The 57,412-nt window shown below is 63.1% G+C and carries 48 protein-coding genes (2 of these 48 running past the window's edge); 23 read left to right on the forward strand and 25 right to left on the reverse strand.

The window, feature by feature from the left end:
* A protein-coding gene (locus ACLEJW_RS03160; RefSeq protein ID WP_440776961.1) for an AEC family transporter crosses the window boundary here: on the forward strand, positions 1–330 show its end. 606 nt of this gene lie to the left of the window's left edge; only the last 330 of its 936 coding nucleotides appear in the window; its start codon lies off the left edge, out of view; the stop codon is at positions 328–330.
* A 28-nt stretch (positions 331–358) separates the two neighbouring features.
* Here the strand turns inward: ACLEJW_RS03160 and ACLEJW_RS03165 are convergent, their stop codons facing one another.
* Complete coding sequence (locus tag ACLEJW_RS03165) at positions 359–1,657, reverse strand: mechanosensitive ion channel family protein (RefSeq protein WP_440776962.1); 1,299 nt, start codon at positions 1,655–1,657, stop codon at positions 359–361.
* Positions 1,658–1,762: 105 nt separating this feature from the next.
* Between ACLEJW_RS03165 and ACLEJW_RS03170 the strand changes: the two genes are divergently transcribed.
* Positions 1,763–3,124: a DEAD/DEAH box helicase gene (locus tag ACLEJW_RS03170; protein ID WP_145186348.1), complete on the forward strand. Its 1,362-nt coding sequence runs from the start codon at positions 1,763–1,765 to the stop codon at positions 3,122–3,124.
* A gap of 60 nt (positions 3,125–3,184) precedes the next feature.
* On the opposite strand, the gene ACLEJW_RS03175 is transcribed toward ACLEJW_RS03170, so the two are convergent.
* Positions 3,185–3,457 carry a hypothetical protein gene (locus tag ACLEJW_RS03175; RefSeq protein WP_440776963.1) on the reverse strand — a complete coding sequence of 91 codons (273 nt, stop codon included), beginning with the start codon at positions 3,455–3,457 and terminating at the stop codon, positions 3,185–3,187.
* Between the two features lie 181 nt (positions 3,458–3,638).
* Here ACLEJW_RS03175 and ACLEJW_RS03180 point away from each other — a divergent pair, with 181 nt between their 5' ends.
* From ACLEJW_RS03180 to ACLEJW_RS03190, 3 genes are all read left to right on the forward strand, one after another.
* On the forward strand, positions 3,639–4,049 hold the full coding sequence (locus ACLEJW_RS03180) for a transcriptional regulator (protein ID WP_145186354.1): 411 nt from the start codon (positions 3,639–3,641) through the stop codon (positions 4,047–4,049).
* 96 nt (positions 4,050–4,145) lie between these two features.
* Positions 4,146–5,072 carry a DMT family transporter gene (locus ACLEJW_RS03185; RefSeq protein ID WP_440776964.1) on the forward strand — a complete coding sequence of 309 codons (927 nt, stop codon included), beginning with the start codon at positions 4,146–4,148 and terminating at the stop codon, positions 5,070–5,072.
* A 179-nt stretch (positions 5,073–5,251) separates the two neighbouring features.
* Positions 5,252–5,380, forward strand: a complete 129-nt coding sequence (locus ACLEJW_RS03190; protein ID WP_256675068.1) for a PA1414 family protein — start codon at positions 5,252–5,254, stop codon at positions 5,378–5,380.
* Between the two features lie 105 nt (positions 5,381–5,485).
* On the opposite strand, the gene ACLEJW_RS03195 is transcribed toward ACLEJW_RS03190, so the two are convergent.
* Positions 5,486–6,865: a sodium:solute symporter gene (locus tag ACLEJW_RS03195; protein WP_440776965.1), complete on the reverse strand. Its 1,380-nt coding sequence runs from the start codon at positions 6,863–6,865 to the stop codon at positions 5,486–5,488.
* 134 nt (positions 6,866–6,999) lie between these two features.
* Positions 7,000–7,950, reverse strand: a complete 951-nt coding sequence (gene speB, locus ACLEJW_RS03200; RefSeq protein WP_145186363.1) for an agmatinase — start codon at positions 7,948–7,950, stop codon at positions 7,000–7,002.
* A gap of 223 nt (positions 7,951–8,173) precedes the next feature.
* Between speB and ACLEJW_RS03205 the strand changes: the two genes are divergently transcribed.
* The 3 genes from ACLEJW_RS03205 to ACLEJW_RS03215 all read left to right on the forward strand — a co-directional run bounded on the left by ACLEJW_RS03205 (position 8,174) and on the right by ACLEJW_RS03215 (position 11,424).
* The gene (locus tag ACLEJW_RS03205; RefSeq protein WP_145186366.1) at positions 8,174–9,067 is read left to right on the forward strand and encodes a LysR family transcriptional regulator; all 894 of its coding nucleotides are present in this window, start codon (positions 8,174–8,176) and stop codon (positions 9,065–9,067) included.
* 128 nt (positions 9,068–9,195) lie between these two features.
* Positions 9,196–10,761, forward strand: a complete 1,566-nt coding sequence (locus ACLEJW_RS03210) for a methyl-accepting chemotaxis protein (RefSeq protein WP_440776966.1) — start codon at positions 9,196–9,198, stop codon at positions 10,759–10,761.
* 69 nt (positions 10,762–10,830) lie between these two features.
* Positions 10,831–11,424, forward strand: a complete 594-nt coding sequence (locus ACLEJW_RS03215) for a tRNA-uridine aminocarboxypropyltransferase (protein WP_313455742.1) — start codon at positions 10,831–10,833, stop codon at positions 11,422–11,424.
* Between the two features lie 594 nt (positions 11,425–12,018).
* On the opposite strand, the gene ACLEJW_RS03220 is transcribed toward ACLEJW_RS03215, so the two are convergent.
* The 3 genes from ACLEJW_RS03220 to ACLEJW_RS03230 form a co-directional block, all read right to left on the reverse strand.
* Entirely contained in the window at positions 12,019–13,371 is a 1,353-nt protein-coding gene (locus tag ACLEJW_RS03220) for an HlyD family type I secretion periplasmic adaptor subunit (RefSeq protein WP_313300650.1), read from the reverse strand.
* 67 nt (positions 13,372–13,438) lie between these two features.
* The gene (locus tag ACLEJW_RS03225; RefSeq protein WP_440776975.1) at positions 13,439–15,574 is read right to left on the reverse strand and encodes a type I secretion system permease/ATPase; all 2,136 of its coding nucleotides are present in this window, start codon (positions 15,572–15,574) and stop codon (positions 13,439–13,441) included.
* A gap of 72 nt (positions 15,575–15,646) precedes the next feature.
* Positions 15,647–17,020: a TolC family outer membrane protein gene (locus ACLEJW_RS03230; protein WP_145186379.1), complete on the reverse strand. Its 1,374-nt coding sequence runs from the start codon at positions 17,018–17,020 to the stop codon at positions 15,647–15,649.
* 464 nt (positions 17,021–17,484) lie between these two features.
* Here ACLEJW_RS03230 and ACLEJW_RS03235 point away from each other — a divergent pair, with 464 nt between their 5' ends.
* Positions 17,485–26,094: a retention module-containing protein gene (locus tag ACLEJW_RS03235; protein WP_440776967.1), complete on the forward strand. Its 8,610-nt coding sequence runs from the start codon at positions 17,485–17,487 to the stop codon at positions 26,092–26,094.
* A gap of 41 nt (positions 26,095–26,135) precedes the next feature.
* Here the strand turns inward: ACLEJW_RS03235 and ACLEJW_RS03240 are convergent, their stop codons facing one another.
* Complete coding sequence (locus ACLEJW_RS03240) at positions 26,136–26,501, reverse strand: YbaN family protein (protein ID WP_313455737.1); 366 nt, start codon at positions 26,499–26,501, stop codon at positions 26,136–26,138.
* A gap of 7 nt (positions 26,502–26,508) precedes the next feature.
* Positions 26,509–27,096 carry a YecA/YgfB family protein gene (locus ACLEJW_RS03245; RefSeq protein ID WP_145193524.1) on the reverse strand — a complete coding sequence of 196 codons (588 nt, stop codon included), beginning with the start codon at positions 27,094–27,096 and terminating at the stop codon, positions 26,509–26,511.
* Positions 27,097–27,340: 244 nt separating this feature from the next.
* On the opposite strand from ACLEJW_RS03245, the gene recQ reads away from it, so the two are divergent.
* Positions 27,341–29,485, forward strand: a complete 2,145-nt coding sequence (gene recQ, locus ACLEJW_RS03250) for a DNA helicase RecQ (protein WP_313300674.1) — start codon at positions 27,341–27,343, stop codon at positions 29,483–29,485.
* 139 nt (positions 29,486–29,624) lie between these two features.
* A complete protein-coding gene (locus ACLEJW_RS03255; RefSeq protein ID WP_145193528.1) occupies positions 29,625–30,056 on the forward strand; it encodes a MarR family transcriptional regulator in 432 nt (143 codons plus the stop codon).
* A gap of 52 nt (positions 30,057–30,108) precedes the next feature.
* Here the strand turns inward: ACLEJW_RS03255 and ACLEJW_RS03260 are convergent, their stop codons facing one another.
* Positions 30,109–32,295, reverse strand: a complete 2,187-nt coding sequence (locus tag ACLEJW_RS03260) for a patatin-like phospholipase family protein (protein ID WP_145193530.1) — start codon at positions 32,293–32,295, stop codon at positions 30,109–30,111.
* 67 nt (positions 32,296–32,362) lie between these two features.
* Between ACLEJW_RS03260 and ACLEJW_RS03265 the strand changes: the two genes are divergently transcribed.
* Positions 32,363–32,668, forward strand: coding sequence for a SelT/SelW/SelH family protein (locus ACLEJW_RS03265; protein WP_145193532.1), 306 nt, complete (start codon positions 32,363–32,365; stop codon positions 32,666–32,668).
* Here ACLEJW_RS03265 and ACLEJW_RS03270 read toward each other — a convergent pair.
* Positions 32,665–32,976 (reverse strand): DUF962 domain-containing protein, encoded by a 312-nt coding sequence (locus ACLEJW_RS03270; protein WP_145193534.1) that lies wholly within the window; start codon positions 32,974–32,976, stop codon positions 32,665–32,667. The two genes, ACLEJW_RS03265 and ACLEJW_RS03270, sit on opposite strands and share 4 nt — an antisense overlap.
* Before the next feature lie 153 nt (positions 32,977–33,129).
* On the opposite strand from ACLEJW_RS03270, the gene ACLEJW_RS03275 reads away from it, so the two are divergent.
* Entirely contained in the window at positions 33,130–34,191 is a 1,062-nt protein-coding gene (locus ACLEJW_RS03275; protein ID WP_313300689.1) for an AraC family transcriptional regulator, read from the forward strand.
* Here the strand turns inward: ACLEJW_RS03275 and ACLEJW_RS03280 are convergent.
* Positions 34,148–35,602, reverse strand: coding sequence for a TrkH family potassium uptake protein (locus ACLEJW_RS03280; RefSeq protein ID WP_313455732.1), 1,455 nt, complete (start codon positions 35,600–35,602; stop codon positions 34,148–34,150). The genes ACLEJW_RS03275 and ACLEJW_RS03280 overlap by 44 nt on opposite strands.
* A gap of 230 nt (positions 35,603–35,832) precedes the next feature.
* Between ACLEJW_RS03280 and ACLEJW_RS03285 the strand changes: the two genes are divergently transcribed.
* Complete coding sequence (locus ACLEJW_RS03285; protein ID WP_313455730.1) at positions 35,833–36,390, forward strand: nitroreductase family protein; 558 nt, start codon at positions 35,833–35,835, stop codon at positions 36,388–36,390.
* Between the two features lie 29 nt (positions 36,391–36,419).
* Here ACLEJW_RS03285 and ACLEJW_RS03290 read toward each other — a convergent pair whose 3' ends face one another.
* The 5 genes from ACLEJW_RS03290 to ACLEJW_RS03310 all read right to left on the reverse strand — a co-directional run bounded on the left by ACLEJW_RS03290 (position 36,420) and on the right by ACLEJW_RS03310 (position 40,044).
* On the reverse strand, positions 36,420–37,760 hold the full coding sequence (locus ACLEJW_RS03290; protein WP_313300698.1) for a sensor histidine kinase: 1,341 nt from the start codon (positions 37,758–37,760) through the stop codon (positions 36,420–36,422).
* 60 nt (positions 37,761–37,820) lie between these two features.
* Positions 37,821–38,237, reverse strand: a complete 417-nt coding sequence (locus ACLEJW_RS03295; RefSeq protein ID WP_145193544.1) for a Spy/CpxP family protein refolding chaperone — start codon at positions 38,235–38,237, stop codon at positions 37,821–37,823.
* Between the two features lie 104 nt (positions 38,238–38,341).
* Complete coding sequence (locus ACLEJW_RS03300; protein ID WP_145193546.1) at positions 38,342–39,019, reverse strand: response regulator transcription factor; 678 nt, start codon at positions 39,017–39,019, stop codon at positions 38,342–38,344.
* A 130-nt stretch (positions 39,020–39,149) separates the two neighbouring features.
* Positions 39,150–39,449, reverse strand: a complete 300-nt coding sequence (locus ACLEJW_RS03305; RefSeq protein WP_313300708.1) for a YciI family protein — start codon at positions 39,447–39,449, stop codon at positions 39,150–39,152.
* Position 39,450: 1 nt separating this feature from the next.
* A complete protein-coding gene (locus ACLEJW_RS03310) occupies positions 39,451–40,044 on the reverse strand; it encodes a septation protein A (protein ID WP_313300712.1) in 594 nt (197 codons plus the stop codon).
* A gap of 67 nt (positions 40,045–40,111) precedes the next feature.
* On the opposite strand from ACLEJW_RS03310, the gene ACLEJW_RS03315 reads away from it, so the two are divergent.
* From ACLEJW_RS03315 to ACLEJW_RS03340, 6 genes are all read left to right on the forward strand, one after another.
* Positions 40,112–40,972, forward strand: a complete 861-nt coding sequence (locus tag ACLEJW_RS03315; RefSeq protein WP_440776968.1) for a PHP domain-containing protein — start codon at positions 40,112–40,114, stop codon at positions 40,970–40,972.
* 13 nt (positions 40,973–40,985) lie between these two features.
* Positions 40,986–41,615, forward strand: coding sequence for an L-threonylcarbamoyladenylate synthase (locus tag ACLEJW_RS03320; RefSeq protein ID WP_145193551.1), 630 nt, complete (start codon positions 40,986–40,988; stop codon positions 41,613–41,615).
* A 116-nt stretch (positions 41,616–41,731) separates the two neighbouring features.
* A complete protein-coding gene (locus tag ACLEJW_RS03325) occupies positions 41,732–42,457 on the forward strand; it encodes a segregation and condensation protein A (RefSeq protein WP_178108394.1) in 726 nt (241 codons plus the stop codon).
* Positions 42,444–43,214, forward strand: a complete 771-nt coding sequence (scpB, locus tag ACLEJW_RS03330) for an SMC-Scp complex subunit ScpB (RefSeq protein ID WP_145193554.1) — start codon at positions 42,444–42,446, stop codon at positions 43,212–43,214. Before ACLEJW_RS03325 ends, scpB begins: the two co-directional genes overlap by 14 nt.
* 150 nt (positions 43,215–43,364) lie before the next feature.
* The gene (gene rluB / locus ACLEJW_RS03335; protein WP_145193555.1) at positions 43,365–44,432 is read left to right on the forward strand and encodes a 23S rRNA pseudouridine(2605) synthase RluB; all 1,068 of its coding nucleotides are present in this window, start codon (positions 43,365–43,367) and stop codon (positions 44,430–44,432) included.
* Positions 44,433–45,066: 634 nt separating this feature from the next.
* Entirely contained in the window at positions 45,067–46,485 is a 1,419-nt protein-coding gene (locus ACLEJW_RS03340; RefSeq protein ID WP_178108393.1) for an amino acid permease, read from the forward strand.
* A 57-nt stretch (positions 46,486–46,542) separates the two neighbouring features.
* Here the strand turns inward: ACLEJW_RS03340 and ACLEJW_RS03345 are convergent, their stop codons facing one another.
* From ACLEJW_RS03345 to acs, 7 genes are all read right to left on the reverse strand, one after another.
* Complete coding sequence (locus ACLEJW_RS03345) at positions 46,543–46,674, reverse strand: hypothetical protein (protein WP_313300725.1); 132 nt, start codon at positions 46,672–46,674, stop codon at positions 46,543–46,545.
* 725 nt (positions 46,675–47,399) lie between these two features.
* Positions 47,400–48,380 (reverse strand): transcriptional regulator ArgR, encoded by a 981-nt coding sequence (argR, locus tag ACLEJW_RS03350; RefSeq protein ID WP_145193578.1) that lies wholly within the window; start codon positions 48,378–48,380, stop codon positions 47,400–47,402.
* A gap of 99 nt (positions 48,381–48,479) precedes the next feature.
* A complete protein-coding gene (aotP, locus tag ACLEJW_RS03355; protein WP_313302633.1) occupies positions 48,480–49,244 on the reverse strand; it encodes an arginine/ornithine transport ATP-binding protein AotP in 765 nt (254 codons plus the stop codon).
* 22 nt (positions 49,245–49,266) lie between these two features.
* The gene (locus ACLEJW_RS03360; RefSeq protein WP_145193574.1) at positions 49,267–49,965 is read right to left on the reverse strand and encodes an ABC transporter permease; all 699 of its coding nucleotides are present in this window, start codon (positions 49,963–49,965) and stop codon (positions 49,267–49,269) included.
* Positions 49,962–50,651 (reverse strand): ABC transporter permease, encoded by a 690-nt coding sequence (locus ACLEJW_RS03365; RefSeq protein ID WP_145193571.1) that lies wholly within the window; start codon positions 50,649–50,651, stop codon positions 49,962–49,964. Before ACLEJW_RS03365 ends, ACLEJW_RS03360 begins: the two co-directional genes overlap by 4 nt.
* Positions 50,652–50,741: 90 nt before the next feature.
* Positions 50,742–51,527: an ABC transporter substrate-binding protein gene (locus ACLEJW_RS03370; RefSeq protein ID WP_145193569.1), complete on the reverse strand. Its 786-nt coding sequence runs from the start codon at positions 51,525–51,527 to the stop codon at positions 50,742–50,744.
* 480 nt (positions 51,528–52,007) lie between these two features.
* Complete coding sequence (acs, locus tag ACLEJW_RS03375) at positions 52,008–53,969, reverse strand: acetate--CoA ligase (protein ID WP_145193567.1); 1,962 nt, start codon at positions 53,967–53,969, stop codon at positions 52,008–52,010.
* A 419-nt stretch (positions 53,970–54,388) separates the two neighbouring features.
* Between acs and ACLEJW_RS03380 the strand changes: the two genes are divergently transcribed.
* A complete protein-coding gene (locus ACLEJW_RS03380) occupies positions 54,389–54,643 on the forward strand; it encodes a DUF2790 domain-containing protein (RefSeq protein ID WP_145193565.1) in 255 nt (84 codons plus the stop codon).
* Positions 54,644–54,715: 72 nt separating this feature from the next.
* Here ACLEJW_RS03380 and ACLEJW_RS03385 read toward each other — a convergent pair whose 3' ends face one another.
* Positions 54,716–56,275 carry a sigma-54-dependent transcriptional regulator gene (locus ACLEJW_RS03385; RefSeq protein ID WP_313460117.1) on the reverse strand — a complete coding sequence of 520 codons (1,560 nt, stop codon included), beginning with the start codon at positions 56,273–56,275 and terminating at the stop codon, positions 54,716–54,718.
* A gap of 255 nt (positions 56,276–56,530) precedes the next feature.
* Here ACLEJW_RS03385 and phhA point away from each other — a divergent pair, with 255 nt between their 5' ends.
* Both phhA and ACLEJW_RS03395 read left to right on the forward strand, forming a co-directional pair.
* Positions 56,531–57,319, forward strand: coding sequence for a phenylalanine 4-monooxygenase (gene phhA, locus ACLEJW_RS03390; protein ID WP_145193561.1), 789 nt, complete (start codon positions 56,531–56,533; stop codon positions 57,317–57,319).
* A gap of 37 nt (positions 57,320–57,356) precedes the next feature.
* A protein-coding gene (locus ACLEJW_RS03395; protein ID WP_313302616.1) for a 4a-hydroxytetrahydrobiopterin dehydratase crosses the window boundary here: on the forward strand, positions 57,357–57,412 show its 5' end (the start). The gene runs 301 nt beyond the window's last position; only the first 56 of its 357 coding nucleotides appear in the window; it begins with the start codon at positions 57,357–57,359; the stop codon falls past the right edge of the window.

Below are 57,412 nucleotides of genomic sequence, written 5' to 3' on the forward strand. Positions count from 1 at the left end.
ACCACGCCGTGCGCGTTGATTTCGCTCGGCGCCTTTTTGGCGGAGAAACGGCCCGGTTCGCAGGCAAGTCCCTGGCCCTTGGTGGGCCTGAAATTGATCGGCCAGCCGGCGCTGACCTGGGTACTGGCATTCAAGGTGTTCAGCTTGCCGCCGATGTGGGCGGCCTCGGCAGTACTGCTGGCAGCGCTGCCGACGGGGACCGGGCCGTTCATGTTGGCGGAGTACTACAACCGCGAGGCAGGGTTGATTTCGCGGACCATCCTGCTGTCGACCGTGGCATCGCTGGGGACCCTGACCGGGCTGCTGTACCTGCTGGGGTGTGCAGGTTGACCTGGGCCGCCAGGCGGTCCCAGCGACTTCAACCCTCGCTGAGCTCTTCCAGGCGCCGCGGCTCAGTCGCTAAAGCGCGCCCCGTCAGCCCGACTCGCATGTCATTGCCACTCGGCTGCTGGTACAGGCTCAAGCCGAACTCTGGCAGCACCGCCAGCAGGTAATCGAAGATATCCCCCTGGATCCGCTCGTACTCCGCCCATACCGTCGTGGTGGTGAAGCAGTACACCTCCAGCGGTACGCCTTCGGCCGTGGTCTGCATCTGCCGGACCATGCAGGTCATGTTAGCGTGCACGTTGGGGTGGTTACGCAAGTACGCCAGGGCAAACGCGCGGAAGGTACCGATATTGGTCAGCTTGCGTCGGTTGGCCGAAAGCTCCGCCACCGGCCCCAGTGCCTCGTTCCAGGCGAGCAATTCCTGGCGCTTGCCGGCCAGGTAGTCGCCGAGCAGGCTCACCTGGCTCAGGCGTTGTTCTTCTTCGCGGGTCAGAAAACGTACCCCTGCGGCGTCGATGAACAGGCTGCGCTTGATGCGCCGCCCGCCCGACTGCTGCATGCCGCGGTAGTTGCGAAACGACTCGCTCATCAGGCGCCAGGTAGGGATCGAGACGATGGTCTTGTCGAAGTTCTGTACCTTGACCGTGTGCAGGGTGATATCGACCACGTCGCCATCGGCGCCCACCTGCGGCATTTCGATCCAGTCGCCGACGTGCAGCATGTCGTTACTGGTCAGCTGGACGCTGGCGACGAACGACAGCAGGGTGTCCTTGTAGACCAACAGCAGCACCGCCGACATGGCGCCCAGGCCCGACAGCAGCAACAGCGGCGAGCGGTCGATCAGGGTCGCGACGATGACGATCGAGGCGAAGATCCACAGCATCATCTTGGCCAGTTGCACATAACCCTTGATCGAGCGGGTGCGTGCATGTTCGGTACGCGCATAGATGTCCAGCAGGGCATCGAGCAGGCACGACAAGGCCATGGTCATGAACAGCAGGGTGAAGGCCAACGCCAGGTTGCCGAGGAAATGCTGGGCGGTATCGGACAGCTCCGGCACCAGTTTCAGCCCGAACTGGATCACCAGCGACGGAATGGTCTGCGCCAGGCGGTGAAAGACTTTGTTGTGGCGCAGGTCGTCCAGCCACTTCAGTGCCCCTTGCCGCGCCAGCAGGCGGGCGCCGTGCAGGACCAGAAACCGCGCCAGGCGGCCGAGCACCAGTGAAATCACCAGCAAAACCGCCAGGCCAATGGCGGCATGCAGCAGCGGATGTTGATCGAGGGTGCCCCACAGGTCGAGGCTGTCACGCCAGATGCGTTGAATGTCCATAGCTTGTAAACCGGTCTATTGCAGTGAAACGAGGCGCTATTAGAGCGCGGATGGCGAGAAAGTTGCCAAAAGAAATTCGGCTCCGGCGGCAGAAAACGTTACCCTATGCAACTGAATGTCCCGCACTTGCCTGAGGTTACCTCCGTGTTCTCCCAATTCGCCCTGCATGAACGCCTGCTTAAAGCCGTGGCCGAGCTTAAATTCGTCGAGCCGACGCCGGTGCAGGCCGCGGCCATCCCCTTGGCCCTGCAAGGGCGCGACCTGCGAGTGACGGCGCAGACCGGCAGCGGCAAGACCGCAGCGTTCGTCCTGCCACTGCTCAACCGCCTGGTCGACCTCAAGGGTGGGCGGGTCGAGATCCGCTCGTTGATCCTGCTGCCGACCCGCGAGCTGGCGCAGCAGACGCTCAAGCAGGTGCAATTGTTCGCGCAGTTCACCTACATCAAGGCAGGCCTGGTCACCGGCGGTGAAGACTTCAAGGAACAGGCTGCGATGCTGCGCAAGGTGCCGGACGTGCTGATCGGCACGCCAGGCCGCCTGCTCGAGCACCTCAACGCCGGCAACCTCGACCTGTCGCACGTGCAGGTGATGATCCTCGACGAAGCCGACCGCATGCTCGACATGGGCTTCGCCGAAGACATGGAGCGCCTGTGCAAGGAGTGCGAGAACCGCGAGCAGACCCTGTTGTTCTCCGCCACCACCGGCGGTGCGGCGTTGCGCGACATCATCGGCAAGGTCTTGAAAGACCCTGAGCACCTGATGCTCAACAGCGTCTCGCAATTGGCCGAGGGCACCCGCCAGCAGATCATCACCGCCGATCATGATCAGCACAAAGAGCAGATCGTGCAGTGGCTGCTGGCCAACGAGACCTTCGACAAGGCGATCATCTTCACCAACACCCGTGCCCTGGCCGACCGCATCTACGGGCACCTGGTGGCCAAGGACGTGAAGGCCTTCGTCCTGCATGGCGAGAAAGATCAAAAGGACCGCAAGCTGGCCATCGAGCGCTTCAAGCAAGGCAGCTCCAAGGTACTGGTGGCCACCGATGTGGCAGCCCGTGGCCTGGACATCGACGGCCTCGATCTGGTGATCAACTTCGACATGCCGCGCAGCGGCGACGAGTACGTGCACCGGGTAGGGCGTACCGGGCGGGCTGGCGGTGAAGGCCTGGCGATCTCGTTGATCACCCATAACGACTGGAACCTGATGTCCAGCATCGAACGTTACCTCAAGCAACAGTTCGAGCGCCGGGTGATCAAGGAAGTGAAGGGCACCTACAACGGACCGAAGAAGGTCAAGGCCTCGGGCAAAGCGGCCGGGGCCAAGAAGAAGAAAGTCGACAAGAAGACTGGCGAGAAAAAAGCTGCGGCCAAGCGCAAGCCAACCGCCAAGCCACGCCCCAACGCGCCACTGGCCAGCGCCGATGGCCTGGCGCCGCTGAAAAAGCGCAAGCCAGCTGCTGAATAAGTCGCGACATATCAAAGGCGCCTTCGCAATCGGGCGTGACGTGCGAAGGCGCCTGTTGGCTTAGTCAGCCTTCTTCTCTGCCTGTTTCAGCTCGGCGATGCGCTTGTCGATCAGCTGGCACTTGTCGGGCAGATCCTTGCTCGCCGTCCCGAGTTCCATGCCTTGGAGCTCGGCATTGATGTCCTTGGCTTTTTGCGGGTTCTGCTCGGTCAGTTGGGTGACCAAGCCGGCCAGCTCCTCGCGTTTCTGCGTAGCTTGCTCTGGTGTGCACGCCCAGGTGGGCGGGGCGCTGAACAGGGCGATGGCGCCCATGATAGGCAGCAGCGGTTTCATCCTTTATACCTCCGGCAATTGTCGTTCCAATGGAGGGATGCATCCGAGGCTTGGTTCAGTGGCTGCGACCGGTGGCCATCGTAGCAAGCACCCCTTCCGCTGAGCGGGCGTGGAACACTCCCGGTCACCGCAGGTCCCAAGCTGTGTATTGCCCTCAAGACCACAGCAAGAGGCTATCGCCATGAGTAGCACTTACGACTGGGACCTGATCGAACGCCTGCTGCACGAAGTGCAGAACAGCGCCGGTCACAGCTTCACGCCACGCCCCTATGCCGAGCAGCATGCCGCAGCGCAGGCCGCGGATGGTCAGCCGGTGCCGGATCTGGACCATCTCAAGGCCCGTGCCTGCGACTACGAAAAGTTGCTGCTCGAGCGCGGCTACATCAAAAGCCGATCTGAAGAAGAGGGCGGAAACGGAGAGAACTTCGTGCTGACTGAGCATGGCTCGCGCCTGCTGAGCTTGATCGACAGCAGCATTCCCGGGTTCGAGCATCCACGCCAGGTGCTGGACGAGCAAGCTGATGCGCTCGACCCAGACACTTTCGACGAGGTGGCCTCGACCACGCAGATTGCCGGGGGCGCTGTTCAGTAAAGGCTGGTCAGAAGGGCAACGGTGACCCGATAATCGGCTGCTCTCCAGGATAGCCGAGTCGCCGCCGATGCCCGTATCAGCCCCAGAGGTCCGCCCATGAGCGCGCTGCGCAAGAACCCCGACGCGTTCGCTTTTCAGGTGATGCTGGGCCTGTGCCTGATCTGGGGCTGCCAGCAGGTGTTGATCAAGACGGCGGCGGTTGATATCGCTCCCGTCATGCAGGCAGCGCTGCGCAACGGCCTTGCCGCGGTGCTGGTTGGGCTGATGGTCTGCTGGCAGCGGGGCTGGGCTCAGCTGGGCAGCACCTGGCGCGCCGGCCTGTTGGCTGGCGCGTTGTTCGGCCTGGAGTTTGTGTTCATCGCCGAAGGGCTGAAACTGACCTCGGCCGCGCACATGTCGGTCTTTCTCTACACCGCACCCATATTTACCGCGCTCGGTTTGCATTTCATGCTGCCCAGCGAGCGATTGCGGTTGCTGCAGTGGCTGGGCATCCTGCTGGCTTTCGGTGGAATTGCCCTGGCGTTTGCTGGCGGCTCCTCATTCGCGCAAATGGATGGACGGATGCTGCTCGGCGATGCCTTGGGCGTGCTGGCAGGCCTTGCGTGGGGTGCCACCACGGTGGTCGTTCGTGGTTCGCGCTTGTCGGAGGCATCCGCAACGCTGACCCTGTTCTACCAATTGGCAGTAGGGTTTGCCGGTCTGCTGTTGATCGCCTTGCTCAGCGGGCAGGTGGGTGACGTCACGTTCACCCCGCTGGCACTGGGCAGCGTGCTGTTTCAAGGGATCGTGGTGTCGTTTTTCAGTTACCTCACCTGGTTCTGGTTGCTGCGCAAATACCTGGCGTCGAACCTCGCCGTGTTTTCCTTCATCACGCCTTTGTTCGGCGTGACGTTCGGTGTGCTGGTACTGGATGAGCCGCTGAGCGCAAACTTTGTGCTCGGTGCGCTGATGGTGCTGCTCGGCGTCGTGCTGGTGAGCGCCGAGCCCTGGGTCAAACAGCAGCTGCGCAAATGGATCGGCTGAACTGCAACATAGCGAAATGATTAACCAATCGTCGGAATGCGCCGTTTGCCCTTGATACAGGTCAAACTTGCACATATCTGTAGTTTCAAGAGCATGCGCAATACAGGACATCGAACTATGATCTGTATGAAGCATCGCAGGATCGAATTGCCGTGAGGCTTACCCGTCAAGGGGGCATTATGAAAACCAACCTGTTCAACTGGCTTCACGACCTGGGCGTCGCCTTGGGTTTGATTCCTCCACCTTTGCAGCCGGTGCCGATTCCGACTGACGAAGAGCAGCGCAGGCGCCAGGCGCGCCGCCGCTGAATGCCGAAGGCCGCGGCATCGGCATGGATGCAGCGGCCTTTTGCTTCAAGCGGGGATGAGCGTGATCGCGGCCGAGCGCAGCGCCGGCCGCTGACCTCCTAAACCTCAGGCAAGCTTGACTTGACCCACCGGTTTGCGCGAAACCATGCTCACCGCCACGAAGCTGACCAGGCTGATCGCCAAGCTGTAGTAGATCGGTGTGTTGGCATCCAGGCCATCGGCCACCATGAACCACAGCGCGGTGGCGAAGCCCAGCGACATGCTGGCGATGGCGCCCGCTGTGGTCGCACGCTTCCAGAAGATCGCCCCGATCAGCGGGATCAGCATGCCGCCCACCAGCAGGTTGTAGGCCAAGGTCAGCGCGCTGATCACATCGTTTACAGCCAGCGCGATGCCCAACACCACCAGGCCCGTCAACAAGGTGAACAGACGGCTGATACCCAGGCTCGACTGCTTGCCACCGCGCAGTTTCGGCAACAGGTCTTCGGTCAAGGTGGTCGACGCCGCGAGCAGTCCGGCGCTGGCGGTGGACATCATCGCCGCCAGCGCTGCTGCCATCAGCAAGCCGCGGATTCCTTCAGGCAGCTGACCCTTGATCATCTCGGCGAACGCATTGTTGGGATTGGCCAGATCCGGCATCAGCACGTGCGCCGACATGCCGATCAGGGCGCAGGCCAGGCCATACAGCACGCAGTAGATCCCGGCGGTGGTGCCGGCGCGCTGGCAGACCTTCTCGTCGCGGGCGGTGAACACCCGCTGCCAGATGTCCTGACCGATGAGAATGCCGAAGAAGTAGATCAGGAAATAGGTGACGATGGTGTCCCAGCCAATGGTGGTCCAGCTGAAGCTCGCCGCTGGCAGCTTGGCTACCAGTGTGTCCCAGCCACCGGCGTTGTACAGGCACACCGGCAGCAGGATGAACATCAGGCCCACGGTCTTGATCACGAACTGCACAATGTCGGTCAGGGTCAGCGACCACATGCCGCCGATGGTCGAGTAGACCACCACCACGCCACCACCAAGCAGCAACGACATCCAGAACGGCAGGTCGAGCAGCACTTGCAGCACGGTCGCCATCGCCAGCGTCGAGGTCACCCCAATCATCAGCGCGTAGGCCAGCATGATCGCGGCGCTGGCCTGGCGCGCCATTGGGTTGTAGCGACGCTCCAGGACCTGGGTCACGGTGAAGATCTTCAGCCGCAACAGCGGCTTGGCCAGAAACAGATTCAGGGCGATGATGCCCAGGCCCAGGGCTGCGCACAGCCAGAAACCAGAAATCCCATGCACATAGCCCAGGCGGACGGTGCCAACGGTGGAAGCGCCACCGAGCACGGTGGTGGCCATGGTGCCCATGTACAGGGTCGGGCCCAGGTTGCGCCCGGCCACCAGGTAGTCTTCGTGGGTTTTCGCGCGGCGCATGCCATACCAGCCGAGGCCGAGCATGCCGGCGGTATAGAGCATGACAACAATGATGTCCAAGGCCATTGGGGGTCTCCCGATTATCGTTATTATGGCGAGATCGACCGCGCAGACGTGTTCGCCGCGCCTGGCGGTCTTGTCTTGTGTTGGCGGGCCTCTATGGCCCTCCCTCATGGCTCCTGCCAGGGTTCAGCGACGGCTCAGCGGCGCACCACGCCGGGTAGTACGCAAAGCATTTCGAACAGCAGGTTGGCGCCCAGCAGCGAGGTGTTGCCGGTGGTATCGTAGGGCGGGGAGACTTCGACCAGGTCACAGCCAATCAGGTCCAGGCCGTGGCAGCCGCGAATGATCTCCATCGCCTGGATCGTGGTCAAGCCACCGATTTCCGGCGTGCCGGTGCCGGGTGCCCAGGCCGGGTCGATGCCGTCGATGTCGAACGACAGGTACACTGGGCCACCGCCGACTTTTTCCCGCACCTCGGCCATTAGCGGCTCCAGCGACTTGTGCCAGCATTCCTCGGCCTGGACCACGCGAAAGCCCTGGCGGCGGCTCCAGTTGAAGTCGTCGGCGGTGTAGCCCTGGGCGCGCAGGCCGATCTGCACCACGCGGTCGCAATCGAGCAGGCCCTCTTCGACCGCACGGCGGAAGGTGGTGCCATGGGCGATCTTCTCGCCGAACATGTGATCGTTGACGTCGGCGTGGGCATCGATGTGCACCAGGCCGATCTTGCCGTGCTTCTTGTGCAAGGCGCGCAGGATCGGCAGGGTGATGGTGTGGTCGCCACCGAGGGTCATGGGGATGACGTTGTGCTCGACGATTTCGTCATATGCCGCTTCGATGATGCGCACTGCGTCGAGCAGGTTGAAGGTGTTGATGGCCACGTCGCCGATGTCGGCTACCGACAGTGAGTCGAAGGGCGCGGCGCCGGTGGCCATGTTGTAGGGGCGGATCATCACCGATTCAGCGCGAATCTGCCGGGGGCCGAAGCGGGTGCCGGAGCGCAGCGAGGTGCCGATGTCCAGCGGTACGCCGATGAACGCGGCGTCCAGGCCCTCGGCGCTTTGCAGGTGGGGCAGGCGAAGCATGGTGGCGATGCCGCCGAAGCGCGGCATTTCGTTGCCGCCCAGTGGTTGGTGGAGAATCTTGTCCACGGTGGGCCTCATCAGTCGGTCGATTGTTATGGTTGTTCGAACCTGAGCCGCGGCGCGCTGCGTAAAGGGCATGGGGCCGACGGGCAGGGACATTGCGGCCAAGTCTGCGCAAGGTAGTGCGCCGGAGGAATCGCTACCGGCAAATACTTACTTCAGGATTTTATGAACTAAGCGCCGCCGAAGCGGGTAGACTGCGCGCAAGATCACGCGGAACCGTTGCACCATGGCCTCGACCCTGCCCGACCTGAAACTGCTGCGCATCTTCGTCAGCGTGGTACGCCACCAGGGCTTCGCCAATGCCCAGCGCGAGCTCAACCTGTCGACGTCGGCGATCAGTACCTACATGAGCCAGCTCGAAGGCGCCCTGGGCATCGTGCTGTGTCATCGCGGCCGCGGCGGCTTCAGCCTGACCAGCAAGGGCGAGCTGTTCCATCAGGAGACCTTGCGCCTGCTCGCCGAACTCGACGGCTTCGAGCAATACGCCGCGGCGCTCAAGGGCGAACTGCGCGGCACCTTGAACCTTGGGGTGATCGATTCCACCGTGGGTGACCGGGCATTGCCCCTGGCCGAGGCGATAGGTGCCTACAGCCAGGAACACCCGGCGGTGCACCTGCACCTGTCGGTGTCCAGCCCCTACGAGCTGCAGCTGGGCGTGCAGGACAACCGCCTGGACCTGGCGATTGGCGCATTCCCCTCGCGGGTCAGCGGCCTGGTCTATCAACCGCTGTACCGTGAGCAGCATTGGCTGTACTGCAGCAGCCGCCACCCACTGTTCGGTGAGCGGCGCATACCCGAGCAAGTGGTGACCCAGCAACGCATGGTCGGGCGCGGTTACTGGAGCCAGGCCGAGTTGGCGCGCCATGGCTTCAAGCACAGCGCGGCGACGGTCGAGAGCATGGAGGCGCAGTTAATATTGATCCTCTCCGGTGCCTACATCGGCTATCTGCCCGAGCACTACGCCCAGGCTTGGGCCGACAAAGGCGACCTGCGGGTGTTGTCGCCGGCCACCTTCGGCTACCAGGCGCCGTTCTCGTTGATCATCCGCCGTGGTCGCAGCCGGGAGCCATTGATCCAGACCTTCCGTGACCTGCTCAAGAGCCAGCTCAACGTCGAGTGACTACTGCATCCCGTCGGAAGTCATACATTTCCTACAGAAAGCGGCTCACGGCGCGCCTGGCGCTCTGCTAAACCTCTTTACTGCCCTGGTCATTATTCCCATCAGCTCCACCAGCAAGGATTGCCGAGATGCGCAACAATCTGCCCGTCACCGACCGTGAACGCACTTTTCCCAGCGAGCAGCGCCTGATCTCGACCACAGACCTGGACAGCCGCATCAGCTATTGCAACGACGCCTTTGTGGCGATCAGCGGATTCACCTACGACGAGCTGATCGGCCAGCCGCACAATCTGGTGCGCCACCCTGACATGCCGGCAGCGGTTTTTGGCCATATGTGGGACACCATCAAGCAGGGCAAACCGTGGATGGGCGTGGTCAAGAACCGCGCCAAGAACGGCGATTACTACTGGGTCAGCGCCTATGTCACGGCGATCTACGAAAACGGCCGCATCAGCGGTTACGAGTCGGTGCGCTCGGTGCCCAGCCGCGAGCAGATCCGCCGCGCCGAAGCCTTGTATGCCCGACTGCGGGCAGGCAAGTCGGCACTGCCGTGGGCGGCTCGCTGGCGTCACGGTCTAGGCCGTGGCTGGCCATTGATCACTGCGGGGCTGTTGTCGGCGGCGGCGCTTTCATGGCTGCCTACTTATGCCGCGATGGGCGTGTTGGCAGCCAGCTTGCTGCTGGCCTGGTACTTGGGCGAAGAGCAGCACGACCGTGTGATTCGGCGCACCCTGGCTGAGCATCCCAAGGCCTTCACCAGCCCCCTGGTGGCGCTGACCTACAGCGACAACCCCGGGCTGCAAGGGCAACTGGACCTGGCCATCATCAGCGAAGAAGCGCGTTTGCAAACCGCGCTGACGCGTCTGGTGGATGCTGGCGTCGGGGTCAAGTCGCGTGCTGCACAGTCGGCCGAGCTGTCCGATGCCCAGGCGCAGATGCTCGACCGCCAGCGCAGCGAAACCGATCAGTCGGCTACCGCCATCGCGCAGATGGCAGCGACCATTCAGGAAGTTACGCACAACGTGCAGAGCACCGCCCATGCCGCAGGCGATGCCGATCAGCTGGCCCTGCACGGTAGCGACCTGGCGCAGCAGAGCCTGCAGGCCATGGGCAGCATGAACGAGGCGGTCAGTGATATCGGTCAGGCGGTCAATGCCCTGGCCGAGCAGACCCAGTCGATCGGCAGCGTGGTGGATGTGATCACCTCGATTGCCGAGCAGACCAACCTGCTGGCACTCAACGCCGCCATCGAGGCGGCGCGGGCTGGGGAGCAGGGCAGGGGCTTTGCCGTGGTCGCCGACGAGGTTCGCTCATTGGCGCAGCGGACGCGCTCGTCTACCGATGAAATCCATCACATCATCGCCTCGCTGCGTGCCGGTGCCGAGCGCGCGGTGTCCACGGCCCAGCGCGGCGAGCAGATTTCCCGCGACAGTGTGCAGCGGGTCGAGGCGGTGCAAACGGCACTGACCGGGATCGCCCAGGCGGTCAGCCGCATCACTGGCATGAGCCAGCAGATGGCCACGGCGTCTGAGCAGCAGAGCCATGTGGCCGAAGACATCAATCAGCAGATCGTTCGCATCGCCCAGCTGTGCGACCAGTCTGCCGGCCAGGCCAAGCAAGGCGCTGAGATCAGCCAGGACTTGGAACGCATGGCCGAATACCTGCATAGCCTGGCCGAGCGCTTCAACCGATGAGGCGCTGAGCCTGTCAGGCGGACCTGGCGTGCGGCATGTGGCAAAATTGCGCCATTCACGGAGAGCCCCATGCCCAGACCCCGCTGCGATCGCTGCCAGCGCCCGCTCGACCATTGCCTTTGCCCGCTGATCCCCAGCCTCGACAGCCGCACCCGTGTGGTTGTGTTGCAGCACCCGAGCGAAACCGCCCATGCACTGAACACCGCTCGCCTGGCGGCGCTGGGGCTGGTCAATGCCGAACTGCGAGTAGGGGAGGTGTTCGAGGATCTTGCCGGGCTGCTGGTCACTCCTGGCTACCGGCCGGTGCTGCTGTTCCCGGGCGAGCAGGCGCAAGCGCTGGTAGCCTATGGCGAAACGGGCGACAAGCCATTGCTGCTGATCGTGCCAGATGGCACTTGGCGCAAGGCACGTAAGCTGCTGTATCTCAACCCTTTGCTGGACGCGCTGCCGCGCGTAACCGTGGCTGGCGTTGCTCCGTCACGTTACCGCCTGCGCAAGGCGCCGGAGCCGGGCGCGGTGTCGACCATCGAGGCGGTGGTGCAGGCCTTGAATGTGTTGGAGCAGCCAGCCAGTTTCGATGGTTTGCTGCGGCCGTTCGAGGCGTTGATCGAGGGGCAGATCAAGGCCATGGGGGTTGCTGTGTACGAGCGTAACCACGGGTGATGAAGCCGCCTGCCGTGACATTCTCGGCGCCTGAGATCGAGCGCCGCCTGCGCGGCGCATCGCGAGCTCTGCTCGCTCCTACGGGGCGATTCCGGGCCAGTAATCCCTGAGCCACCCGCCAGCGCACGCCCCCACCCACCGTAGGAGCGAGCGCAGCTCGCGATGCGCCGCCCACGCGGCGCCCATTCCACCGCCCGCCACCCATCCCAAACCGAACGCCCGCCACCCCCACCCGCCAGCGCAAGCCCCCACCCACCGTAGGAGCGAGCGCAGCTCGCGATGCGCCGCCCACGCGGCGCCCATTCCACCGCCCGCCACCCATCCCAAACCGAACGCCCGCCAGTCCCCACCCGCCAGCGCACGCCCCCACCCACCGTAGGAGCGAGCGCAGCTCGCGATGCGCCGCCCACGCGGCGCCCATTCCACCGCCCGCCACCCATCCCAAGCCGAACGCCCGCCAGTCCCCACCCGCCAGCGCACGCCCCCACCCACCGTAGGAGCGAGCGCAGCTCGCGATGCGCCGCCCACGCGGCGCCCATTCCACCGCCCGCCACCCATACCAAACCAAACCAAACGCCCGTCACCCCCACCCATTCACCGCTCCCGCAGCGCCTCGGTCCGCGCCTTGAGCACCGGCTTGAGCAGGTAATCCAGAACGCTCTTCTGCCCCGTGATGATATCGACCGTGGCCACCATCCCTGGAATGATCAACAACGGCTTGTTGTCCCCGCCCAAATGGTTCTTATCGGTGCGCACCTGAATCAGGTAGAAGGCGTTGCCCTTGTCATCAGTCACCGTGTCGGCACCGATCAGCTCCAGCTTGGCCTTGAGCCCACCATAGATGGTGTAGTCATAGGCACTGAACTTGACCATCGCCGGCTGCCCCGGATGCAGAAACGCCACATCCTGCGGCCGTACCTTGGCCTCGATCAGCAGGTTGTCCTCGATCGGCACGATCTCCACCAAGTCGCTGCCCGGCTGGACCACGCCACCAATGGTGTTGACCTTGAGCAATTTGACGATGCCGCGCACCGGTGACACCACCGTGGTGCGGTTGACCCGGTCATCGATGGCAATGCTGCTGGCGGTGATCTTCGAAAGCTCGGTGCGCTTGTCGTTGAGCTCCTTGGCCGCATCGGACCTGAATCCGGCTTCGGACTCCTCGATCTTGCTCTTGATCTCGGCAATCGCAGCTTCCGCACGGGGGATGGCCAGGTTGGTGGCATTGAGCTGACCACGGGCCTCGACGGTGCGCTGTTTCAACCGCAGAATTTCCACTGGCGAGATGGCGCCTTTGCTCACCAATGGCGCCGACATGTCGGTTTCCTGTTGCAACAGGGCCACCGCCGAGCGGTATTGCTCGACCTTGGAACGAAACTCGGCAAGTTCCTGATTTTTCTGGCGCAACTGTTCGTTGAGGGTCTGTTTTTCACTGGCCAGGCGCCGTTGCCGTGAGCCGTATAGCGCCATCTCGTCTTCGGCCACCTGCGGCGCCTTGGCGCGTACTTCGTCCGACAGCTTGAACGGACGGCCCTCGGCCTCGGCCGACAGGCGTTCGACCTGGGCCGTCAGCGCGTAGCGGTCGGCTTCGCTTTCGCCTTTGTTGGACTTGAAACGGGTATCGTCCAGGCGCAGCAAGGTCGCGCCTTTGTCGACCATCTGGCCTTCGCGCACGAAGATCTCGGTGACGATCCCGCCTTCGAGGTTCTGCACCACCTGCACCTTGCTCGATGGAATTGCCTTGCCTTCGCCGACGGTGACTTCATCGAGCACCGCCAGGCTGGCCCAGATCAGCGCCACCAGCAGCAGCGCGGCGGCCAGCCACACGGTCAGGCGCGACAGGCGCGACGAGTCGTCCAGGGTGGCGCCGGCCAGCTCTGGCATGTAGTCGGCCTCGGCGCGCTGACGCTTGCCGTGGCCGCTACGGATGTTATGGCTCAAAGCCATGGCCTACCTCATGTATTTCAGTGGCACGGTGCGCTAGCGGCAACCGCCACGGGTTGAATAAGTCGCCTCAGAGGGCCGAGCCGATGCGGCCTTTGCGCAGCGCATCGACCACTGCATCCTTCGGCCCGTCGGCGACGATCTTGCCGTTGTCCAGGACCAGCAAGCGGTCTACCAGGCTGAGCATCGAGGTACGGTGGGTCACCAGCAGCACGGTCTTGCCCGGCACCCAGGCCAACAGACGCTGGCGCAGTTGCTCTTCGCTGCTGTTGTCCATGTGGCTGGTGGGCTCGTCGAGGATCAACACCGGCGGCTCCAGCAACAGCGCCCTCGCCAGCAGCACGGCCTGGCGTTGACCACCGGAGAGCAGTTGGCCACGCTCACCCACCGGGCGATCGAAGCCATTGGGATGCTGCCGGGCCAGCTCGCTGACGCCCGTCAATTCGGCCACTTCCAGCATGCGCGCGTCGCTGATGTGGCGGGCGCCCAAGGTCAGGTTGTCGCGCAGGCTGCCGGCCAGCAGCGGCAGGTCATGGGCCACGTAGCCGATCTGGCTGCGCAGGTCGGCGATGTCCAGTTGGCGCAGATCCAGGTTGTTGAGCAGCACTTGCCCTTCGTCGGGATGATGAAAGCCCATCAGCAAGCGCCCCAGGGTGCTCTTGCCCGAGCCACTGCGGCCGACGATGCCGATGCGCTCACCCGGTGCAATGCTCAGCCGGACGTCGTTGAGCGCCGCATTGACTTGCCCTGGGTAACGGAACGTGACGTGGCTGAGCGCCAGTTCGCCAGTGAGCGCTGTGTGTTCCAGGGCCTGCTGCTCGGTTTGTCGTTCCTGGGGCAGGGCCATCAGGGCGTCGGTGCTGCGCATGGTCAGCTGGGCCTGCTGGTAGCGGGTGATCAAGCCGGCGATCTGACCCAGGGGGGCCAGCACTCGGCTGCCGAGCATGTAGGTGGCGACCAGGGCGCCGACACTCAGGTTACCGGCAATGATGCTGTAGACGCCGGCCACGATCGTGGCCATGCCGCAGAACTGCTGGATGAACAGCGTGCCGTTGCTGGCCAGCGACGACAGGTTGCGCGCATGCGCATCGAGCCTGGCGATCGCGGCATTGGTGTGTTCCCACTGATACTGACGCTCGCTCTCGGCACCACAGGCCTTGAGCGTTTCCAGCCCGCCCAGGGTCTCGATCAGCAGGGCCTGGCGCACGGCGCCTAAGCTCAGGCTCTTCTGCACGGTGTCACGCAGACGCGCCTGGATGACCAATGCAAAGCCCACAGCCAACGGAAAGGCGATCAATGGAATCACCACCAACCAGCCGCCGAGCAGGCCGATCACCAGCAGCATCAGTGCCACAAAGGGCAGGTCGATGATGCTGGTCAGGGTCACGGCAGTGAGAAACTCACGCAGGCCCTGAAAGTCATGGATGCTTTGGGCGAACCCGCCGATCGTGGCGGGCTTGGCCTTCAGCGCCATGCCGGTGATACGTTCGAACAACGTCGCCGAAAGAATCAGGTCGGTCTTCTTCCCGGCCTGGTCCAGCAGGTGAGCGCGGACCATGCGCAGCACCAGCTCGAAGGCGGTGCCGATGAACAGCCCGGCGACCAGTACCCACAAGGTCGAGAGCGCCTGGTTGGGCACTACGCGATCGTAAGTCTGCATGACGAACAGCGGCACCATCAGCCCCAGCACGTTGATCAACAGGCTGGCCAGCAAGGCGTCACCGTAGAGCTTGCGCGAATGGCGCAAGGTGTCGCGGAACCAGGCATTGACCCGTGGCAGCAGCGGCGCGCGCACGTCTTCCAGGGTGTGCCGCGGTCGGGCGAACAGGGCCTGGCCTGTGTACGCCTGCTGCAGCGCCTCACGTTCGACCCATTGCTCGCCGCCCTGCGCTTCACACGGCAGGATCAGCGCCCGGCCATCGTCGCCCCAGCGCTGCAACACCGCGCTGCGGTCATTGTCGAGCAACAGCAGCACGGGCAGGTTGAGGGGCGAGATAGCGTCCAGCGCGCGCGCTAACACACGGCCCTGCAAGCCGGCCCGCGCCGCCGCCCTGGGCAGCAGCTCGAGGCTCAGGCGCTGGCGCGCCAACGGCAGGCCGCTGCACAGGCTCGCACGGCTGGCGCTGCGCCCGTGCAGGCGGCACAGGATCAACAGGCCGTCGAGCAGCGGATCATCGACGTCCTGGCGCGGTTGCGCGCTTTGCATACTGGTCACGATGGCCTACTCCCGCCAGGGTGAATGGGATTGCGTGCGGGTACTGCGTGCCAACGTGCGAGCTCAGCGCATGTCCGGCAGGCGGGCCTCGGTCTTCACCTCGTTGTTGGCAATCGCCTCCGGCGGCAGCGAAATGCGCTGCTTGCTGAGCAATTCACCCATGGTCGCCAGCACGCGGTACATCGAGAATTCTTCGGTGTAACGCACTTCGGTGTAGCGGCGATTGGCGTTGTACAGCTCGTTTTCACTGTCGAGCACATCGAGCAAGGTGCGCTGGCCAAGGCCGAACTGGTCTTGGTAGGCGGCGCGCACGCGCTGCGTGGTTTCGGCGTACTCGCGCGCGGTTGGGGTCTGCTTGCGCGCGTTGTTCATGGCGTTCCAGGACAGGCTGAGGTTCTCGGTCAGCTCGCGCAGGGCGTTGTTGCGGATGTCCAGGGCCTGGTTGATCTTGTGCGAGTCCGAACGCAGGCGCGCCTTGTCACTGCCGCCGCGGAACAGGTTGTAGTTGAGCTCCACGCCGGCCTGCCAGTCGTTGTTGGCATGCCCGCGCTCGCCGCCAAGGTTGTTGTTGGCACCCGTGGCCAGTACCGCGTCGAGTCGTGGATAGAAGGGCGACTTGGCCACTTCGTACTGCTTCTCGGCGGCGTTGACGTCAGCCTGCGCTGACTTCAGATACGGATTGTTCTGGCGCATGCCTTCGCGTGCTTCGTCGAGGGTAGCCGGCATCTGCACCTTGACCGATTGCGGGCCTTCCAATTCGTCGGGCAGGCGTCCTACGACGCTGTAGAAGCTTGCTTCGGCATCGGCCAGATCGACCTCGGCGGTGTCCAGGTTGTTCTCGGCCAGCGCGCGGCGGGCGCGTGACTGGTCGAGGTCGGCGGTGCTGCCGACACCACGTTCGCTGCGCAGGCCGATCTGGTCATTGACGCGCAGGTGCGCCTGCAGGTTGTTGCGCGCCAGGTCGACCAGCTCGCGGCGCTTGAGTACTTCGAGGTAGACCTCGATGGCACGCAGCGCGACGTCCTGGGCAACGCCCTGGGTGTAGTACGCACGGGAGGTCGCCACGGCTTCGGTACGGCCGACTTCGTTGGAGGTATTGAAGCCGTCGAAGATCATTTGCCGCAGGCGCAGTTCGGACTGTGTGTAGTTGAGGGTTTCCTTGTTGTGGTTGCGCGTGCCGTCTGGGTTGATGCCGCGGGTATTGAGGTTGTCCGAGCGCTGCCGGCCGTACCCGGCCACCAGGTCCACGGTCGGGAAGTAGCCGCCACGGGCGAATTTCACATCCTCATCTGCCGAGAGCTTGCTGTTGCGATTGGAGCTGATTTCCGGGTGGTAATCCACGGCACTTTGAATGGCCTGGTTGAGGGACATGGCCTCGGCATTCATGCAGGCCATGGCCATCAACAGTGCGCTGGCGAGGGGGGTTAATACGCGCATGGGGCTACTTCTCCCTGGTCACAAAATTTTCTTAGCTTTCGCCAAAAAAATGACGAAATTTATGGTCCGAATAGTTTCACGTTTGTAACAACAGAGCTAAGAACATTTCGCGCGCGAGCTAAGAACTTTTTGGAATATTTCTTATGCTAAAAAAAACTTATGCGGTCTATGAAAACCAAGACATTGTTTCATCCAAGTGATTTCGCGACCCGCTGCGCGACCCCGTATTTGGGGCATTGCAGCGAGTTCCAGATTTTTTACAGCTAAGGACGCGGTACGGTCAGGTGAAAGCGGAATTTGGCGACAAAAATTTGGCGCTTAAGTAAGCCAAACGACTTTCCTACTATCGCCAAAGTAGGGCTGAGGGATCGATTCTCACCGTTGAGATGGTTCGGGTTCCTCGCCATCACCTGTCATCGCCGTCGCTGGCTGCAGTACCCAACAGTGAGGGGAGGCGTTTGCCCATGGCTAAGTTAGTCGGTGTGGTCAGCAAGGTGGTTGGTGAAGTGTTCGCAGTCGGCAGTGATGGCAGCCGCCGCCCGTTGATCGAAGGTGATCGGCTGTACGCGGGTGAGCAGCTGGAGACCGGCGCTGCGGGTGCGGTGGCCGTGCGATTGCAAAACGGCGCGCAGCTGACCCTGGGCCGTGACAGCAGCCTGGAGATGACCACCGAACTGCTTGCCAACCAGGCGCCGCACACCCTGACCCACGATCCGGCACCGACAGATGCGCAACTGACTGATGTGGAGCGCATCCAGCAAGCCATCGCTGCAGGCGATGACCCTACGCAGAGCGCCGAAGCGCCCGCGGCAGGTCCCAATGCTGGCACTGCGCCTGGCGCCCTGGGCGGCGGCCACAGTTTCGTGATGCTCACCGAAGTCGGCGCCCGCGTCGATCCCGTGGTGGGCTTCCCGACGGCGGGTTTCAACGGCATTCCGGAACTGCCGAGTCTCGAGGTGGGTGGTCAGGACCCAAGCAATGGCAGTGCGCTGGCCGCTCCGCCTGCGCCGGTGGATCAGGGCGACGGCGGGACTGTTCCTGTTACGCCCCCTGTCATCGAGAACAACCCGGTCACACTGCTTGGGCTGGATGCTGCCACCGGCGAGCTGAGCCTCAACGAGGCGAACCTTCCACAAGGATCGGCCAGCGACGCCGCTGCCCTGACTCAACGCGGCACCTTCACCGTGGTCGCCAAGGACGGTTTGGCTTCCCTGAGTGTCGGCGGCATCGACGTGGTCATCGGTGGCAACGCCTCAGGCTTTCCCCAGTCGATCACTACACCCGCTGGCAATACGCTGACCATTACCGGTTACAACCCGAGTACTGGCGTAGTGAGCTACAGCTACACCCTCAACGACAACGAAACCCATCCAGACGGGGCCGGTACCAATAGCCTCAGCGAGCAGTTCGAGGTCGTCGCCAAGGACATCGACGGCAGCACCGCCACAGGCAGTCTGGACGTGAATATCGTCGATGATGTGCCGAACGCCATTGATGACACCAACGCCAACGCGGCCAGCGAACAGCGCCTTGAGCTGACCGGCAACGTGCTGACCAACGACGTACAGGGCGCCGACCGGGTACCTGGCGGGCCAGTCATCGCCGGCACCTTCACCGGTACCTACGGCACCCTGGTGCTTGCGGCTGATGGTTCCTATACCTACACCCTCAACACCAACGACCCCGACTTCAAGAACCTGGGCGGTGGCGGCAATGGCGTGGAGAATTTCAGCTACACCATCAAGGACGCCGACGGCGACACCAGCAGCGCCACGTTGACCCTCAATATCAGCAACCTCAACGACCCGGTCACGCTCGATGGCCTGAACGTGCAGGGTGGCGAGCTGACCGTTTACGAGAAGAACCTCAGTGACGGCACCGCACCTGATGCGGCTGCTTTGACGCAACAAGGCACCTTCACCGTCAGCGCCCCGGATGGTCTGCAAAGCCTGTCGGTGGGCGGCATTGCTGTCGTGAGCGCAGGCGTGGCTGCCGGCTTCCCGCAGTCGATCACCACCGCTCAAGGCAACACCCTGACGGTTACCGGCTACGACGCAGCTACGGGCGTGGTGAGCTACAGCTACACCCTCAACGACAACGAAACGCACCCTGACGGCGCCGGTACCAACAGCCTAAGCGAGCAATTTGAAGTCGTCGCCAAGGACATCGACGGCAGCACCGCCACGGGCAGCCTGGACGTGAATATCGTCGATGATGTGCCGAACGCCATCGATGACACCAACGCTGCCACGGCCACCGAACAACACCTGGAACTGACCGGCAACGTGCTGACCAACGACGTACAGGGCGCCGACCGCGTACCTGGCGGTCCGGTCATCGCCGGCACCTTCACCGGTACCTACGGCACTCTCGTGCTTGCGGCTGATGGTTCCTATACCTACACCCTCAACACCAACGACCCCGACTTCAAGAACTTGGGCGGTGGCGGCAATGGCGTGGAGAACTTCAGCTACACCATCAAGGACGCCGACGGCGACACCAGCAGCGCCACCTTGACCCTCAATATCAGCAACCTCAACGACCCGGTCACGCTCGATGGCTTGAACGTGCAGGGTGGCGAGCTGACCGTTTACGAGAAGAACCTCAGTGACGGCACCGCACCCGATGCCGCTGCTTTGACGCAACAAGGCACCTTCACCGTCAGCGCCCCGGATGGTCTGCAAAGCCTGTCGGTGGGCGGCATTGCTGTCGTGACCGCAGGCGTGGCTGCCGGCTTCCCGCAGTCGATGACCACCGCCCAAGGCAACACCCTGACGGTCACCGGCTACGACGCAGCTACGGGCGTGGTGAGCTACAGCTACACCCTCAACGACAACGAAGCGCACCCTGACGGGGCCGGTACCAACAGCCTAAGCGAGCAATTTGAAGTCGTCGCCAAGGACATCGACGGCAGCACCGCCACGGGCAGTCTAGACGTGAACATCGTCGATGATGTGCCGAACGCCATCGATGACACCAACGCTGCCACGGCCAGCGAACAGCGCCTGGAACTGACCGGCAACGTGCTGACCAACGACGTACAGGGCGCCGACCGGGTACCTGGCGGCCCGGTCATCGCCGGCACCTTCACCGGTACCTACGGCACCCTGGTGCTTGCGGCTGATGGTTCCTATACCTACACCCTCAACACCAACGACCCCGACTTCAAGAACCTGGGCGGTGGCGGCAATGGCGTGGAGAACTTCAGCTACACCATCAAGGACGCCGACGGCGACACCAGCAGCGCCACGTTGACCCTCAATATCAGCAACCTCAACGACCCGGTCACGCTCGATGGCCTGAACGTGCAGGGCGGCGAGCTGACCGTTTACGAGAAGAACCTCAGTGACGGCACCGCACCTGATGCGGCTGCTTTGACGCAACAAGGCACCTTCACCGTCAGCGCTCCGGATGGCCTGCAAAGCCTGTCGGTGGGCGGCATTGCCGTCGTGAGCGCAGGCGTGGCTGCCGGCTTCCCGCAGTCGATCACCACCGCTCAAGGCAACACCCTGACGGTTACCGGCTACGACGCAGCTACGGGCGTGGTGAGCTACAGCTACACCCTCAACGACAACGAAACGCACCCTGACGGCGCCGGTACCAACAGCCTAAGCGAGCAATTTGAAGTCGTCGCCAAGGACATCGACGGCAGCACCGCCACGGGCAGCCTGGACGTGAACATTGTCGATGATGTGCCTCAGGCCAACGCCGATAGCGCAGGCGTGGTGGAGGGTGGCACTGTTTCGGGCAACGTGCTGTGGAACGACAGCCTCGGCGCGGATCAGGCCGGCACCAGCAATGTGGTGATCGGCGCCCGTGCAGGTTCCGACACTACAACCTCGGCCCTTGGCAACCTGAATACAGCCATTGTCGGTCAATACGGCACGTTGACCATCGACGCTGCCGGTAACGCGATCTACCAGGCCAACCCCAATGCCGTGGCGGCCCAGGGCGCAACCGATGTGTTCGTCTACACGATTCGCGACACCGATGGCGACGAGAGTACCGCCACCATCACCATCAATGTGCAGGATTGCTCGCTTGTCGCAGGGCCCGCTGGCGGAGTCACGGTGTATGAAAACGCCCTCGATCTCTCCAAGGATGGCAACGACCTGGCGGCCGGCACCGTCAACGGCAGTGACCCGACCTCAACCCGCGAAACCGCCAGCAGCACCCTGGTCGGCTCTGCCACAGGCGGTGTCGGTGCACTGACCTACAGCCTGGTCGGCGACGCTACCGGCCAGTACGGCCAGTTGCAGCTCAATGCCGACGGCACCTATACCTACACCCTGACTTCCCCTGCGACGTCGCCGAGCCCCGCCAACGACGGCGCCAACAGCGTCAGCGAAACCTTCACCTACCTGGTCAAGGATTCCCTCGGCAACTCGACCACCAGCACCATCGTCATCACCATCGTCGACGACGTGCCCCAGGCCCACAGCGATTTCGTCAGCGTGTACAAGGGCGACGAAGTGCGTGGCAATGTGATGTACAACGACGTGGTCGGCGCAGATGTGCGCGCCGACGGCAACTACGTGGTCGGCGTGCGCGCCGGCAGCGACACCTCGAGCTCGGCCATCGGCCAGCTCAACAGCCAGGTGCAGGGCCAGTTCGGTTATCTGACCATCGACGAGAAGGGCAACGCGGTCTACCACTCCAACCCGGATGTGGTATCGCCCCGCGATGCGGTGGATACCTTCGTCTACACCATCCGCGATGCCGACGGCGACGAGAGCACCACGACCCTGACCATCAACGTACACAACTCGCTGATGGCCTGCGAGGACCGTGATGTCACGGTGTACGAGAGCGCCCTCGATCTGAACAAGGACGGCAACGACCTGGCGGCCGGCACCGTCAACGGCAGTGACCCGACCTCAACCCGCGAAACCGCCAGCGGCACCCTGGTCGGCTCTGCCACAGGCGGTGTCGGTGCACTGACCTACAGCCTGGTCGGCGACGCTACCGGCCAGTACGGCCAGTTGCAGCTCAATGCCGATGGCACCTATACCTACACCCTGACTTCCCCTGCGACGTCGCCGAGCCCCGCCAACGACGGCGCCAACAGCGTCAGCGAAACCTTCACCTACCAGGTCAAGGACTCCCTCGGCAACTCGACCAGCAGCACCATCGTCATCACCATCGTCGACGACGTGCCCCAGGCCCACAGCGATTTCGTCAGCGTGTACAAGGGCGACGAAGTGCGCGGCAACGTGATGTACAACGACGTGGTCGGCGCAGACGTGCGCGCCGACGGCAACTACGTGGTCGGCGTGCGCGCCGGCAGCGACACCTCGAGCTCTGCCATCGGCCAGCTCAACAGCCAGGTGCAGGGCCAGTTCGGTTACCTGACCATCGACGAGAAGGGCAACGCGGTCTACCACTCCAACCCGGACGTGGTATCGCCACGCGATGCGGTGGATACCTTCGTCTACACCATCCGCGATGCCGACGGCGACGAGAGCACCACGACCCTGACCATCAACGTGCATGACCCGCGCATCGAAGTGTGCATGGATGGCCAGGTCACGGTGTTCGAAAAAGCGCTGGACTTGAGCAAGGACGGTAATGATCTGGCGGCAGGCACGGTGACCGGTAGCGACCCGAGCTCACCGTTGGAAACGGCTTCTGGCAGTCTCACCGGCCTGGTTAGCGGTGGCCTGGGTGCACTGACCTACACCCTGGTGGGCAATGCCGTCGGCCAGTATGGTCAGCTCCAACTCAATGCCGATGGCAGCTACACCTATACCCTGACCTCGCCGGCCAACTCGCCCACTCCTGCCAATGACGGCGCCAATACGGTGACCGAGTCCTTCACCTACCAGGTCCAGGACGCCCATGGCCATTCGGCCACCAGCACCATCGTCATCAGCATCGTCGACGACGTGCCCCAGGCGCACTGCGATTACGTCAGTGTGTACAAAGGCGATGAGGTGCGCGGCAATGTGCTGCACAACGATGTGGTTGGCGCCGACGTACGGGCCGATGGCAACTACGTGGTGGGGGTGCGCGTCGGTGGCGATACCTCGAGCTCGGCCATCGGCCAGCTCAACGCCCAAGTGCAGGGCCAGTACGGTTACCTGATTCTCGACGAAAAAGGCAATGCGGTTTATCAAGCCAACCCGGATGTGGTGTCGCCTCGCGATGCGGTGGATACCTTCGTCTACACCATTCGCGATGCCGATGGCGACGAGAGCACCACGACCCTGACCATCAACGTGCATGACCCGCGCCTGGAAGCCTGTGTCGACCGCGATGTCACGGTGTTCGAAAAGGCCCTCGACCTGCACAAGGATGGCAACGATCTGGCTGCCGGCAGCGTGATCGGCAGCGATCCGACCTCGACTGGTGAGACGGCCTCCGGTTCACTGGTAGGCTCGGTGTCCGGCGGCATCGGCGCACTCACCTACAGCCTGGTCGGCAACGCTGTAGGGCAATACGGGCAGATCAGCGTCAATGCCGACGGCAGCTACACCTACACGCTGACCTCGCCTGCGAGTACGCCTGGAGGCAATACTGCCGTCGAGTATTTCGCCTACAAAGCCACCGACTCGTTGGGTCACAGCGTTATCAGCAACATCGCCATCAGCATCGTCGACGACGTGCCGACGGCGGTGTGCGCCGAGCGCAGCATCACGCCGGGTCAGGTGGATTCCAACATCCTGCTGGTCATCGACGTTTCCAGCAGCATGGCCGCCGCCTCCGGGGTGCCGGGCCTGACGCGCCTGGAAGCCGCCAAGCAGGCGATCGCCGCGGTGCTCGACAAGTACGATGACATGGGTGACATCAAAGTGCAGATCGTTACCTTCGGCAGTGGCGCGCAGATCAAGTCGCCCGAGTGGGTCAGCATCGATGTTGCCAAGTCGATCGTCAGTGGCCTGAAAGCTGGCGGCTCGACCTACTACGACAGCGCCACCAGCGCGGCGCAGAACGCCTTCGGGCAGAACGGCAAACTGGCCGGTGCGCAGAACGTCAGCTACTTCTTCTCCGATGGCGAGCCTACCGCCGGGCACGCCATCACCGGCGATCGTGAAACCAACTGGGAAAACTTCCTCGACAGCAACGGCATCAAGTCGTACGCCATCGGTCTAGGGCGCGATATCAACGCTGGCAACCTCAACCCGCTGGCGTACGACGGCAGCACCCATACCGACACCCAGTCAGTCATCGTCACCGACTTCGCTCAGTTGCAGGATGTGCTCTCGGGCACCGTCCAAGGCTCGCCCATCACCGGTAGCTTGTTGAGCGGCGGCACCTTCGGCGCCGACGGTGGTTTCATCAAGGCGTTGCTGGTCGACGGTACCACCTACACCTTCGATCCGAAGGCCAACGGCGGGCAGGGCGGCTATGGCGTCAGCGGTGGGGGCGACCACGCCAGCTTCGACACCACCGGCAACACGTTGACCATCAAGACCCAATTGGGCGGCAGCCTGATGGTCGCTATGGACAACGGCGACTACACCTATGCCCCACCCAAGACCAGCGACGCCAGCCAGGCCGAGCGCTTCGGCTTCACCCTCAGTGACAACGACGGCGACACCAGCAGCGCCAGCCTGGTGGTGCGGGTGGCGGCCAACCATGCTCCGGTCGCCGGCAGCGATCATGTGATCACCAACATCACTGGTGCCAGTGTCACCGTGGCGTCCGAAGTGCTGCTGGCCAACGACAGCGACGCCGACCACGATCGCCTGAAGGCCGCGCCCATCACCTTCAACACCGATTTCGCCGCCAAGGGCGCAGGCTTCAGCGTTGGCAGCACCATCAAGGACATCAGTTTCGACGGTACTGCCAACAGCCGCAGCAACCAGGCCAAAGTGCTAGAGCGCAGCGCCTTCACCACCAGTGCTGGCAGCATGACGGCGGCGCTGGTGGTGTTGGGCTACCTGGGTACGGTCTACAGTGGCAATGCCAATGCCGAGGATGTGATCACCGTCAGCCTGCGCAAAGGTGAAACGCTGCACCTGGACCACGACCGTCCCGAGGGCAATCTCAGCCTGGCCTGGAAAGATGCCAATGGCGCTTACCAGCCGCTTGCCGATGGCGGCAACTTCACCGCCAGCCACGACGGTGTGTACAGCATTCATGTGGTCAACGAGGCGGATGCCCTGGGCGGTAGCAAGGCTGCGGAAAATTACAAATTGAGCCTGGTGGTCGACTACAGCAACGCGGTCAACGAAGTGCATCAGGCCACCTACTCGCTCACCGACGGCCATGGCGGCAGTGCGACCGGCGCCGCAGATATCAGCTACCAGGCCGGCGCTACCCTCACTGGCACCGCCAGCGACGACGTGCTGCTGGCCAACGCCAGCGACACGGTGCTCGACGGCGGCGATGGCAACGACGTGCTGGTCGGCGGTGCAGGCAATGACACCCTGTACGGCGGCAACGGAAACGATCTGCTGATTGGGGGGCTTGGCAACGACCTGCTCGACGGCGGCGCCGGCGTCGATACCGCCAGCTATGCCTCGGCCAATGGCGCCGTGCACGTCGATCTCAGCCTGACCGGGCAGCAAGCCACTGGCGCTGCGGGCCTCGATACCCTGATAGGCATCGAGAACCTGATCGGTTCGGACTACAACGACACCTTGATCGGCAACGCTGGCGACAACGTGCTCAGTGGTGGGCTGGGTAACGATGTGCTCATGGGCGGTGATGGCAACGACATCATCATCGGCGGTCCGGGTAATGACATCATGACCGGGGGCAATGGCAACGACACCTTCGTCTGGCAGAAAGGCGACAGCGGCCACGACACGGTGACCGACTTCACTCCTGGCAGCGATCACCTGGACCTGTCGCAATTGCTGCAAGGCGAGAACGCTACCTCGGCCTCGCTGGATGACTACCTGCACTTCAAGATCAGCGGTGTGGGCAACGGTGTGATCTCGACCATCGAGGTGAGCAGTGTGGCAGGGGCCGCCCCGACCCAGACCATCGACCTGGCCGGTGTCGACCTGGCCCAGCATTACGGGGTCACGGCAGGAGCGGGCGGGCTGATCGCAGCGGGGCAGGACACGGCCACGATCATCAACGGCATGATCAACGACCATTCCCTGAAGGTGGATACCGTGTAAGCCATGCTGCGGCGAGGGGGGTGAGCCACGCCCCCAAGAGCTCAGCGAGGACGGCGCAGGGTCTTCTGCCTGAGGATGTACAGGCTCACCAGCAAGGCGCTGGTCAGCATGAAGGCCCTTGCCCAGAACAGCGGCACCAGATAGCACGACACGCCGATGCTGAGCCACATCAGGCCGATGGCGTAGACCTTGCCCTTGAGCGGGATGCCTTCACCGTTGAGAAAGTCAGTGATCCACGGGCCGAGCTTGGGGTGATTGACCAGCCAATGATGAAAGCGCGGCGAGCTGCGCGCGAAGCAGGCCGCCGCCAGCAGCAGGAAGGGGGTGGTGGGCAACAGCGGCAGGAAGATACCCAGCACCCCAAGCGCGACACTGAGCCAGCCGATGGCCAGCAGCAGGTAGCGCACGGCCGGCTCAGTGGTGGCGTGGCTTGAGCAGGGCCGGCTTTTCCTCAGGCGCGTGCAGCAGCAGGAACAGCGCGCTCAGCGCCTCCGGGATCTGCACGATCATGTCATCCTGCAGGTTGGCGTTGCTGGCGATGTCGGCGAACTCTGGCTGTTCGTCGAACAGGCCCGAACCGACCATGATCGGCAGCAGCATTTCGCTGACTTCTTCTTCGGCGTTTTCGAACCAGGCCTCTTCGCGCAGGAACACGCCTTCCATGAAGCCGATGCACCAGCCGCGCAGGTCGGAGTCGTCAGGCTCGTCGGTCAGGTCCAGCTCGCAGGGCAGGTCGAATTCTTCGTCGCTGGCCAGCTGGCGGGCGATATGACCCTTGAGTGCGACCAGCGTCGCCTCGATCTCGGTGCGCTGGGCCTCGCTGGCATAGTGCGGTTCTTCGGCGAACAGGGCGTCGATCCATTCACGCTCTGGAACGTCTTCGGAGCAGATCGACAGCGCGGTCAGGTAGCCGTGGGCGGCGACGTAGTCCAGCGCTTCTTCGTGCAGCTCGTCGGCGTCGAGGAAGGCTTGCAGGCGGGTCAGTTGCTCGGCGAAGGACATTACAGGGCTACCTTGGGGAATAAACGATAACGAATTCTAGCACCTTGCAGCGACGGCGGGGCAAAGGGAACGTCTGTCACCGGGCGTCCTGCGCGGGCCGCCACTGCGGTATACTTCGCCGTTTTCATCCAGGGGTAGGGTTTCCCGGCCCTTTGGCAAAAGCCGCTTACGCTTTTGGCGTGTGCGGGGCGAAGTTATCGTCCAGCCTGTGTCCAGGATGGTACGGCGATTTGTGGAGTTGCACATGCTCGAACAGGCTCAGCGCGTTCTTAAGGATATCTTCGGTTACGACAGTTTCCGCGGGCGCCAGGCAGCGATCATCGAATGCGTGGCCAATGGCGGCGATGCCCTGGTGCTGATGCCGACCGGCGGCGGCAAGTCCTTGTGTTTCCAGGTCCCAGGCTTGCTGCGTCCGGGCCTGACGGTGGTGGTATCGCCGTTGATCGCCCTGATGGACGATCAGGTCGCCACCCTGGACGAACTCGGCGTGGCGGCGGCGGCGCTGAATTCGACCCTGAGCGCCGAGCAGCAACGCGATCTGGCCGGGCGCCTGCGCCGCGGCGAGGTGAAGATGCTCTACCTCGCCCCTGAGCGCCTGGTGCAGCCGCGCATGCTGGACTTCCTGCGCGACCTCGACATCTCGCTGTTCGCCATCGACGAGGCCCACTGTGTCTCGCAGTGGGGCCATGACTTCCGTCCCGAATACCTGCAACTGGGCCAGTTGGCCGAGCTGTTCCCCCACGTGCCGCGCATCGCCCTGACCGCCACTGCCGACATGCGCACCCGCGAAGAGATCGTCCAGCGCCTGCACCTGCAAGGCGCCGAGCGCTTTCTTTCAAGTTTCGACCGGCCTAACATCTTCTACCGCATCGTGCCCAAGGAAGCGCCTCGCAAGCAGCTGATGGCCTTTCTCGGCGAGCGCCGCGGCAATGCCGGCATCGTCTACTGCCTGTCGCGCAAGAAGGTCGATGAAACCGCCGCGTTTCTCTGTCAGCAGGGCTTTCCAGCGTTGCCCTATCACGCCGGGCTGCCGGCCGAGACCCGTTCTGCCAACCAGCATCGCTTCCTCAACGAAGAGGGGCTGATCATGGTCGCCACCATCGCCTTCGGCATGGGCATCGACAAACCCAACGTGCGCTTCGTGGCCCACCTGGATTTGCCCAAGTCGCTCGAGGCGTATTACCAGGAAACCGGCCGCGCCGGCCGTGACGGCCTGCCATCGGATGCGTGGATGGCTTACGGCCTGCAGGACATGGTGATGCTCAAGCAGATGCTGCAGAACTCCGAAGGCGACGAGCGCCATAAGCGCGTAGAGCAGCACAAGCTCGATGCCATGCTTGCCTTGTGCGAGGAGACCCGCTGCCGCCGCCAGGCGCTGCTGGCCTACTTCGACGAGGTGCTCGAGCAGCCTTGTGGGCACTGTGACAACTGCGTCGACCAGGTGCAGACCTGGGACGCCACCGAACCGGCCCGTCAGGCGCTGTCTGCGGTGTTTCGGACTGGTCAGCGTTATGGCGTGGGCCATCTGATCGACGTGCTGTTGGGCAAGGACACCGAGAAAGTACGCAACTTCGGCCACGAAAAGCTTTCGGTGTTCGGTGTTGGCAAAGGGTTGGCCGAGGCCGAGTGGCGTTCGCTGTTCCGCCAGTTGGTAGCCCGTGGGCTGGTCGACATCGATTTGGAAGGCTATGGCGGCCTGCGTCTGTCCGACAGTTGCCGGCCGCTCCTGCGCGGTGAAGTCAACCTGCAGCTGCGGCGCGATCTAAAACCACAAACCGTGGCCAAGGCGTCTTCCAGCGGCGGGAGCCCGGCCAGTCAGCTGGTGCGCGCCGAAGAGCGCGACCTGTGGGAAGCGCTGCGCACCCTGCGGCGCAAGCTGGCCGAGGAGCACAGCGTGCCGCCTTACGTCATCTTCCCCGATTCCACCTTGCTGGAGATGCTGCGCAGCCAGCCTGCCAGTCTCAGCGACATGGCCCAGGTCAGCGGCGTCGGCGCGCGCAAGCTGGAGCGCTACGGCCAAGCCTTCCTCGAGGTGCTCAACAGCAGCGGCGGCACCGAGGAGGCGCCGAAGGTGGTGCTCGACTTGCGCCACGAGCTGGTCAGCCTGGCCCGCGCCGGCATGACCCCGGCGCAGATCGCCGGCCAGCTGCAGTGCAGCGAGAAAAACGTCTACAGCTTGCTGGCCGAAGCCTTGGGCCGCCAGGAACTGAGCCTGGAGCAGGCGCTCGATCTGCCGGAAGACCTGATGATGGAGGTCCAGGACGCGTTCCTCGATGGCGAGGGTGAGTTGCCCCCGGTATCGGCAATTGCGCCACTGTTCGGTGCTCGTGTGCCTGAAGGCGTGCTGTATTGCATCCGAGCGGCGCTGGCAGCTGAGTTCGAGCTGTAGCAGGCGGCATTTGCGTCATTCGCTGATGCATGTCATGCAAACGTGCGACTAACCTGGTGTTTGCGCGCCAGGCGACCTTGCCTGATCGGCCAGAGCATGATTAGCTGACTAATAATTAGTTCTAGTCAATGAGTTGCTTATGCCCCTGACCGACAACCAACACCGCTTCGGCATGCAGCTGGCGCAGATGTCTCGCGGCTGGCGTGCCGAATTGGACCGCCGCCTGGCCGGGCTCAATCTGTCCCAGGCGCGTTGGCTGGTGTTGCTGCACCTGGCGCGTTTCGAAGAGGCGCCCACTCAGCGCGAGCTGGCGCAGAGCGTGGGCGTCGAAGGGCCAACCCTGGCGCGGCTGCTCGACAGCCTGGAGAGTCAGGGCCTGGTACGTCGCCAGGCGGTGCTGGAGGACCGGCGGGCGAAAAAGATCCTGCTCTGCCCCCCTGCCAAGCCATTGATCGAGCAAATCGAGACAATCGCCAACGCCCTGCGCCTGGAGCTGTTCACCGGTGTCGACGAGGCTGATCTGGAAGTCTGCATGCGCGTCCACGCCAAAATCCTCGCTAACCTGGAGTGAAGCTGCGAGCTGCGAGCTAAAAGCAAAAGCGGATCTGCTTTTTCTTGCCGCTTCAAAACGTATGGCCGAGGTTGAGGTAGACGGCATGCTCGTCGGCGCTGTTGGTGCCGTAGGTGAGGTTCAGCGGGCCCAAGGGCGTTTCCAGGCCCAGGAAAATGCTGGCGGCGTTGATATAGCCGCTGTCAAAGGCGTTGTCGTTGTTCCAGGCGCGGCCGCGTTCCAGCGAGCCGCCGATGTACAGCGGGAAGTCCAGCGGTAGGTAGGACCTGGGCGTCAGGCGCCGGTAGTAGACCATCCGCAGCAGGCTGATGTTCTGGCCTGACACCGAGTCCTGGCGAAAGCCCGACAACTCACGGGCGCCGCCCAGCACGAAGCTCGACGTCACCACTTCGGTATCGTCCAGCGTGCGGCCATAACGGCCACCGAGCACGAACGTGTTCGCGCCGACGCTGATGGCCTTGTCCAGGTTCAGCAACCACTGCCGGTACTCGGCGTCCGAATCCAGCGACTTGTCGTACTTGCGCAGGGTCAGGCCGATGTCTTCGCCACTGTGCGGGAAGTACACATTGTCGAGGGTGTCAAAGGAATACTTGAGTTCATAGAAGCCCTCGTGGAAGCTGACGTCCGGCAGGTCCTGATCGCCGATGCGCACCTGGGCTCGGCCCCAGGCCTTGCCCACGCCCAGGCGCACTTCGCCGTAAGTGCCGATCTGCCGGCCAACGTTCAAACCGAAGCCATAGCGCTCGAGCCGGTATTCGGCCACCGGGTCGTTGTCCAGCGTCGCTTCGATGTTCTGTGAGCCCAGGTCCAGGTACGGCGCGACGAAGTAGCGCGAGCCGACGTCCAGCGGCTGATAGAACTCGCTGTACAGCTCTTGCTGGTCACCGATCTGCGCGCGGGTCAGCCACTCGGCGCCGAGGCTGTTGATGCCGTTCATGCGGTAACTGGCTCCCAGGTTGAAAGCGCTGTCACCGCGCAGGTCATCCGACAGGTTCAAGCCCAGGCGCAGGTAATCGGTGCCGCCGCGTTTGCCGCGTGCATTGATCACCAGCGTGTGGTCGTCGCCCTTGTGCACCACCCGGTATTGCACACGGTCGAAGTAGTCCAGGCCGTACAGGGTGCCCATGTCGGTCTGCAGGCGGTCCAGTGCCAGCGGCTCGCCGATCGGTTGGCGTATGTAATAGCGGATCACATCGTCACTGACCTTCGAGTCGTTCTCTACCTTGATGGCGGTGATCACCGGGGTGCGCTGGCGCGGCGAGCGGGCCAGGGCCAGGCCGGCATCGTCGCCGGCCTGGCGCAGCTCGGCCAGGCGCGTGTCGAGCACGCGCGTGGCGCGGTAGCCGGCGTCGATCATGTCCTGGGCGCGACCGAAGTCGGTCACGCCGAAGGCGCTCAGTTGTGGCTGGATGAGAATGTCGTCGCGGTGCAGGCTGGCCAACTGCTCTTCGGAATTGCGCCGGGTCATCAAGGTGATGGACTGGTTGAGCACATCGACCACCGTCGCCAATTGCTTGCGGTCGCGCAGTGGTGTGCCGATGTCGACCACGATGGCGATGTCCACGCCCATCTCTCGTGCTACATCCAGCGGAATGTTGTCGACCATGCCGCCATCGACCAACAGACGACCGTCCAGCTCGACCGGGGCGAACACCGCCGGGATCGACATGCTCGCGCGGATCACCTGGGGCAGGTGGCCGCGGCGAAACACCACCTTCTCGCCATTGGCGATGTCGGTGGCCACGGCGCGAAAGGGAATCGGCAACTGGTCAAAATCGCGGGTGTCGGCGGTATGGGCCAGTTTGCTTTCCAGCAGCAGAGCCAGGTTCTGGCCCTGTATCACGCCCAGGGGCAGACCAAGGCTGCCGTCATCGCGAAAGCTGAGCTTCTGCTTGACCAGGAAATCGCGGTCATCCTGCTTGCGCCGGAACGGCACGTCCTTGCGCGGCGGTGCATCCGATAGCGCCTGCTGCCAATCCAGGGTCGTGGCCAGTTGTTCGAGCTCCTGAACGCTGTAGCCCGATGCATAGAGTCCGCCCACCACCGCGCCCATGCTGGTGCCGGCGATGGCATCGATGCGCACGCCCTGTTGCTCCAGTGCCTTGAGCACGCCGATATGCGCCAGCCCGCGAGCGGCGCCGCCCGACAGCACCAGGCCAATCTTCGGGCGCGCTACTTCGGCGCCCAGCGCGCTCAGGGCGGTGAACATCAACACAAGACTCAACAGCAAGCGGCGCATCGGCGTTCTCAAATCGCGGGCTAAAGACCGCTAGTATAAGCGGCACCTCAACAGGAGAAGCGCGAGCATGGCCGAGAACAAAGCGGAAATCGTCATTACTTATTGCACGCAGTGCCAGTGGTTGTTGCGGGCGGCCTGGTTGGCCCAGGAACTGCTCAGTACCTTTGCCGATGACCTGCGCCGGGTAAGCCTGGAGCCGGGCACGGGTGGTGTGTTCCGGATCACCTGCAACGCCGAGCAGATCTGGGAGCGCAAGGCCGACGGCGGTTTCCCGGAGGCCAAGGTGCTCAAGCAGCGCGTGCGCGACCGGATCGACCCGCAGCGCCACCTGGGGCACAACGAGCGCGAACAGCAGACGCCGCGCACATCCTAGAAGCTGATCCGGCCGAGCAGAATGTCGCGGAACATGGCGAAATCGCCGATCAGGCTGTACCACGGATGGCTGAAGGTAGCCGGGCGGTTCTTCTCGAAGAAGAAATGCCCGACCCAGGCAAAACCGTAGCCGCACAACGGTACCGCCAACAGCAGCAGCCAATGCCCGCTGCCGATGGCATAGGCCAGCAGCGCGATGACCAGGCTGGTTCCCACGAAGTGCAGGCGGCGGCAGGTGGGGTTGATATGCTCGCCCAGGTAATACGGGTAGAACTCGGCGAAACTGCGAAACGGCACGCTGCTGCTCATGGACTGCTCCGGGACTATCACTTTTGGACGGGCTACACGGCGTGGAGCCTGAATCGAGTCTAGAGTCATTGGCGGGGCTGGCCAGTGACAATAGGCGCCAATTGAGTATCCTTGGGGTTCACCGCATGATGCGGTCCGCAGAAGAAGCCTGCCATGAGTGAAAGAACCACCTCAGCCAGCTGGGCATCTGGAATCGTCAAAGCGCTGGAGCTCGAAGGGCTCGATTGTCCGGCCATGTTCAAGCAGCTAGGCCTGGACTTCGCCGCGCTGGACGACCCGGACGCGCGCTTTCCGCAGGATGCCATGACCCGTCTGTGGCAATTGGCAGTGGAATTGTCGGGCAATCAGGCCATCGGGCTGAACATGGCGCGGGTGGTGCGCCCGGCGTCGTTCCACGTGGTCGGTTATGCCTTGATGTCCAGCCGCACCCTGGCCGAGGGTTTCGAGCGGCTGGTGCGTTATCAGCGCATCATCGCCGAAAGCTCCGACCTGAGTTTCACCTTGGGCCCTGAAGGCTACTCGCTGGTTCTGACCGTGCATGGGGATCACCTGCCGCCCACGCGGCACAGCGCCGAAGCGTCGCTGGCCTGCGCGCTGGCGCTGTGCAAGTGGCTCAGCGGGCGTCCTGTGCAGCCGCGGCGGGTACTGGTACAGGGGCCGCAGCCGAAGGATATCGAGCCTTACAAGATCGCCTTCCATTCGCCGCTGGTGTTCGGCGCGCCGCATGATGCGCTGCTGTTCGAGCGGGCCGACATGGAAGCGCCGTTGCCCACCGCCAATGAAGCCATGGCCATCCTGCATGACCGCTTCGCCGGCGAGTACCTGGCGCGCTTTTCCGAAAGCCGCGTCACCCATCGGGTACGCCAGGTGCTGTGCCGGATCCTTCCGCAAGGCGAACCCAAGCGCGAGACCCTGGCCCAGGCGCTGCACCTGTCCCAGCGCACCTTGCAGCGCCGCCTGCAGGAGGAGGGCACGAGCTTCCAGAGCTTGCTCGACGACACCCGCCGCGAGCTGGCCGAGCAGTATCTGGCGCAGCCAGGCATGACGCTGCTACAGACCGCCTACCTGCTGGGCTTTGCCGACCCGAGCAATTTCTACCGGGCGTTTCGCCGCTGGTTCGACGTGACCCCCAGCGAATACCGAGCGCGCCTGGGCGCCGAGCCCAGCGAAGTCAGTGACGCCAGAACGCTGGCATACACAACACCAGCACCGTGATGATCTCCAGGCGGCCGAGCAGCATGCCGGCAGCCAGGATCCACTTGGCGGCATCGGGCAGCGTGGCGTAATTGCCCGAGGGCCCAATCACCTCGCCCAGGCCCGGCCCCACCCCCGAAACAGTCCCGGCCGCGCCGGTCAGGGCGGTCATCCAGTCCACGCCCAGCAGCGACAACAGCAGCGCCATGACGCAGATGGTGATGGCGAAGAAGAACGAGAAGGTCAGAATCGAGCGGACGATTTCTTCGTCAAGACGGTGGCCGTTGTATTTCTGCTTGATCACCGCGCGCGGGTGGATGAGCTGGTTGAGGCTGGCCTTGAGCAGAATGTAGGCAACCTGAAAGCGGAAGATCTTGATGCCGCCTGCGGTCGAGCCCGAGCAGCCGCCGACGAAGCCCAGGTAGAAAAACAGCATCAGCGAGAAGTTGCCCCACAGGCTGTAGTCGCCCAACGCAAAGCCTGTGGTGGTCACTACCGATGTCACGTTCAGCGCGACGTGGCGCAAAGCGTCGAGCCAATGCAGGTTGGTGGTGTACCAGTACCAGGTGCCCAGGACCAACCAGGTCACTACCAGCAAACCGAGCAGGCCCTGCACCTGCTGATCGCGAATGAGCGCCCCGCGATTGCCGCGCAGGGTCGCTACATACAAGGTGAACGGCATGCTGCCAAGAATCATCACCACCACGGCAACCCAGTGCACCGCCGGAATATCCCACTTGGCCAGTGACTGGTCAGAGGTGGAGAAACCACCGGTGGAAATCGCCGACATGGCGTGGTTGATGGCATCGAAGGGGCGCATCCCGGCCCACCAGAACGCCAGCGCGCCGAGGATCGAGAAGCCGACGTATACCCCAACGATCGACTTGGCGACCATGTGCGAGCGTGGCATGACCTTCTCCGAACGGTCCGAAGACTCGGTCTGGAACAGGCGCATGCCACCGATGCGCAGCAGCGGCAGGATCGCCACGGCCATGGCGATGAAGCCGATACCACCGAGCCAGTGCAGCATCGAACGCCACATCAGGATGCCCGGCGACATGTGGTCCAGCCCGCTGAGCACCGTGGCCCCGGTGGCGGTGATGCCCGACATGCTTTCGAAAAAGGCGTCGGTGTAGCTGATGTGCTGGGTCAGCAGAAAGGGCAGGGCGGCGAAGATGCACACCACCACCCAACTGCAGACGGTGAGCAGGTACATGTCCCGTGGCCGCAGGTGTACGTGTTCGGGGCGCCCTTGCAGGACCATGGCCAAGCCCGAGACCAGGGTGATCACGCTCGACCAGAGGAAGGACGACAGATCGCCGGTGCGCTCGAACACCACCAGTGTCGCCATGGGCACGACCATGCTGACCGCCAGGGTGATCAGGAAGATGCCGATGATGAACGCGATGATCCTGAGGGTCGGCAACGCCATGTAATCTGCTCTGACTCGAAACGGAAGGGCGCCATTCTACCTATGGGTCCGGTGGCTGCAAGCGGCTGGCGACCCCGTGGCCGAGCGGCCCATTGCAAGCGGCAAGCGGCAAGCTGCAAGCAACAGCGCGCAAGCCGCCGCTTTTTCTTGCCGCTGGCAGCTTCACGCTTGCAGCTGAGGCCTTGCCGCTTGAGAATGCCCGCTACATTCATCTGCCAGGAGGGTAGCCGATGGAGGCTCTCGACGCATTGCTCAACCGTGTATCCGTGCCACGCCTGACCGAGCCTGCGCCTAACGCCGCTCAGCGCGAAGCATTGTTCCAGGCCGCCTTGCGCGCGCCGGATCACGGCCAGCTGCGGCCGTGGCGCTTCTTGACCATCGAGGGTCAGGGACGCGACAAACTCGGTGAACTGTTCGCCCAAGCGCTGCAGCAGCGTGGCGATGCCAGTCAGGCGGCGTTGGACAAGGCGCGGGCGATGCCGCTGCGCGCGCCTTTGCTGATCGTGGTGATCGCGACCTTGCACGATCACTTCAAAGTGCCCAAGTCCGAACAACGACTGGCCGCTGGATGTGCCGCCCATGGCATCCTCATCGCCGCGCACGCCCAGGGTATCGGTGCAGTGTGGCGCACCGGCGACATGGCGTTCGACGCGCATGTGCATCGAGGTCTGGGCTTGGCCGAGAACGAGGAACTGATCGGCTACCTGTACGTCGGCACCCCACTGAACGAGCCGCGCACCGCCCCGGTGCTGCAGACCGCCGATTTCGTCAGCGCCTGGGGCGCGTAGTCCTCCTCTGCCTCACAGGACCGTGCAGATCAACTGCCTGTCACCACGCTCAATGGCAGCTCCAGTCGCGCCACGAAGCCGCCACGAGGATGATTGGCCAGTACCAGGCTGCCGCCGTGGCGCTCGGCGGCCTTGCGTGCGATCGCCAAGCCCAGGCCATGGCCGGCGGCATCCTGGCCGGGGGCGCGGAAGAACGGTTCGCCCAACTGGGCTAGGTGTTCCGGCGCCACGCCCGGGCCATGGTCGCGCACACTCACCACGATCAGCTGCGATCCACGTTCGGCACTGATTTCGATGGGTTGGCCAAGCGGGTTGAAGCGCAGGGCGTTGCGCACCAGGTTGTCCACGGCCCGCTCGATCAGGGTTGGCCAGCCCTGCAAGGTCAACCCAGGCTGGGCCTGCAAGCGCACGTCCTGCTCAGGCGCGCTCAACTGCGCATCCTTGCGCACGCTGCCCAGCAAGGCATTGAGATCGACTGGCTCGGGATGGGCCTGTTCGGCATCGACCCGCGCCAGGGTCAGGATCTCACTGATCAAGCCTTCGAGCCGATCGCATTCACGGGTCAGGCGCGGCCACAGTGCCGTGCGCTGTTCAGCCTCAGCGCGCTCAGCCAGGGCCAGGGCAATGCGCAGACGCGCCAGGGGTGAGCGCAGCTCGTGGGATACATCGCGCAGCAGTTGGCGCTGGCTGCCGATCAGGCTTTGCAGGCGCGCACCCATCTTGTTGAAGTCTTGCGCCAGGACGCCGAACTCGTCACGACGAGCAGCCAGGCGCGCCAGGCTGTTCTGCTGATAGGTAGCCTGGCCAAGGTCATGCACGGCGCCGCGCAAGCGGCTCAGCGGCCGGGTGATCGACAGCGTCACCAGCAGGCTGAACAAGGTCAGCACGACCAGCGCGATACCCAGGGCGCTCAGCGGCCAAAGCAGGCTTTCGCGGTGCCAGGCGTCAAGCTCCGGGTGAGGGATGCGGTAGATCAGCAGATACGTCTCGCCACTGTAGGGGCTGGTGTATTCCTCGGTCAGGCGGCGCCAGGGCAGGCGGCGCTCGTCGTTGTGCTGGCGCGCTTCGAAGGCGGCCGCACGGCGTGGAAAGGTGCCCGGCACCACGGCTTCGCCGCTATCGTCGAGCACCTGCACATCGATCTTGAAGCGCTGCTTGCGACGCTCCAGGAACGCTTGCGCGGATTCGCGGCCCTCTTGCTCATAATGCTCGACCCAATGGCTGGCCAAGGTGTTCAGGCCCGGGTGGCGGCTAAGAATCCAGGCATCCTGGTTGAGCATGTGGCCAAGCAGGATCGACAGGCCGGCGACCAGGGCGATGGCCAGCCAGAAACTGGCCAGGATGCGCCAGAACAGTGAACGCAAGAGCACCTCCTGTAAACGGTAAAAGCCCGGCCCGCTTGCAGGCGGGCCGGGCATTGGCGGTACAGCTTACTGAGCCTTGGCAGCTTTTTCAGCTTTCCAGGTCTGGAACTCTTGCCATTCGGCTTTGCGCGCTTCGCGCTCTTTCTTCAGTTCGTCGAACTGCTTTTGCTGTTCAGGCTTGAGCAGCGCGCGAACCTGGCTGTCGGTCTTGTCGTGGCTGGCCTTGAGCTCATCCTTCATGGCTTTCTGGTCGGCTGCGGGCAGCTTGTTCAGGTAGCGTTCGGTGATCTGGTGGCGGTTTTTCATCTGCTCACCCATCAGTTTACCGATCTGTTGGCGCTGCTCGCGGCTCAGGTCCAGCTGGGCAAAGGCGGCATCACCGCGATGATGGGGGCCGTCGTGGCGTGGGCCGCCATCAGGCATGGCCATGGCCACGGTTGGCAGGGCAGCGGCGAACATCAGGGCGATAAGGGTCTTGCGCATGGTGTCTCTCCTGTCATGGGCCGGTGCTTACCGGATGTGCCCAGTTTAGGGAGATCAAGGTCAAGCGCAGTCAGCTCAACGTAAAGACGGGGTAAAGAGCGCCGCTAGAGGCTGTAGTAATAGCCGCGGCTGCGCAGGGCGACGATGCGTGCGCGGCCGTCGGCGTGTGGGCCGATTTTCTTGCGCAGGTTGCTGACGTGCATGTCCAGGCTGCGGTCGTACAGGGTCAGCTTGCGGCCCAGGGCAATCTGCGCAAGCTCCTGCTTGTCCAGCGGCTCGCCCGGTTGGCGCAGCAGCGCTTCGAGGATACGGCTTTCGGACAGCGTCAGGCTCATGTCGCGGCCATCGATACTGGCAACGCCGCGCACCGGACTGAACGCCAGGTCGCCGATTTCCAACTGGGTGGTGGTCGCCGTGGGATGGCTGCGGCGCAGCACGGCGCGCAACCTTGCGGTGAGCTCGCGCGGATCGCACGGCTTGGCCAGGTAATCGTCGGCGCCCAGCTCCAGGCCCAGGATGCGGTCCAGGGGCTCCCCGCGTGCCGACAGCATCAGTACCGGCAGATCGGCATGCTCGCTGCGCAGCTGCTTGAGCAGCTCCAGGCCACTGCCGTCGGGCAGCATCACATCCAGAACCACGGCTGCAGGGGCTTGTTCAGCCAAGGCCTGGCGCGCGCTCTGGCCATCGTGGCAGGCGCGTACCGCAAACCCTTCCTGGGTCAGCCAGCTGCCGAGCAGCTCGCAGAGTTCCTGGTCATCATCAATCAGTAACAGCTCGCTCATGACTCACTCAATTCAAATCGACGGCGTCTGACGCGCTCGCCAGTGGCAAAGATACCGCAGACTGAGGGCAGAGATGCAATTTGAGCAGGGCAGGTCACGTCGCCCAGGCAACAGGCGACGTGAGCGCGGTTCAAGGCAGGACTTGCTTGAAGGGCTTGACCACTACTTGATCGTACACGCCCGCCGCGATGTAGGGGTCGGCATCGGCCCAGGCTTGGGCGGCGGCGAGGGAGTCGAACTCGGCGACGATCAGGCTGCCGCTGAAGCCGGCCTCGCCCGGATCGTTGCTGTCGATGGCCGGGTGCGGGCCGGCCAGCACCACGCGGCCTTCGGCCTTGAGCTGCTGCAGGCGCTCGATGTGCGCAGGGCGCGCGGCCAGGCGCTTTTCCAGGGAATTGGCGACGTCACTGGCGATGATGGCGTAGAGCATGTCAGTCCTTGGGTTTGGAGGTGGAAGGGTCATCATGCAGGTGACGCGACAGGTAGACACCCTGCGCCACCAGGAAGATCACGGTCATGCCCAGGCTGCCGAACACCTTGAAGTCGACCCAGAAGTCCTGGAAGGTGAAGGCGACGAACAGGTTGGCGGCGCCGCAGAACAGGAAGAACGCGATCCAGGCGACGTTCAGGCGGTTCCAGATGGCGTCGGGCAGGGTCAGGGCGTGACCCATGATGCGCTTGATCAGCACCCGATCGCCGATGAAATGACTGCCGGCGAACGCCAGGGCGAACAGCCAGTTGACCACCGGTGCCTTCCACTTGAGGAAGGTTTCGCTGTGGAAGGTCAGGGTCAGGCCACCGAACACCAGGCAGGCGATCAGGGTCAGCCATTGGCCTTTTTCCAGCTTGCGCTGGCGCAGAAACAGCGCGCCATAGACCACCAGCGAGCTGACGATGAGCATCGCCGTGGCGCTGTAGATGCCACCGAACTCGAAGCTGTGGCCGGCGACCTCCAGTGGGCGGGGGTCGAGCTTGTAGACGATGAAGAACAGCAGCAGCGGGATGAAATCGATGAATTGTTTCACAATGGCAGCCAGAATCGGGATGTCACGGCATAATAACAAACATCGATTCCAGCGAAAGCGCTCCTCCATGAATGTTGATCTGCACTGTCACAGCACGGCCTCCGACGGCGCCCTGTCGCCCACGGACCTGGTCGCCCGGGCTCACGAGCATGGGGTGCAGACGCTGGCCCTGACCGACCATGACACCCTGGAGGGCCTTGCCGAGGCGCGCCAGGCGTGCTGCGCGCGCGGCATGCAGTGGATCAGTGGGGTCGAGCTGTCCTGTACCTGGGGCGGCGCCACCATCCACGTGCTGGGCTACAACTTCCCGCTCGACGCGCCGCCGCTGCTGCAGGCAGTGGAAACGCTGCACCGCGGCCGCTGGCTGCGCGCCGAAGAAATCGACAGGCGGTTGGCTGCCAAGGGTATGCCCGGCGCCCTCGAAGGCGCACGTGCCGTGCAACAGGCGCTGGGCGACAGCGGCAATGCCCCGGCGCGGCCGCATTTTGCCGAGTTTCTGGTGCGCGCCGGCCACGCCAAGGACCGTGGCGAGGCGTTTCGCAAGTGGTTGGGCGCGGGCAAGCTGGGCGATGTCAAGCTGCATTGGCCAACCCTGGAGGAAACTGTCGCGACGCTGCGCCAGTCCAACGCCTGGGTAAGCCTGGCGCATCCGATGCACTACGATCTGACCCGCAGCAAGCGCAGGCGGCTGATTGCCGACTATATTCAAGCAGGCGGGCAGGCACTTGAAGTGGTCAACGGAATGATGCCAGCCGAGCAGGTGGGCACGATGTCCATCCTCACCCGTGAGTTCGGCCTGCTGGCAAGTGCTGGCAGCGATTTCCACGGCCCCGGCACCTGGGGCGAAATCGGTGCCTATCGGCCATTGCCCGAGGACCTGCCACCGCTGTGGCGTCGATTCAGCCATGAACAACCTATGGCGCTCTGAACAGGACGACTTCGTGAGTCAATTTTTCCAGATTCATCCGGAGAACCCCCAGCCGCGCCTGATCCGTCAGGCGGTGGAAATCATCCGCAAAGGTGGCGTGGTGGTGTACCCCACCGACTCGGCCTACGCGCTGGGCTGCCAGATCGGCGACAAGGCGGCGATCGAGCGTGTACGCCGTCTGCGCGGCTTGGACAAGACCCACAATTTCACCTTGATGTGCTGCGATATGTCGCAGTTGGGGCTGTACGCCAAGGTCGATACCGGCACCTTCCGCCTGCTCAAGGCCCATGTGCCTGGCCCGTACACCTTCATCCTCAACGGCACCCGCGAGGTGCCACGCCTGCTGCTGCACGAAAAGCGCCGCACCATCGGCCTGCGCGTGCCCGACCATGCCATTACCCTGGCCCTGCTGGCTGAGCTGGGCGAGCCGTTGATGAGCGTGAGCCTGATCCTGCCAGGTGACAGCGAACCGATGACCGACCCCTATGAGATCCGCGAGCGGCTCGAGCACCACGTCGACCTGGTGATCGACGGCGGCTTTGGTGATCTCAAGGCGTCGACCATCATCGACTTGTCCGGTGATGAGCCCGAGCTGATCCGCGAAGGTTGTGGTGATCCCCGGCCATTCATGGCCAACGCGTGAGCACGCTGCAGGCTCCCCAGGTGCCGGCGGCTGCGCCGGATCAGCTGCAGTTGGCGCTGGTGTACGGCGAAGCATTGACCGAAATGCCGGTCGACCTGTATATCCCGCCGGACGCCCTGGAGGTCATTCTCGAAGCATTCGAAGGCCCGCTGGACCTGCTGTTGTACCTGATCCGCAAGCAGAACATCGATATCCTCGACATCCCGGTGGCGGAAATCACTCGTCAGTACATGGGGTACGTCGAGCTGATGAAAAGCGTGCGCCTGGAACTGGCCGCCGAGTATCTGGTGATGGCGGCCATGCTCGCCGAGATCAAGTCGCGCATGCTGCTGCCGCGTTCGGCCGAGGTCGAGCAGGAGGAGGGCGACCCGCGTGCCGAGCTGATTCGCCGCCTGCAGGAGTACGAGCGCTTCAAGGCCGCCGCCGAGGACCTCGACGGGCTGCCGCGCCTGGGGCGCGACATCATCGTGCCGCGCCTGGAAGCGCCCCAGGCCAAGGTGCGCAAGCTGCTGCCGCAGGTCAGCCTGGAAGAGCTGTTGGTTTCCATGGCTGAGGTCATGCGCCGTAACGACCTGTTCGAAAGCCACCAGATCACCCGCGAGACCCTGTCGACCCGTGAACGCATGGGCGATGTGCTGGAACGCCTCAAAGGCGGCGCGTTCATGCCCTTCGTCGCTCTGTTCGCAGCCGACGAAGGCAAGCTCGGGGTGGTGGTGACCTTCATGGCCATTCTTGAGCTGGTCAAGGAATCGTTGGTCGAACTGGTGCAGAATGAGCCCTTTGCGCCAATCCACGTGCGCCTGCGCCCCGAGTCCGTCGAAGAACCTGATGAACCTGAATGAACCGCGCGACCTGGCGTCGCTGATCGAAGCCTTTCTCCTCGCCTCGGGCAAGCCGCAAACCCTCGAACGGCTCTACGAGTTGTTCGAAGAGGCCGAGCGCCCCGAGCCCAAGGTGTTCAAGAAAGCCCTCGAGGTGTTGGGCAAATCCTGCACCGGTCGGGCCTTCGAGCTCAAGGAAGTGGCCAGCGGCTACCGCTTGCAGATCCGCGAAAGCTTTGCCCCGTGGGTGGGCCGGCTTTGGGAGGAGCGCCCGCAGCGCTATTCCCGTGCACTGCTGGAAACCATGGCGCTGATTGCCTACCGCCAGCCGGTGACCCGTGGCGAGATCGAGGACGTGCGTGGTGTAGCGGTCAACAGCAATATCATCAGGACCTTGATCGAGCGCGAGTGGATTCGCGTGGTCGGCTACCGTGAGGTGCCTGGCCGCCCGGCAATGTTTGCCACCACCCGGGCGTTTCTCGACCACTTCAACCTCAAGAGCCTGGATGAACTGCCGGCCCTGGCCGAACTGCGCGAGATGGAGCCTGCCCCCGTGCTGGACCCGGATGACGCCCCCGTTCCTGCTCACCTGCAGGCGTTGGCCGATGCAAGTCTTGGCGATGAGCCAGTCGATGCTGAACCGAAGGAGCAGACCAGCTTCCGCACCTTGCTGGTCGAGCTGGATCAGATGGAGGAAGGGTTGAAGACCGACTTTGACGACCTGCGCGACGAACAAGCCGAGGTTGCGGCACAGGAAGACGGCAAGACCGCGCCCTGAACCGCGCCGCTTAGCAGAATCTTGCCCAGGTGGCCAGAAAACCTTCTACGCTGCAGTGCGTTCAGCCGACTAACCGCGTATGATGCGCGGCCCTCTGGCGCATCCGCCGCCAGAAACTCTGTATTCATTCCTACACCGGGAGGTGCCCAGATGAGTGAGCAAGACCTGCAAGACAGCGAAATTACCCCTCCATCCGGCGAAAAGCTGCAAAAAGTTCTGGCGCGTATCGGCGTCGGTTCGCGCCGTGATGTCGAAGCCTGGATCAGCCAAGGCCGCATCAAGGTCAACGGCGCCGTGGCCACCTTGGGCCTGCGTGTCGATCTGCACGATGCCATCACCGTCGATGGCAAGCTGATCAAGCGTGAAGAAGCCGCCGAGGCGACCCGCCGCGTGATCATGTACAACAAGCCCGACGGCGAGATCTGCACCCGTGACGACCCCGAAGGTCGTCCTACCGTGTTCGACCGCCTGCCGCGGCCGAAGGAAGGCCGCTGGATCAACATCGGTCGCCTGGACATCAACACCACCGGTCTGCTGCTGTTCACCACCGACGGCGAGCTGGCCAACCGCCTGATGCATCCGTCCTACGAGATGGATCGCGAGTACGCCGTACGGGTACGCGGCGAAGTCGATGACGAGATGATCGAGCGCCTGAAACAGGGCGTGATGCTCGAAGACGGCCCGGCCAAGTTCACCGACATTCAAAAGGCGCCCGGTGGCGAAGGCTTCAACCACTGGTACCACTGCGTGGTGATGGAAGGTCGCAACCGTGAGGTGCGCCGGCTGTGGGAATCCCAGGGCATGGTGGTCAGCCGCCTCAAGCGCGTGCGCTTTGGCCCGGTGTTCCTCAACTCTGACTTGCCGATGGGCCGCTGGCGCGAGATGACCCAGGGTGAAATCGACATCCTGGCCGCGGAGGTGGGCTTGCAGCCCGTTGCCTTGCCGACGCTTAACCTCAAGGCCAAGGACAAGATGGAGCGCATGCAGCGCAAATCGTCCCGGCCCATGGGGCGCAACGAGCGCGTGCGCAGCCTGCGCCCGGCCGCCGAGGGTGCAGCGAGCGCCGAGCGCCCTGCGCGTCAGCCGCGCGAAGAGGCGCCTCGCAAGGGCAGCCGCGGCAGCGCCGTGGCCGAGCGCCCGAGCGACATGCGCAAGCGTCCTGCCAAGCCTGAAGGCGACAAGCCAGCCGGGCGCGGTCGCGGTAAACCGCGCGGCTGATCGGCCGGGTACGTAGAAGAACCAGCCCTCGGGCTGGTTTTTTTTCGCCCGTGCATGGGCTCGGTGCCTGCAACGTATTGAGTGAAAACGAGATTTTCGGACGACTGGCAAGTTTCCAGACCGCTCTGTAAAGAAATTTATACGAAGAGGTCGCGAATTCGTTCAGCTTTCAGAATATTCGCACGCCTGTAACGCCTGCTTGCCAGCGCGTGCCGGCCAAGAGGCTATCCCCGGGCGTCCGCCCGCTTGCTCAAGCCCCTCTAGCACGGTGTTATAGCCAGCATTGCCGTGTGCAACAGCCCGTCCGCAGAGGCGCGCTGACAGAACAACAAATGGAGGCGCCATGTACGCCGATCACCTCGCCTTTTCAGGCTACCACCACAGGAACGCTGCGTTTTTTCCCAAGGAAACGATGCAACGCGTTGACGCCTGCGCGTTTGCAGGGGTATACAGTGCGCCGCGTTTTACCTGTGACCCTCTTGCGTACCGCGCACTCTTGCCCCTTCCCGGCTGATCCGCCCTGCGGCGCCCATCGGCAAGAAACCCAAGGTAACCACCTTGCTCATTCCGCTGCGCCACGAGCGCGGTGGGTCCGATTCCGTCACAGATAAAAACAATGCAGGTGACTTCGTTCATGAGTGGACAAAACATGCATGCAGGCGAGCTCAAGCGGGGCCTGAAGAACCGCCACATCCAGTTGATCGCCCTGGGCGGCGCGATTGGCACCGGCCTGTTCCTGGGCTCGGCGGGGGTGATGAAAAGCGCCGGTCCGTCGATGATCCTCGGCTACGCCATCTGCGGCTTCATCGCCTTCCTGATCATGCGCCAGCTCGGCGAGATGATCGTCGAGGAACCGGTGGCCGGCTCGTTCAGCCACTTCGCCCACAGCTACTGGGGCGGCTTCGCAGGCTTTCTGTCCGGTTGGAACTGCTGGGTACTGTACATCCTGGTCGGCATGTCGGAGTTGTCGGCGGTCGGCAAGTACGTGCACTACTGGTGGCCAGAGATCCCGACCTGGGTCACCGCCGCAGGGTTCTTCGTGCTGATCAACGCGATCAACCTGATGAACGTGAAATTCTTCGGAGAAGCGGAATTCTGGTTCGCCATCATCAAGGTGGTGGCCATCGTCAGCATGATCGGCCTGGGCGCCTACCTGCTGACCAGCGGCAAGGGTGGGCCTGACGCGGCGCTCAGCAACCTGTGGAGCCATGGCGGCTTCTTCCCCCATGGCGTCAGTGGTCTGGTGATGGCGCTGGCCTTCATCATGTTCTCCTTCGGCGGCCTGGAAATGCTCGGCTTCACCGCTGCCGAGGCCGACCAGCCTAGAACCGTGATCCCCAAGGCGATCAACCAGGTGATCTACCGGATCCTGATCTTCTATGTCGGCGCGCTGATCGTGCTGCTGTCGCTGACACCGTGGGATACCCTGGTGGCCAGCATAGACGCCTCCGGTGGCAGCTATGGCAGCAGCCCGTTCGTCCAGGTGTTCTCGCTGCTGGGCAGCGATGTGGCCGCCAACCTGTTGAACTTCGTGGTCCTGACTGCGGCGCTGTCGGTTTACAACAGCGGCACTTACTGCAATGCGCGGATGCTGCTGGGCATGGCCGAGCAGGGCGATGCCCCGGCGTCGCTGGCCAAGGTCGACCGCCGCGGCGTGCCGGTGCGGGCGATCCTGGTATCGGCGGCGGTGACGCTGATTGCCGTGCTGCTGAACTACCTGATGCCGCAGGATGCGCTGGAGCTGCTGATGTCGCTGGTGGTGGCAACCCTGGTGATCAACTGGGCGATGATCAGCTACTCGCACCTGAAATTCCGTCAGCACTTGGACCGCACCGGGCAAAAACCGCTGTTCAAGGCGCTGTGGTACCCGTACGGCAATTACCTGGTGCTGGCATTCGTGGTGTTGATTCTGGGCATCATGTTGATGATCCCGGGCATTCAGATCTCGGTCTACGCGATTCCGGTCTGGCTGCTGGTCACGCTGCTCATCTACATGCTCAGGGGCAAACGCCGGCCACTGGTCAATGGCGCGCCCGGCAGCGTAGCCAAGTAAGCCCCAAGCGCACCGAAAAGCCCGATGCCAGGTGACTGGCATCGGGCTTTTTAGATCTCAACCCTTGTCAGCCGGTGTCGAACTCAGCAGCTCAAGGTAATACTGGCTGGGCACGCGGTTCAGGTACTGCTTGAAGGGGCTGGGTGAACGGGTGTGCGCAGGCAATTCGAGGCGGAGCAAAGGGTGCACGCCGTTGTTGCTGTGTTGTGGCGAAAATCGAGCGCCGCCCGCGCGGCGCATCGCGAGCTAGCGCTCGCTCCTACGTTTGTTTCAGGCCAGTAAAGCCTGTGACAGGTGCGCGCGACCGCCTTGTTGGTCCGACGCGATTATCAGCCATGCGCCACAAGGTTCGCGCGCAAATCCCATAGAAATAACCGGCCCGAAACAAACGTAGGAGCGAGCGCTAGCTCGCGATGCGCCGCGCGGGCGGCGCTCGATTTCAGCACCACCCTCAAACCCAAGACATACACCCCAGGCGCAACCAGATCTCAACCCTTGTCAGCCGGTGCCGAGCTCAGCAGCTCAAGGTAATACTGGCTGGGCACGCGGTTCAGGTACTGCTTGAAGGGGTGAACGGGTGTGCGCAGGCAATACGAGGCGGAGCAACGGGTGCACGCCGTTGTTGCTGTGTTGTGGCGAAAATCGAGCGCCGCCCGCGCGGCGCATCGCGAGCTAGCGCTCGCTCCTACGTTCATTTCAGGCCAGTAAAGCCTGTGACAGGTGCGCGCGACCGCCTTGTTGGTCCGACGCGATTATCAGTCACGCGCCACAAGGTTCGCGCGCAAATCCCACAGGAATAACTGGCCCAAAACAAACGTAGGAGCGAGCGCTAGCTCGCGATGCGCCGCGCGGGCGGCGCTCGATTTCAGCACCACCCTCAAACCCAAGGCATGCACCCCAGGCGCAACCAGATCTCAACCCTTGTCAGCCGGTGCCGAGCTCAGCTCGAACGGGCTGCTGCTGCGCCGCTGGTTACGGTCTTCCCGCGGCGTGGCGCCGAAGAAGTTGCGGTACGCACTGGAGAAATGCGGCCCCGAGGAAAACCCACAGGACAAGCCGATCTGGATGATCGACTTGCTGGTCTGCATCAGCATCTGCCGCGCCTTGTTCAGCCGCAGCTCAAGGTAATACTGGCTGGGCACGCGGTTCAGGTACTGCTTGAAGATGCGCTCCAACTGACGGCGCGAAACGCACACGTGCTGGGCGATCTCATCAGTGGTCAACGGCTCCTCGATATTGGCCTCCATCAGCAGCACCGCCTGGGTCAGCTTCGGATGGCTCGAGCCCAGGCGGTTCTGCAACGGAATGCGCTGACGCTCGCCGCCTTCACGAATGCGCTCGACCACCAGTTCTTCCGACACCGCCCCAGCCAGCTCGGCGCCGTGATCGCGCGCCAGCACCGCCAGCAACAGATCGATCACGGCCATGCCGCCACAGGCCGTCAGGCGATCGCGATCCCAGTCGAACAGGTGGCTGGTGGCGATCACCTTGGGGAAGCGTTCGGCGAAGTCGTCCTGCCAGCGCCAGTGCACTGCGGCACGGTAGCCATCGAGCAGGCCGAGCATCGCCAGCGGATAGACACCCGCCGACAGGCCGCCGATCAGGCAGCCGCTGCGGGCGAGCTGCTTGAGGGCGGTGGAGAGTGCCGAGGTCATGGCCTGCGGCGGCTCGTCGGCCAGCAAGAACAGCTTGTGGCAGCCTTCCAGGCGGCCATTCCACGGCTCACCCGGCAGGCGCCAGGCGCCCTCCTCGGCAGCCTCGGCCTGCAGGAACACGCTGTCATAGATCACGTCCGGATGCACCCGCTGGGCCACCTGCAATACTTCCTCCGCCAGCGCCAGGGTCAGTGGCCTGGTGCTTGGCCAGATGAGAAAACCGATTCGCTGGGTGGTCATAGGGTGCGGTCCGAAACCTGGGTTCGTTCGTGGCGAGGGCGCCGGGTCACGCTGCGCGTGCTGCGCAGCATGCCCTATTCTGGTGCGAAGCGGCAGCCTTTACTTCAGACTGCCGGAGAGGAACTGCTTGAGCCGCTCCGATTGCGGGTTGGCCAGGACCTCACGCGGACAGCCAGTTTCTTCGACCAGCCCCTTGTGCAGGAACACCAGCTGGTTCGACACTTCGCGGGCGAAGCCCATTTCGTGGGTCACCACCACCATGGTCCGGCCTTCTTGAGCCAGCGCCTGCATGACCTTGAGCACATCACCGACCAGTTCGGGGTCGAGCGCCGAGGTCGGTTCGTCGAACAACATCACCTCAGGCTCCATGGCCAGGGCGCGGGCGATGGCCACGCGCTGCTGCTCGCCGCCGGACATGTGCCCAGGGAAGGCGTCCTTGCGGTGTGCCACGCCAACCTTGGCCAGGTAATGCTCGGCCTTTTCCAGCGCTTCTTTCTTGCTCACCCCCAGGACATGCACCGGCGCCTCGATGATGTTCTCGAGCGCAGTCATGTGCGACCACAGGTTGAAATGCTGGAACACCATCGACAGCCGCGAACGCATGCGTTGCAACTGGCGCGGGTCAGCCGCCTTGAGTGCGCCGTCCTTGCCCGGCACCAGCTTGAGCGCTTCGTTGTTGAGCAGGATCTTGCCGGCGTGGGGCTGTTCGAGCAGGTTGATGCAGCGCAGGAAGGTCGACTTGCCCGAACCGCTGGAGCCGATGATGCTGATCACATCGCCCGCCTTGGCCGCCAGGGATACCCCCTTGAGCACTTCGTGGCTGCCGTAGCGCTTGTGCAGGTCTTGGACTTCGAGTTTGTACATGCTTTCGGTTCTCACAGAGCGTTCAGTGCTTGCGCGGCGCCAGGTAGCCGAGCCAGCGGCGTTCGGCCATCTTGAACAGGCGCACGAGGATGAAGGTCAGGCACAGGTAGAACACGCCCGCCGTGATGTAGGCCTCGAAAGGCAGGTAGTACTGGGCATTGACCGTGCGCGCAGCACCCGTGATGTCGATCAAGGTGACGATCGACGCCAGGCTGGTGGTCTGCAGCATCATGATCACTTCGTTGCTGTACTGCGGCAGCGCGCGGCGCAAGGCCGACGGCAGCAGGATGCGGCGGTACATCTTCATCCGCGACATGCCCATGGCCTTGGCCGCTTCGATTTCACCGTGGGGCGTGGCCTTGAGGCTGCCGGCGATGATCTCGGCCGTGTAGGCGCTGGTGTTGACGGCGAAGGCCAGGCACGCACAGAAGGTCGCGCTCGACAGCCACGGCCAGAAGATGCTCTCGCGCACCGCCTCGAACTGGGCCAGCCCGTAGTAGATCAGGAACAGTTGCACCAGCATGGGCGTACCGCGGATCACATAGGTGTAGAGCCAGGCGCTCATGTTCACCAACGGCTGGCGCGAAACCCGCATCAACCCCAGGGGCACGGCCGCGAGCAAGCCGAACAGCAGCGACAGCGCCAGCAGCTTGAGGGTGGTCAGCAGCCCGCCCAGGTACAGCGGCATGGCCTCCCAGATGACGTTGTAATCGAAGATCATAGTTCAGCCACCTTGACGCCGACCGAGTAACGCCGTTCGAGGTACTTCAGCGCCAGCAGCGAAATACTGGTGATGACCAGGTACAGCGCCGCCACCGCCAGGAAGAACGTGAAAGGCTCGCGGGTGGCGTCGGCTGCCTGCTTGGCCTTGAACATCATGTCCTGCAGGCCGACCACCGAGATCAGCGCGGTGGCCTTGGTCAGCACCAGCCAGTTGTTGGTGAACCCAGGGATGGCCAGGCGGATCATCTGTGGTACCTGGATGCGGAAGAACACTTGACGGGCGCTCATGCCATAAGCCACGCCGGCTTCGGCCTGGCCCTTGGGAATGCCGAGAAACGCACCGCGGAAGGTTTCCGACAGGTACGCGCCAAAAATGAAGCCCAGGGTACCGATGCCGGCAGCCAGAGGGTTCAGGTCGATGTAGTCATCGTAGCCGAGCAGCGGCGCCACGCGGTTGATGATGTCCTGGCCGCCATAGAAGATCAGCAGGATCAGCACCAGGTCGGGAATACCACGGATGACCGTGGAATACAGATCCCCGAGCCAGGCCAGCCAGCGCACCGGCGACAAACGCAGCGCGACGCCGATGAGGCCGAGGACGATGGCCAGGGCCATCGACGACAGGGCGAGCTGTAGCGTCAGCCACGCCCCGTCGAGGATGACTGCCCCATAGCCTTTCAACATGATTGGGATTCCTCAGGGCTTGAGAATGAAAAATGGTGCAAACCTCAGCGCTTCTGCTGTTTGCACCATTGCACAGGTGAGGCCGACGTGTCAGTTCGCGTCAGGACCGTAGATGTCGAAGTTGAAGTACTTCTTCTCGATTTCCTTGTACTTGCCATTGGCGCGGATGGCGTCGATGGCCGCGTTGATGCGCTCGACGTTGGCCTTGTCGCCCTTGCGCACGGCAATGCCGACGCCATCGCCGAAGTACTTGACGTCGGTGAAGGCCGGACCGACGAAGGCGAAGCCCTTGCCGGCGTCGGTTTTCAGGAAGCCGTCCTCGAGCAGGGTAGCATCGGCCACGGTGCCGTCCAGACGGCCTGCCGCGACATCCAGGTAGATCTCGTTCTGGGTGCCATACGGGACCACGGTGGCGCCTTTGGGCGCCAGCACTTCCTTGGCGAAGCGATCGTGGATCGAACCGCGCTGCACGCCGATCTTCTTGCCTTTGAGCTCGTCGAGACTGTCGCTGACGGTGGTGCCGTCCTTCATGACCAGGCGCGCTGGGGTCAGGTAGTAGCGCTTGGTGAAGTCAACCGACTTCTTGCGATCTTCGGTGATCGACATCGACGACAGGATGGCGTCGATCTTGCGCACTTTCAGCGCCGGGATCAGGCCGTCGAACTCTTGCTCGACCCAGGTGCATTTGGCCTTCATTTCTTCGCACAGGGCGTTGCCGATGTCGTAGTCGAAACCGGCGATGCTGCCGTCTGGCTGCTTGAAGGCAAACGGTGGGTAGGCGGCTTCGATGCCGATCTTCAGTGGTTTTTCATCGGCCTGCGATACCAGGGAAAACACGGAAAGCGCCAGGGCGCCAAGCAGTGCGAGCTTCTTCATCAGGTAACTCCATCGGTACGGGGCAATACGAGGCAGGGGTAACAGCTGCCCGACATGCGAATGGGTACAACGCGAGCCGCGCAGGGTCGATCGAAGACCACGAGCGAGTGAGTGGCATTTTAACGACAGCCCGGTGGTCGATATTTCTTCAAAGCGACAACTACTTACAGAAGCGCTTGAAATCGCGGCGGGCGATGTTGACAGCTTTTGCAAATCATGCAAGAGCCTAAGAGAAATAACCTGTAAGCCAAGCAATTACTGGGCCTATTATTGGCAAAGCCTGGGAATACGGCAAGTGCAGCGTTTCCCTTTGCCCTACGGATGCTCGGCGCTGCGCCACCCTGACGCAGCGGTGTTTCCGCATGCCCCGATGCTGGGCGAACGCGGTGACAGATGAGTTACCGATGAATGCCGGGTAACAGGCAAGCAAAAACCCCGCCGGTTTACCGAGCGGGGTTTCAGGAAGCAGCGCAGCGACGATCAGGCGCTGGCCAGGTTCATCGATTTATGGGTATCGATCAGGTGCTGCACCACGCCCGGATCGGCCAACGTCGAGATGTCACCCAGCGCATCGTACTCGGCGGTGGCAATCTTGCGCAGGATACGCCGCATGATCTTGCCCGAACGGGTTTTCGGCAGGCCCGGCGCCCACTGGATCACATCCGGCGAGGCGATCGGGCCGATTTCCTTGCGCACCCAGTTCTTCAGCTCCAGGCGCAATTGTTCGCTAGGCTCGACGCCGGCATTGAGGGTGACGTAGACATAGATGCCCTGGCCCTTGATGTCGTGCGGCACGCCGACCACGGCGGCCTCGGCGACCTTGGCGTGGGCCACCATCGCGCTCTCGATTTCGGCGGTGCCCATGCGGTGGCCGGAAACGTTCAGCACGTCATCCACCCGGCCAGTGATCCAGTAGTAGCCATCCTCGTCGCGGCGCGCACCGTCGCCGGTGAAGTACATGCCGCGGAAGGTCTTGAAGTAGGTATCGACGAAGCGGTCATGATCGCCATACAGCGAACGCGACTGGCCCGGCCAGGAGTCGAGAATGACCAGGTTGCCCTCAGCCGCGCCTTCGATCAGGTTGCCCAGGTTATCCACCAGCGCCGGCACCACGCCGAAGAACGGACGGGTCGCCGAACCCGGTTTGAGGCCGGTGGCGCCTGGCAACGGGCTGATCAGGATGCCGCCGGTCTCGGTCTGCCACCAAGTGTCGACGATGGGGCAGCGCTCCTTGCCGACGGTCTTGTAGTACCAGTTCCAGGCTTCCGGGTTGATCGGCTCACCGACCGAACCGAGCAGGCGCAGGCTGGAGCCATCGGCCCCGGCCACCGCAGCCTGCCCTTCGGCCATCATGGCGCGGATGGCAGTAGGCGCGGTATAGAGGATGTTGACCTTGTGCTTGTCGACGATCTTCGACACGCGGGTGATATCCGGGTAGTTCGGCACCCCTTCGAACAGCAAGGTGGTCGCCCCGTTGGCCAACGGGCCGTAGACGATGTAGCTGTGGCCGGTCACCCAACCTACGTCAGCGGTGCACCAGTACACCTCGCCTGGGCGGTAGTCGAACACCCGCTCATGGGTCAGCGCGGCATAGACCAGATAGCCGCCGGTGGTGTGCAGCACGCCCTTGGGCTTGCCGGTGGAGCCGGAGGTATAGAGGATGAACAGCGGCTCTTCGGCGCCCATTTCTTTCGGTGCGCAGTGGCTGGAAGCAACCTTCATCAGGTCTTCGTACCAGATGTCGCGGTGCTGGTGCCAGGCGATCTCGCCACCGGTGCGCTTGCACACGATGATTTTCTGCACGCTGTTGGTTTCTGGGTTGGTCAGGGCAAGGTCGACATTGGCCTTCAGCGGTGTACGACGCCCGCCACGCACGCCCTCGTCGGCGGTGATTACCACCTTGGACTTGCAGTCGATGATGCGCCCGGCCAACGCCTCGGGCGAGAAGCCACCGAACACGACCGAATGGATTGCGCCGATACGCGCGCAAGCCAGCATGGCGACCACGGCCTCCGGGATCATTGGCATGTAGATGGTCACCACATCGCCGCGGTGCACGTCCTGACCACGCAGGGCGTTGGCGAATTTGCAGACCTGCTCGTGCAGTTCGCGGTAGGTGATGTCGCGATGTTCGGAAGGGTCGTCGCCTTCCCAGATGATCGCCAACTGGTCGCCGCGCTCCTCGAGGTGACGGTCCAGGCAGTTGGAGGACACATTCAAGGTGCCGTCGGCGAACCACTTGATGTCGACATGATGATCGTCGAACGAGGTCTGCTTGACCTTGGTGAACGGCTTGATCCAGTCCAGGCGCTGGGCTTGTTCGCGCCAGAAGCCATCCGGGTTGATCACCGATTGCTGGTACATGGCCTTGTAGGTGGCCTCGTCGGTCAGGGTAGTGGCCGCAACCTCGGGACGAACGGGATACAGTGGAGCCGCACTCATCTGTGTTACCTCGGTGTAATAGTTGTTTTTGTATGGAACCGTTTGTAACTGTACCAGAGCGGCAAAGACCATACGACGATGGTAGTAGCGGCGCCGCACAGCAACTGCCGTAACTGCCGCGCAACGCTCTAGTGCGCGTGGGCCAGCGATGCCAGGCATGAGCGGCATCACGCCTGCGGCAGGATTGTTACAGATTCTGTTAAAAGACCGAAAAACTTTATCAAAACCTTGTCTGTTTCTCTAAGTTGCACGGGCTTAACATTTATTTCGCCAGCAACGGCAATGCGATTAACTACTGTAAACAGCCCCCACGATGGCAAGCGGTTAATCCTTCACTACTTCAATGCAACTCCCTTGGCAACAGCGCGGCGCCACAAGTGCCGCGTGCCTCCTCACGACCTTAGACAGGTAAACAGAACATGAAAGCTTTACTGGTATTGGTACTCGGCGGCCTGTGCGCAACGGCAATGGCCGGCGAGGCGAATGACGCCGAGCAGATTCCGGTTGAACAGTACGACTATTCGCAACACTTAGATATCGCCCGCGTACTGTCCATGAGCGCCGTGCCAAACGTGTGCGAAGTCGTACCGGCGCGCATGACCTATGAAGACTCCCAGGGCCAGAAGCATATCCTCGAATACCGCGTGATGGGCAACGGCTGCTCTAACGGTTGATAGCGGCGAGGCGGATAGCGGCGAATCAGGGGGCCGTGCGCCCCCTTCGCTTCGAGCGTTGAATATCAAAGATTATTGCGTTGACTTGCTCAATGAATAATCGCGCAACTTATTGGCAATTGTCGTATGCGAAACCCCCAGGCGCTTACCCAACGCGCGGCTGCTGGGGTAGTCGCTGAGCAAACTTTCCAATACCGCTTTTTCAAATCGTCCCACTATTTGCGCAAGATCACCTTCGAGGGAAAACTCGCCCAAAGGTTGACGCACACCATAATCAGGCAGGCGAACATGCTCGCTTTTCACCACACCGCCTTCACACAATGAAACGGCCTGAAACAGCACGTTTTCCAATTGCCGTACATTGCCCGGCCAATGGTACTGGCCAAGTTTTTCCATGGCCGCAGGCGCCAGCCGCGGCAGCGCGCACCCGATCTGCCGACTGGCCTGGTCGAGAAAGTGCTGCACCAACCCTTCAAGACCATCCATGCATTCGCGCAGCGGCGGAATCTGCAGCGAGAGCACATTGAGCCGGTGATACAAGTCCTGACGGAACTCGCCGCGGGCGCACAGCTCGGAAAGATCGACCTGAGTCGCGCAGATCACCCGCACATCCAGGTACACCTCTTCATCGCTGCCGACCCTGCGAAAGCAACCGTCCTGCAGAAAACGCAGCAACTTCACCTGCAGGCGTGGGCTCATCTCCCCCACCCCATCGAGGAACAGCGTGCCGCCTGCAGTTAGTTCCAGCAGCCCTAGCTTGCCCTCTGCCCGGGCGCCCTCGAAGGCCCCGGGGCCATACCCGAACAACTCAGTCTCGGCCATCGATTCCGGCAGTCCGGCACAGTTGAGCGCCATCAATGGTGCCTGGCCGCGCGGGCTGGCCAGGTGGCAGGCGCGCGCCAGCAGCTCCTTGCCGGTACCGGTTTCGCCCTCGATCAGCAAAGGCGCATCGAGCGGCGCCATGCGCCGGGCCTCGCGCACCACCGCGGCCATTACCCGCGAGCTCTGGAAAATGCTGTCGAAACCGCGCAGCTCCTGCTTGCGTACGTTATAGATGCGCTCACCGATGCGGTCGGCGCGGTGCAACGTCAATACGGCGCCGGCCAAAGCTTCGCTGTCATCATGCTCCGACTGCAGCGGAGCGATGTCGGCCAGGAACACGTCGCCCTTGACCTTGACCCGCAAGCCATTGATCCGCGACTGGTTGGCGCGAACCAGTTCAGGCAGGTCGAAATCCTCGACATAGCGCGCCAGGGGCATGCCTGGCACCTCGTCGACGCGTACCCCAAGCAACTGGGCCGCCGTGCGGTTGGCGGCGACGATGCTGCCGCCCATGTCGACCGACAGCACGGGGAAATCCAGCGCGCCCAGCAGGGCGTTGAGTTCCATGTGGCGGCGCTCGCTGGGCATCAGGCCGACACGTTTGACGCCAAACACCCCACCGATCGATTCGAACTTCGGTCGCAGTGCCTGGAACTGCAGGTTGATCAGGTTAGGGCAGTGCAGATAGATGGCATTGCCGTGATCACCGCCCACCTCGCCGCGCAGTACGTTGATGCCGTACTCCACCAGCAGGTTGAGGATGTCGCGAAGGATGCCGATACGGTTCTGGCAGTGGACCTTGATACGCATAGAACTCTCGAGCAGGCGCAGCTTTCGCCTAGCGTTGGGAAATAATCGTAAAGATAAGCTGACAGAACAGCGCTTTGGCGCCTGCCATTGGCAGCGATTTTGCGGATCTGTCGCCAGTTTGTAAAATTATCGTTACGAAAACTGACTTTCGATAGCCTCGCCTACCGCATCAGCCCCGTGCAAATCGTCGCGCCAACGGATATTCCTGGCTCATGTCGTGGACAAAATAACAAGAGCCCCCACCAGGAGAGCTTCATGAAACAGACGCACTACGTGGCACGCGAGCCCAATGCTCAGGGTTTCATCGACTACCCCGAGCAAGAGCATGAAGTGTGGAATACCCTGATCACTCGCCAGCTCAAGGTCATCGAGGGCCGCGCGTGCCAGGAGTACCTGGACGGCATCGACCAGCTCAACCTTCCCCACGAGCGCGTCCCGCAGCTGGGCGAGGTCAACAAGGTGCTGGCTGCCACCACCGGCTGGCAGGTTGCCCGGGTACCCGCGCTGATTCCCTTCCAGACCTTTTTCGAGCTACTGGCCAGCAAACGCTTTCCGGTCGCCACGTTCATCCGTACCCCCGAAGAACTGGACTACCTGCAAGAGCCGGACATCTTCCATGAGATCTTCGGCCACTGCCCGCTGCTGACCAACCCGTTCTTCGCTGAATTCACCCACACCTACGGCAAGCTGGGCCTCGCGGCCAGCAAGGAACAGCGGGTCTACCTCGCACGCCTGTACTGGATGACCATCGAGTTCGGCCTGATGGAGACGCCCCAAGGGCGCAAGATATACGGCGGAGGCATCCTCTCCTCGCCCAAGGAGACCGTCTACAGTCTTTCCAGTGCGCCAGAGCACCAGGCCTTCGATCCGATCGAGGCAATGCGCACGCCGTACCGGATCGACATCCTGCAGCCGCTGTACTTCGTGCTGCCCAACATGAAACGCCTGTTCGACCTGGCCCATGAAGACATCATGGGCATGGTCCAGCATGCCATGCAGCTAGGCTTGCATGCGCCGAAATTCCCACCCAAGGTCGCTGCCTGAGCAGCCAGCCGACAACAACTCGAAGCGGAAAAACACCATGAATGCCTTGAATCAAGCCCATTGCGAAGCCTGCCGCGCCGATGCGCCAAAGGT

Origin of the sequence: Pseudomonas sp. SMSB3, from assembly GCF_052041965.1 — a bacterium.
Lineage (GTDB): Bacteria > Pseudomonadota > Gammaproteobacteria > Pseudomonadales > Pseudomonadaceae > Aquipseudomonas.

What these genes read in the sequence shown, in the direction of transcription:
- ACLEJW_RS03360 (WP_145193574.1), bottom strand. Translation starts at nt 49,965, where the DNA reads ATGATCTTCGATTACAACGTCATCTGGGAGGCCATGCCGCTGTACCTG.
- ACLEJW_RS03260 (WP_145193530.1), bottom strand. Translation starts at nt 32,295, where the DNA reads ATGCGCCGCTTGCTGTTGAGTCTTGTGTTGATGTTCACCGCCCTGAGC.
- ACLEJW_RS03210 (WP_440776966.1), top strand. Translation starts at nt 9,196, where the DNA reads ATGCGCAACAATCTGCCCGTCACCGACCGTGAACGCACTTTTCCCAGC.
- ACLEJW_RS03300 (WP_145193546.1), bottom strand. Translation starts at nt 39,019, where the DNA reads ATGAGCGAGCTGTTACTGATTGATGATGACCAGGAACTCTGCGAGCTG.
- ACLEJW_RS03175 (WP_440776963.1), bottom strand. Translation starts at nt 3,457, where the DNA reads ATGAAACCGCTGCTGCCTATCATGGGCGCCATCGCCCTGTTCAGCGCC.
- ACLEJW_RS03315 (WP_440776968.1), top strand. Translation starts at nt 40,112, where the DNA reads ATGAATGTTGATCTGCACTGTCACAGCACGGCCTCCGACGGCGCCCTG.
- phhA (WP_145193561.1), top strand. Translation starts at nt 56,531, where the DNA reads ATGAAACAGACGCACTACGTGGCACGCGAGCCCAATGCTCAGGGTTTC.
- scpB (WP_145193554.1), top strand. Translation starts at nt 42,444, where the DNA reads ATGAACCTGAATGAACCGCGCGACCTGGCGTCGCTGATCGAAGCCTTT.
- ACLEJW_RS03385 (WP_313460117.1), bottom strand. Translation starts at nt 56,275, where the DNA reads ATGCGTATCAAGGTCCACTGCCAGAACCGTATCGGCATCCTTCGCGAC.
- ACLEJW_RS03365 (WP_145193571.1), bottom strand. Translation starts at nt 50,651, where the DNA reads ATGTTGAAAGGCTATGGGGCAGTCATCCTCGACGGGGCGTGGCTGACG.
- ACLEJW_RS03190 (WP_256675068.1), top strand. Translation starts at nt 5,252, where the DNA reads ATGAAAACCAACCTGTTCAACTGGCTTCACGACCTGGGCGTCGCCTTG.
- ACLEJW_RS03280 (WP_313455732.1), bottom strand. Translation starts at nt 35,602, where the DNA reads ATGGCGTTGCCGACCCTCAGGATCATCGCGTTCATCATCGGCATCTTC.
- aotP (WP_313302633.1), bottom strand. Translation starts at nt 49,244, where the DNA reads ATGTACAAACTCGAAGTCCAAGACCTGCACAAGCGCTACGGCAGCCAC.
- ACLEJW_RS03370 (WP_145193569.1), bottom strand. Translation starts at nt 51,527, where the DNA reads ATGAAGAAGCTCGCACTGCTTGGCGCCCTGGCGCTTTCCGTGTTTTCC.
- ACLEJW_RS03180 (WP_145186354.1), top strand. Translation starts at nt 3,639, where the DNA reads ATGAGTAGCACTTACGACTGGGACCTGATCGAACGCCTGCTGCACGAA.
- ACLEJW_RS03235 (WP_440776967.1), top strand. Translation starts at nt 17,485, where the DNA reads ATGGCTAAGTTAGTCGGTGTGGTCAGCAAGGTGGTTGGTGAAGTGTTC.
- ACLEJW_RS03225 (WP_440776975.1), bottom strand. Translation starts at nt 15,574, where the DNA reads ATGCAAAGCGCGCAACCGCGCCAGGACGTCGATGATCCGCTGCTCGAC.
- ACLEJW_RS03305 (WP_313300708.1), bottom strand. Translation starts at nt 39,449, where the DNA reads ATGCTCTACGCCATCATCGCCAGTGACGTCGCCAATTCCCTGGAAAAG.
- ACLEJW_RS03255 (WP_145193528.1), top strand. Translation starts at nt 29,625, where the DNA reads ATGCCCCTGACCGACAACCAACACCGCTTCGGCATGCAGCTGGCGCAG.
- ACLEJW_RS03275 (WP_313300689.1), top strand. Translation starts at nt 33,130, where the DNA reads ATGAGTGAAAGAACCACCTCAGCCAGCTGGGCATCTGGAATCGTCAAA.
- ACLEJW_RS03230 (WP_145186379.1), bottom strand. Translation starts at nt 17,020, where the DNA reads ATGCGCGTATTAACCCCCCTCGCCAGCGCACTGTTGATGGCCATGGCC.
- ACLEJW_RS03245 (WP_145193524.1), bottom strand. Translation starts at nt 27,096, where the DNA reads ATGTCCTTCGCCGAGCAACTGACCCGCCTGCAAGCCTTCCTCGACGCC.
- ACLEJW_RS03220 (WP_313300650.1), bottom strand. Translation starts at nt 13,371, where the DNA reads ATGGCTTTGAGCCATAACATCCGTAGCGGCCACGGCAAGCGTCAGCGC.
- ACLEJW_RS03270 (WP_145193534.1), bottom strand. Translation starts at nt 32,976, where the DNA reads ATGAGCAGCAGCGTGCCGTTTCGCAGTTTCGCCGAGTTCTACCCGTAT.
- argR (WP_145193578.1), bottom strand. Translation starts at nt 48,380, where the DNA reads ATGACCACCCAGCGAATCGGTTTTCTCATCTGGCCAAGCACCAGGCCA.
- ACLEJW_RS03265 (WP_145193532.1), top strand. Translation starts at nt 32,363, where the DNA reads ATGGCCGAGAACAAAGCGGAAATCGTCATTACTTATTGCACGCAGTGC.
- ACLEJW_RS03295 (WP_145193544.1), bottom strand. Translation starts at nt 38,237, where the DNA reads ATGCGCAAGACCCTTATCGCCCTGATGTTCGCCGCTGCCCTGCCAACC.
- ACLEJW_RS03215 (WP_313455742.1), top strand. Translation starts at nt 10,831, where the DNA reads ATGCCCAGACCCCGCTGCGATCGCTGCCAGCGCCCGCTCGACCATTGC.
- ACLEJW_RS03185 (WP_440776964.1), top strand. Translation starts at nt 4,146, where the DNA reads ATGAGCGCGCTGCGCAAGAACCCCGACGCGTTCGCTTTTCAGGTGATG.
- ACLEJW_RS03285 (WP_313455730.1), top strand. Translation starts at nt 35,833, where the DNA reads ATGGAGGCTCTCGACGCATTGCTCAACCGTGTATCCGTGCCACGCCTG.
- ACLEJW_RS03195 (WP_440776965.1), bottom strand. Translation starts at nt 6,865, where the DNA reads ATGGCCTTGGACATCATTGTTGTCATGCTCTATACCGCCGGCATGCTC.
- ACLEJW_RS03380 (WP_145193565.1), top strand. Translation starts at nt 54,389, where the DNA reads ATGAAAGCTTTACTGGTATTGGTACTCGGCGGCCTGTGCGCAACGGCA.
- ACLEJW_RS03205 (WP_145186366.1), top strand. Translation starts at nt 8,174, where the DNA reads ATGGCCTCGACCCTGCCCGACCTGAAACTGCTGCGCATCTTCGTCAGC.
- ACLEJW_RS03170 (WP_145186348.1), top strand. Translation starts at nt 1,763, where the DNA reads ATGCAACTGAATGTCCCGCACTTGCCTGAGGTTACCTCCGTGTTCTCC.
- acs (WP_145193567.1), bottom strand. Translation starts at nt 53,969, where the DNA reads ATGAGTGCGGCTCCACTGTATCCCGTTCGTCCCGAGGTTGCGGCCACT.
- recQ (WP_313300674.1), top strand. Translation starts at nt 27,341, where the DNA reads ATGCTCGAACAGGCTCAGCGCGTTCTTAAGGATATCTTCGGTTACGAC.
- ACLEJW_RS03165 (WP_440776962.1), bottom strand. Translation starts at nt 1,657, where the DNA reads ATGGACATTCAACGCATCTGGCGTGACAGCCTCGACCTGTGGGGCACC.
- ACLEJW_RS03340 (WP_178108393.1), top strand. Translation starts at nt 45,067, where the DNA reads ATGAGTGGACAAAACATGCATGCAGGCGAGCTCAAGCGGGGCCTGAAG.
- rluB (WP_145193555.1), top strand. Translation starts at nt 43,365, where the DNA reads ATGAGTGAGCAAGACCTGCAAGACAGCGAAATTACCCCTCCATCCGGC.